Source organism: Streptococcus sp. X13SY08 (genome assembly GCF_001182825.2).
Lineage (GTDB): Bacteria > Bacillota > Bacilli > Lactobacillales > Streptococcaceae > Streptococcus.
The window spans coordinates 346029-403699 of record NZ_LFYO02000002.1 but is presented as its reverse complement, the minus strand read 5'-3'; the positions used below and the strand labels follow the sequence as shown (position 1 = coordinate 403699).

Annotated in this window: 56 protein-coding genes and 8 pseudogenes (2 of these 64 cut by a window edge); 14 read left to right on the top strand and 50 right to left on the bottom strand. The window is 40.0% G+C overall.

Annotated features, from left to right (window positions below; translation table 11 throughout):
* From AEX56_RS02615 to AEX56_RS02580, 8 genes are all read right to left on the bottom strand, one after another.
* A protein-coding gene (locus AEX56_RS02615; RefSeq protein ID WP_049617785.1) for an ABC transporter permease crosses the window boundary here: on the bottom strand, positions 1 to 913 show its 5' portion. The gene continues 44 nt to the left of window position 1, outside the view; only the first 913 of its 957 coding nucleotides appear in the window; it begins with the start codon at positions 911 to 913; its stop codon lies off the left edge, out of view.
* A gap of 1 nt (position 914) precedes the next feature.
* Complete coding sequence (locus AEX56_RS02610; protein ID WP_049617784.1) at positions 915 to 1970, bottom strand: ABC transporter permease; 1056 nt, start codon at positions 1968 to 1970, stop codon at positions 915 to 917.
* The gene (locus AEX56_RS02605; RefSeq protein ID WP_049617783.1) at positions 1963 to 3498 is read right to left on the bottom strand and encodes an ABC transporter ATP-binding protein; all 1536 of its coding nucleotides are present in this window, start codon (positions 3496 to 3498) and stop codon (positions 1963 to 1965) included. Before AEX56_RS02605 ends, AEX56_RS02610 begins: the two co-directional genes overlap by 8 nt.
* 133 nt (positions 3499 to 3631) lie before the next feature.
* Positions 3632 to 4723 (bottom strand): BMP family lipoprotein, encoded by a 1092-nt coding sequence (locus AEX56_RS02600; RefSeq protein ID WP_049617782.1) that lies wholly within the window; start codon positions 4721 to 4723, stop codon positions 3632 to 3634.
* Between the two features lie 82 nt (positions 4724 to 4805).
* Positions 4806 to 5195 (bottom strand): cytidine deaminase, encoded by a 390-nt coding sequence (locus AEX56_RS02595; protein ID WP_049617781.1) that lies wholly within the window; start codon positions 5193 to 5195, stop codon positions 4806 to 4808.
* Positions 5182 to 5844, bottom strand: coding sequence for a deoxyribose-phosphate aldolase (gene deoC / locus AEX56_RS02590; RefSeq protein ID WP_049617780.1), 663 nt, complete (start codon positions 5842 to 5844; stop codon positions 5182 to 5184). Before deoC ends, AEX56_RS02595 begins: the two co-directional genes overlap by 14 nt.
* Before the next feature lie 15 nt (positions 5845 to 5859).
* Positions 5860 to 7137, bottom strand: a complete 1278-nt coding sequence (locus AEX56_RS02585; protein ID WP_049617779.1) for a pyrimidine-nucleoside phosphorylase — start codon at positions 7135 to 7137, stop codon at positions 5860 to 5862.
* Entirely contained in the window at positions 7125 to 7724 is a 600-nt protein-coding gene (locus tag AEX56_RS02580; RefSeq protein WP_049617778.1) for a class I SAM-dependent methyltransferase, read from the bottom strand. Before AEX56_RS02580 ends, AEX56_RS02585 begins: the two co-directional genes overlap by 13 nt.
* Positions 7725 to 7797: 73 nt before the next feature.
* Here AEX56_RS02580 and coaA point away from each other — a divergent pair, with 73 nt between their 5' ends.
* The 3 genes from coaA to AEX56_RS02565 all read left to right on the top strand — a co-directional run bounded on the left by coaA (position 7798) and on the right by AEX56_RS02565 (position 9596).
* Entirely contained in the window at positions 7798 to 8718 is a 921-nt protein-coding gene (gene coaA / locus AEX56_RS02575; RefSeq protein ID WP_049617777.1) for a type I pantothenate kinase, read from the top strand.
* Positions 8719 to 8790: 72 nt separating this feature from the next.
* Entirely contained in the window at positions 8791 to 9024 is a 234-nt protein-coding gene (rpsT, locus tag AEX56_RS02570; RefSeq protein WP_049618236.1) for a 30S ribosomal protein S20, read from the top strand.
* Positions 9025 to 9074: 50 nt separating this feature from the next.
* Positions 9075 to 9596, top strand: a complete 522-nt coding sequence (locus AEX56_RS02565; protein WP_049617776.1) for an AAA family ATPase — start codon at positions 9075 to 9077, stop codon at positions 9594 to 9596.
* 14 nt (positions 9597 to 9610) lie between these two features.
* Here AEX56_RS02565 and AEX56_RS02560 read toward each other — a convergent pair whose 3' ends face one another.
* The 21 genes and pseudogenes from AEX56_RS02560 to AEX56_RS02465 all read right to left on the bottom strand — a co-directional run bounded on the left by AEX56_RS02560 (position 9611) and on the right by AEX56_RS02465 (position 26216).
* A complete protein-coding gene (locus AEX56_RS02560; RefSeq protein WP_049617775.1) occupies positions 9611 to 10963 on the bottom strand; it encodes a sensor histidine kinase in 1353 nt (450 codons plus the stop codon).
* The gene (locus tag AEX56_RS02555) at positions 10953 to 11627 is read right to left on the bottom strand and encodes a response regulator transcription factor (RefSeq protein ID WP_049617774.1); all 675 of its coding nucleotides are present in this window, start codon (positions 11625 to 11627) and stop codon (positions 10953 to 10955) included. Before AEX56_RS02555 ends, AEX56_RS02560 begins: the two co-directional genes overlap by 11 nt.
* A 705-nt stretch (positions 11628 to 12332) precedes the next feature.
* Positions 12333 to 12986, bottom strand: coding sequence for a phosphate signaling complex protein PhoU (phoU, locus tag AEX56_RS02550; protein ID WP_049617773.1), 654 nt, complete (start codon positions 12984 to 12986; stop codon positions 12333 to 12335).
* A gap of 38 nt (positions 12987 to 13024) precedes the next feature.
* Positions 13025 to 13783, bottom strand: coding sequence for a phosphate ABC transporter ATP-binding protein PstB (gene pstB, locus AEX56_RS02545; RefSeq protein ID WP_049617772.1), 759 nt, complete (start codon positions 13781 to 13783; stop codon positions 13025 to 13027).
* 18 nt (positions 13784 to 13801) lie between these two features.
* On the bottom strand, positions 13802 to 14608 hold the full coding sequence (gene pstB / locus AEX56_RS02540) for a phosphate ABC transporter ATP-binding protein PstB (protein WP_049617771.1): 807 nt from the start codon (positions 14606 to 14608) through the stop codon (positions 13802 to 13804).
* Positions 14609 to 14622: 14 nt separating this feature from the next.
* Complete coding sequence (gene pstA / locus AEX56_RS02535; protein ID WP_049617770.1) at positions 14623 to 15510, bottom strand: phosphate ABC transporter permease PstA; 888 nt, start codon at positions 15508 to 15510, stop codon at positions 14623 to 14625.
* Positions 15500 to 16417, bottom strand: a complete 918-nt coding sequence (pstC, locus tag AEX56_RS02530; RefSeq protein WP_049617769.1) for a phosphate ABC transporter permease subunit PstC — start codon at positions 16415 to 16417, stop codon at positions 15500 to 15502. Before pstC ends, pstA begins: the two co-directional genes overlap by 11 nt.
* Positions 16418 to 16437: 20 nt before the next feature.
* Positions 16438 to 17313 (bottom strand): phosphate ABC transporter substrate-binding protein PstS family protein, encoded by an 876-nt coding sequence (locus AEX56_RS02525; protein ID WP_049617768.1) that lies wholly within the window; start codon positions 17311 to 17313, stop codon positions 16438 to 16440.
* 119 nt (positions 17314 to 17432) lie between these two features.
* Entirely contained in the window at positions 17433 to 17780 is a 348-nt protein-coding gene (locus tag AEX56_RS02520; protein WP_082326187.1) for a methyltransferase RsmF C-terminal domain-like protein, read from the bottom strand.
* Positions 17780 to 18538: an inositol monophosphatase family protein gene (locus AEX56_RS02515; RefSeq protein ID WP_049617766.1), complete on the bottom strand. Its 759-nt coding sequence runs from the start codon at positions 18536 to 18538 to the stop codon at positions 17780 to 17782. Before AEX56_RS02515 ends, AEX56_RS02520 begins: the two co-directional genes overlap by 1 nt.
* Positions 18519 to 18806 (bottom strand): UPF0223 family protein, encoded by a 288-nt coding sequence (locus AEX56_RS02510; RefSeq protein WP_049617765.1) that lies wholly within the window; start codon positions 18804 to 18806, stop codon positions 18519 to 18521. Before AEX56_RS02510 ends, AEX56_RS02515 begins: the two co-directional genes overlap by 20 nt.
* A gap of 2 nt (positions 18807 to 18808) precedes the next feature.
* Positions 18809 to 19210, bottom strand: a complete 402-nt coding sequence (spxA, locus tag AEX56_RS02505; protein ID WP_049617764.1) for a transcriptional regulator SpxA — start codon at positions 19208 to 19210, stop codon at positions 18809 to 18811.
* A 33-nt stretch (positions 19211 to 19243) separates the two neighbouring features.
* Complete coding sequence (locus AEX56_RS02500) at positions 19244 to 20203, bottom strand: bifunctional riboflavin kinase/FAD synthetase (RefSeq protein WP_049617763.1); 960 nt, start codon at positions 20201 to 20203, stop codon at positions 19244 to 19246.
* 16 nt (positions 20204 to 20219) lie between these two features.
* Positions 20220 to 21104, bottom strand: a complete 885-nt coding sequence (gene truB, locus AEX56_RS02495) for a tRNA pseudouridine(55) synthase TruB (RefSeq protein ID WP_049618235.1) — start codon at positions 21102 to 21104, stop codon at positions 20220 to 20222.
* 33 nt (positions 21105 to 21137) lie between these two features.
* On the bottom strand, positions 21138 to 21362 hold the full coding sequence (locus AEX56_RS08885) for a GNAT family N-acetyltransferase (protein WP_236682953.1): 225 nt from the start codon (positions 21360 to 21362) through the stop codon (positions 21138 to 21140).
* Positions 21363 to 21387: 25 nt separating this feature from the next.
* Positions 21388 to 21600, bottom strand: coding sequence for a GNAT family N-acetyltransferase (locus tag AEX56_RS08880; protein ID WP_236682952.1), 213 nt, complete (start codon positions 21598 to 21600; stop codon positions 21388 to 21390).
* Positions 21593 to 22080 (bottom strand): annotated as a pseudogene (locus tag AEX56_RS02485) (DUF1697 domain-containing protein). The gene AEX56_RS08880 and the pseudogene AEX56_RS02485 overlap by 8 nt, the downstream one beginning before the upstream one ends.
* A gap of 75 nt (positions 22081 to 22155) precedes the next feature.
* A complete protein-coding gene (locus AEX56_RS02480) occupies positions 22156 to 22743 on the bottom strand; it encodes a GBS Bsp-like repeat-containing protein (RefSeq protein WP_049617762.1) in 588 nt (195 codons plus the stop codon).
* A 2-nt stretch (positions 22744 to 22745) separates the two neighbouring features.
* Entirely contained in the window at positions 22746 to 24284 is a 1539-nt protein-coding gene (locus AEX56_RS02475; protein WP_049617761.1) for a GBS Bsp-like repeat-containing protein, read from the bottom strand.
* 192 nt (positions 24285 to 24476) lie between these two features.
* The gene (locus tag AEX56_RS02470) at positions 24477 to 24941 is read right to left on the bottom strand and encodes an NUDIX hydrolase (protein WP_049617760.1); all 465 of its coding nucleotides are present in this window, start codon (positions 24939 to 24941) and stop codon (positions 24477 to 24479) included.
* Positions 24942 to 26216 (bottom strand): DUF2130 domain-containing protein, encoded by a 1275-nt coding sequence (locus tag AEX56_RS02465; RefSeq protein WP_049617759.1) that lies wholly within the window; start codon positions 26214 to 26216, stop codon positions 24942 to 24944.
* Between the two features lie 121 nt (positions 26217 to 26337).
* Between AEX56_RS02465 and AEX56_RS02460 the strand changes: the two genes are divergently transcribed.
* Together AEX56_RS02460 and pepT are read left to right on the top strand one after the other, a co-directional pair.
* Positions 26338 to 27153, top strand: a complete 816-nt coding sequence (locus tag AEX56_RS02460; protein WP_049617758.1) for a Cof-type HAD-IIB family hydrolase — start codon at positions 26338 to 26340, stop codon at positions 27151 to 27153.
* A gap of 20 nt (positions 27154 to 27173) precedes the next feature.
* Positions 27174 to 28236, top strand: a pseudogene (pepT, locus tag AEX56_RS02455) (peptidase T).
* Between the two features lie 476 nt (positions 28237 to 28712).
* Here pepT and AEX56_RS08875 read toward each other — a convergent pair.
* Complete coding sequence (locus AEX56_RS08875; RefSeq protein ID WP_236682951.1) at positions 28713 to 29168, bottom strand: hypothetical protein; 456 nt, start codon at positions 29166 to 29168, stop codon at positions 28713 to 28715.
* A 143-nt stretch (positions 29169 to 29311) separates the two neighbouring features.
* Here AEX56_RS08875 and AEX56_RS02445 point away from each other — a divergent pair, with 143 nt between their 5' ends.
* The 3 genes from AEX56_RS02445 to AEX56_RS02435 all read left to right on the top strand — a co-directional run bounded on the left by AEX56_RS02445 (position 29312) and on the right by AEX56_RS02435 (position 32029).
* Positions 29312 to 29629, top strand: a complete 318-nt coding sequence (locus AEX56_RS02445) for a PadR family transcriptional regulator (RefSeq protein ID WP_049617757.1) — start codon at positions 29312 to 29314, stop codon at positions 29627 to 29629.
* A complete protein-coding gene (locus AEX56_RS02440; RefSeq protein WP_049617756.1) occupies positions 29626 to 30744 on the top strand; it encodes a DUF3737 family protein in 1119 nt (372 codons plus the stop codon). Before AEX56_RS02445 ends, AEX56_RS02440 begins: the two co-directional genes overlap by 4 nt.
* A gap of 94 nt (positions 30745 to 30838) precedes the next feature.
* Complete coding sequence (locus tag AEX56_RS02435) at positions 30839 to 32029, top strand: cation diffusion facilitator family transporter (protein ID WP_049617755.1); 1191 nt, start codon at positions 30839 to 30841, stop codon at positions 32027 to 32029.
* A gap of 219 nt (positions 32030 to 32248) precedes the next feature.
* On the opposite strand, the pseudogene AEX56_RS02430 reads toward AEX56_RS02435, so the two are convergent.
* The 9 genes and pseudogenes from AEX56_RS02430 to AEX56_RS02400 form a co-directional block, all read right to left on the bottom strand.
* Positions 32249 to 33394, bottom strand: a pseudogene (locus AEX56_RS02430) (mannitol-1-phosphate 5-dehydrogenase).
* 27 nt (positions 33395 to 33421) lie between these two features.
* The gene (locus AEX56_RS02425) at positions 33422 to 33778 is read right to left on the bottom strand and encodes a PTS sugar transporter subunit IIA (RefSeq protein ID WP_236682950.1); all 357 of its coding nucleotides are present in this window, start codon (positions 33776 to 33778) and stop codon (positions 33422 to 33424) included.
* A 50-nt stretch (positions 33779 to 33828) separates the two neighbouring features.
* Positions 33829 to 35560 (bottom strand): annotated as a pseudogene (locus AEX56_RS02420) (PTS sugar transporter subunit IIA).
* 143 nt (positions 35561 to 35703) lie between these two features.
* Entirely contained in the window at positions 35704 to 36309 is a 606-nt protein-coding gene (locus AEX56_RS09355) for a hypothetical protein (RefSeq protein ID WP_240788822.1), read from the bottom strand.
* Complete coding sequence (locus tag AEX56_RS09350) at positions 36218 to 36556, bottom strand: hypothetical protein (RefSeq protein WP_240788823.1); 339 nt, start codon at positions 36554 to 36556, stop codon at positions 36218 to 36220. The genes AEX56_RS09355 and AEX56_RS09350 overlap by 92 nt, the downstream gene beginning before the upstream one ends.
* Positions 36557 to 36559: 3 nt before the next feature.
* Positions 36560 to 37465, bottom strand: a complete 906-nt coding sequence (locus AEX56_RS09345; protein WP_240788824.1) for a PTS transporter subunit EIIC — start codon at positions 37463 to 37465, stop codon at positions 36560 to 36562.
* A 151-nt stretch (positions 37466 to 37616) separates the two neighbouring features.
* Entirely contained in the window at positions 37617 to 38462 is an 846-nt protein-coding gene (locus AEX56_RS02410; protein WP_049617753.1) for an amino acid ABC transporter substrate-binding protein, read from the bottom strand.
* A gap of 24 nt (positions 38463 to 38486) precedes the next feature.
* The gene (locus tag AEX56_RS02405; RefSeq protein WP_049617752.1) at positions 38487 to 39119 is read right to left on the bottom strand and encodes an amino acid ABC transporter ATP-binding protein; all 633 of its coding nucleotides are present in this window, start codon (positions 39117 to 39119) and stop codon (positions 38487 to 38489) included.
* A gap of 9 nt (positions 39120 to 39128) precedes the next feature.
* Positions 39129 to 39770: an amino acid ABC transporter permease gene (locus AEX56_RS02400; RefSeq protein WP_049618234.1), complete on the bottom strand. Its 642-nt coding sequence runs from the start codon at positions 39768 to 39770 to the stop codon at positions 39129 to 39131.
* Between the two features lie 453 nt (positions 39771 to 40223).
* On the opposite strand from AEX56_RS02400, the gene AEX56_RS08385 reads away from it, so the two are divergent.
* Positions 40224 to 40406, top strand: coding sequence for a hypothetical protein (locus AEX56_RS08385; protein ID WP_152907864.1), 183 nt, complete (start codon positions 40224 to 40226; stop codon positions 40404 to 40406).
* Between the two features lie 75 nt (positions 40407 to 40481).
* Here AEX56_RS08385 and AEX56_RS02390 read toward each other — a convergent pair.
* From AEX56_RS02390 to AEX56_RS02380, 3 genes and pseudogenes are all read right to left on the bottom strand, one after another.
* Positions 40482 to 41166 (bottom strand): annotated as a pseudogene (locus AEX56_RS02390) (YjjG family noncanonical pyrimidine nucleotidase).
* Positions 41167 to 41248: 82 nt separating this feature from the next.
* Positions 41249 to 41749 (bottom strand): YkgJ family cysteine cluster protein, encoded by a 501-nt coding sequence (locus tag AEX56_RS02385; protein ID WP_049617750.1) that lies wholly within the window; start codon positions 41747 to 41749, stop codon positions 41249 to 41251.
* 138 nt (positions 41750 to 41887) lie between these two features.
* Positions 41888 to 42286, bottom strand: coding sequence for a PaaI family thioesterase (locus AEX56_RS02380; protein WP_049617749.1), 399 nt, complete (start codon positions 42284 to 42286; stop codon positions 41888 to 41890).
* Positions 42287 to 42726: 440 nt separating this feature from the next.
* Here AEX56_RS02380 and AEX56_RS02375 point away from each other — a divergent pair, with 440 nt between their 5' ends.
* On the top strand, positions 42727 to 43098 hold the full coding sequence (locus AEX56_RS02375; RefSeq protein WP_049617748.1) for a thioesterase family protein: 372 nt from the start codon (positions 42727 to 42729) through the stop codon (positions 43096 to 43098).
* 176 nt (positions 43099 to 43274) lie between these two features.
* Positions 43275 to 44759 carry a DUF1846 domain-containing protein gene (locus AEX56_RS02370; protein WP_049617747.1) on the top strand — a complete coding sequence of 495 codons (1485 nt, stop codon included), beginning with the start codon at positions 43275 to 43277 and terminating at the stop codon, positions 44757 to 44759.
* A gap of 158 nt (positions 44760 to 44917) precedes the next feature.
* Here AEX56_RS02370 and AEX56_RS09190 read toward each other — a convergent pair whose 3' ends face one another.
* Both AEX56_RS09190 and AEX56_RS09185 read right to left on the bottom strand, forming a co-directional pair.
* Positions 44918 to 45193 (bottom strand): alpha/beta hydrolase, encoded by a 276-nt coding sequence (locus tag AEX56_RS09190; protein WP_053093900.1) that lies wholly within the window; start codon positions 45191 to 45193, stop codon positions 44918 to 44920.
* 22 nt (positions 45194 to 45215) lie between these two features.
* Positions 45216 to 45434, bottom strand: a pseudogene (locus AEX56_RS09185) (alpha/beta hydrolase); the annotation flags it as partial.
* A 330-nt stretch (positions 45435 to 45764) separates the two neighbouring features.
* Between AEX56_RS09185 and AEX56_RS02355 the strand changes: the two are divergent.
* Positions 45765 to 46310 (top strand): glutathione S-transferase family protein, encoded by a 546-nt coding sequence (locus tag AEX56_RS02355; RefSeq protein ID WP_049617746.1) that lies wholly within the window; start codon positions 45765 to 45767, stop codon positions 46308 to 46310.
* Positions 46311 to 46789: 479 nt separating this feature from the next.
* Here AEX56_RS02355 and AEX56_RS08860 read toward each other — a convergent pair whose 3' ends face one another.
* The gene (locus AEX56_RS08860) at positions 46790 to 47395 is read right to left on the bottom strand and encodes an MFS transporter (protein WP_236682949.1); all 606 of its coding nucleotides are present in this window, start codon (positions 47393 to 47395) and stop codon (positions 46790 to 46792) included.
* Positions 47388 to 48107: pseudogene (locus AEX56_RS08855) on the bottom strand (MFS transporter). The gene AEX56_RS08860 and the pseudogene AEX56_RS08855 overlap by 8 nt, the downstream one beginning before the upstream one ends.
* 242 nt (positions 48108 to 48349) lie before the next feature.
* Here AEX56_RS08855 and AEX56_RS09180 point away from each other — a divergent pair.
* Together AEX56_RS09180 and AEX56_RS02345 are read left to right on the top strand one after the other, a co-directional pair.
* Positions 48350 to 48610 (top strand): isochorismatase family protein, encoded by a 261-nt coding sequence (locus AEX56_RS09180; protein WP_269082010.1) that lies wholly within the window; start codon positions 48350 to 48352, stop codon positions 48608 to 48610.
* Positions 48574 to 48915 (top strand): isochorismatase family protein, encoded by a 342-nt coding sequence (locus AEX56_RS02345; protein WP_269082009.1) that lies wholly within the window; start codon positions 48574 to 48576, stop codon positions 48913 to 48915. Before AEX56_RS09180 ends, AEX56_RS02345 begins: the two co-directional genes overlap by 37 nt.
* 197 nt (positions 48916 to 49112) lie before the next feature.
* Here AEX56_RS02345 and rlmD read toward each other — a convergent pair whose 3' ends face one another.
* From rlmD to rexB, 4 genes and pseudogenes are all read right to left on the bottom strand, one after another.
* Positions 49113 to 50468, bottom strand: a complete 1356-nt coding sequence (gene rlmD, locus AEX56_RS02340; protein WP_049617745.1) for a 23S rRNA (uracil(1939)-C(5))-methyltransferase RlmD — start codon at positions 50466 to 50468, stop codon at positions 49113 to 49115.
* A 78-nt stretch (positions 50469 to 50546) separates the two neighbouring features.
* Positions 50547 to 51938, bottom strand: coding sequence for an LCP family protein (locus tag AEX56_RS02335; protein WP_049618233.1), 1392 nt, complete (start codon positions 51936 to 51938; stop codon positions 50547 to 50549).
* Positions 51939 to 52302: 364 nt separating this feature from the next.
* On the bottom strand, positions 52303 to 55902 hold the full coding sequence (addA, locus tag AEX56_RS02330) for a helicase-exonuclease AddAB subunit AddA (protein WP_049617744.1): 3600 nt from the start codon (positions 55900 to 55902) through the stop codon (positions 52303 to 52305).
* Positions 55892 to 57671, bottom strand: a pseudogene (gene rexB / locus AEX56_RS02325) (ATP-dependent nuclease subunit B) (it continues 1391 nt past the right edge of the window). Before rexB ends, addA begins: the two are co-directional and overlap by 11 nt.

Sequence of the window (57671 nt, the reverse complement as noted above, 5' to 3'; positions counted from 1 at the left end):
CTGCTTTTCCGAAGAATGCGGCCAAGACAATGATTGTCAAGACGTATGGCGCTACTTGCAAGTAGACTGGATTAATTCCTTTCAAGAACGGTAATTGACCACCAACAACTGCTAGGGACTGTGAAAGTCCGAAGAAGAGACTTGAAAGCATCGCTCCGATTGGATTCCAACGACCAAAGATCATGGCTGCCAAGGCGATGAAACCAGGACCAGCAATCGTTGCTCCAGAGAATTGGCCTGAGATCGCTTGCGAGTAAATCGCTCCGCCAATTCCTCCGAGGAAACCAGAAATCAATACACCAGCATAACGCATTGCATAAACATTGATACCAAGCGTATCAGCTGCTTGCGGATGCTCACCAACTGAACGAAGACGCAAACCAAAGCGAGTTTTATAGATGATAAACCAAGCAAAGAATGCAAAGGCAATGGCGACATAAGCAGGTAAACTTGTAGAGGTAAAGAAGATTTTACCAATTACAGGAATGTCAGACAAAATTGGGAATGTAAATTTACCAAAAGATTTACTAATTGTATCCGTTTGTCCACGGTTGTACATTACTTTACAAAGGAAAACAGCTAAACTTGGAGCAATCAGGTTCAATACTGTACCAGAAACGACATGATCAGCACGGAAATTGACAGTCGCCATAGCATGAAGAACTGAGTAAAGTAAACCAATCAAACCAGCAAAAATTGCGGCAAACCAAGGAGTTGCACTGCCGAAAACTGAAGCCATCTCAATATTGAAGACAACTCCTGCAAAGGCACCCACAACCATAATTCCTTCCAGACCAACGTTGACAATACCACCACGCTCTGAGAAGGTACCGCCGATACTTGTAAAAATCAGAGGAGCAGCATAAATTAATGTATTTGAGACAATCAATGCCAAAAGTGTTGTTGAATCCACCTTACTTACCTCCTTTTACTTTTCCAGGTTTGATAAAATGCTTGATAATGTAGTTAATTCCGACAAAGAAAATAATCAATGCAGAGATAACATCTACAATTTCAGGCGGTACAATAGCCTGCATACCAGATTTACCAATTTCTAGAATACCAAAGAGTAATGCAGCAAATGGAATACCGATTGGCGAATTAGCAGCCAAGAGGGCTACGGCCATACCGTTGAAACCAATGCTAAGTGAAGCATCTTGTTGTTTAACAAATTCGTAAGTTCCAAGACCATCAACAGCACCACCAAGACCTGAAAGAGCCCCAGAAATAACCATTGACAAGATAATCATTTTCTTAGAAGAAATACCAGCGTACTCAGCTGCATGTGGATTGAGACCAACCGCAGTAATTTCATAACCAGCAATGGTTTTCTTAAGAAGGAACCAAATCAAGGCAACAGCAATAAGTGCAAAGAAGAGCCCTAAATTAATTCGAGAGTTTCCAAACATGCCAGATAACCATTCAACCTGATATGAAGCATTTTCTGGAATTTTAGCGACATCTGAACCTTTTTGAGAGAATTTCTCTAAGAGTACTCCATTAACTACAGCATTCGATGTGTAAAGAATAATGTAGTTGAGCATGATGGTAACAATTACTTCACTAGTTCCAAGATAGGCACGAAGAGCACCTGGAATAGCCCCAGCAAAACCACCAGCGATACATGCCACTAAGATAGTAAGTGGAATAGACACGACTTTTGGTAAGCTCTGTGTTTCCAAAGCAAACCACGCTGCTGCCGTCCACCCAATCAAGGCTTGACCAGGTAAACCAACGTTGAAAAATCCAGCTTTCGATGAAACCGCAAAACCAAGACCAATCAAGATAAGTGGTGCCATAGCGCGACCAATTTCACCGATATTGTAAGGCGATCCAAAGGCTGTACTTAAGAGTTTTGAGTAAGCAGCGATTGGGTCATAGCCGAATACCAACATGATGACGGCACCTGCTACCAATCCTAAGAGGACAGCAATCAAAGGAACTGCCCATTTTTGTGTTTTTTTAGACATAAATTTCCTCCTTCTCCAATTTTCCTCCAGCCATTAAGATACCCAATTCTTGCTTATTGGTTTCTTCCGGTAAGAGAATACCTTGGATTTTACCGTCGTGAATCACGGCGATACGGTCCGAAACATCTAAAATTTCATCCAATTCAAAGCTAACTACGAGAACAGCTTTGCCTTTATCACGCTCAGCTACCAAACGTTTACGGATATATTCGATAGCACCAACATCCAAACCACGGGTTGGCTGGCTGATGATCAGCAAATCAGGATTTCGATCAATCTCACGAGCAATAACAGCTTTTTGTTGGTTACCACCTGATAGTGAGCCACCTGATACTACTTCACTGGCTGCACGTACATCAAATTCTTCCATGAGACGACGAGCATTTTCATTGATTTTTTGATAGTTCAAAATACCATTTTTACTAAGTGGTTCTTTGTAGTAAGTTTGCAGAGCAATATTTTCTGCCAAAGTCATATCCAGTACCATACCATCACGATGACGATCTTCAGGAACATGACTAACTTGCATTTCTGTAATTTGGCGTGGCGTATGGTTTGAAACCTCTACACCTTTAATCTTAATAGAGCCAAATTTTACCTTACGCAAACCTGTCAAGGCTTGAATTAACTCAGTTTGACCATTACCATCAATACCTGCAATACCAACAATTTCACCCGCACGAACGCTGAGACCAAGGTTTTTTACAGCAGGTACACCACGATTTTCATGGACAACCAAGTTATCAATTTCAAGAACAACTTCTTTTGGATTTGCAGGAATTTTCTCTGTTTTAAAGGATACAGAACGTCCCACCATCATTTCAGCTAATTCTTGGCTGGTTGTTCCTTCAATCGTAACTGTATCAATGGATTTACCACGGCGAATGACAGTTACGTGATCAGAAACGACACGAATTTCATCCAATTTATGGGTAATCAAGATGATTGATTTCCCTTCCTTAGAGAGATTGCGCATAATGTCCAAAAGCTCCGTAATTTCTGCTGGAGTCAATATGGCGGTAGGCTCATCAAAGATAATGATATCCGCACCACGATAGAGAGTTTTAAGGATTTCAACACGCTGTTGCGCACCAACTGAAATATCTGAAATCTTCGCATAAGGATTGACTGCTAAACCATATTTATCAGATAATTCCTTAATTTCACGAATAGCAGCTTTCATGTCTAAGACACCACCCTTGGTTGTCTCACTACCTAAAACAATATTCTCAGCAACTGTAAACGCCTCAACCAACATAAAATGCTGATGCACCATTCCAATTCCCAATTTTGCTGCTTTAGATGGTGAATCCAACTGGACTGCTTGTCCATTGACAAAAATTTCACCACTAGTAGGCTCTAGCAATCCTGCTAGCATATTCATCAGCGTGGATTTTCCGGCACCATTCTCACCAAGAAGTGAGTGGATTTCTCCGCGTCTGACCTTTAAATTAATATGATCGTTGGCAACGAATTCACCAAACTTCTTGGTGATGTCGCGCATCTCAATGACATTTTCTATTGTCATAGCCCTATCCTTTCAGATTTCTTTTTTAGATCAGTAAAACTTGTTTAAAACAACAAGCTTTACTGAGACAAAAAAGTCCCAGCTAACAAAAGCGACCGCGAAGGGCCGCTTACTGTCCACTATCAATTATTTACTATTTTGCAGTTTTGTCGCTTTCAACACCGCTGTCAACTGTCAAGCTACCGTCAATGATTTTAGCTTTTGCTTCTTCAACAGCTTTCAATACGTCTTCTGAAAGCCCATCCATAACGAGGTCAACACCACCGTCTTTAAGACCGTATGTAAGAACTTGACCACCAGGGAATTCTTTACCTTCTAATTGATCGTTTGCAATACCTTGAAGAACGTGTCCAACCTGTTTAATAGTTGAAGTCAATGTAGAAGTCGCTTCTTTACCGTCTTTAGAAGTGTATTTACCTTCGTCAGTTTGGTCACGGTCAACACCGATAACCCAAACTTTATCTTCGCTATCAGCTGGCAATTGTGAGTTGATATCAGCAGCTTCTTGGAATACACCAGTACCAGTTGCACCTGAAGCATGATAGATTACATCAATACCTGAAGCATACATTGTTGCAGCAATTGATTTACCTTTAGCAGCGTCACTATAGCTATCAGCATACTGAACTTCTACTTGAATAGATGGGTCAACAGATTTAACACCTTCAACGAAACCAGTTTCGAAACGAGTGATAACGTCTGATTCCATACCACCTACGAAACCAACTTTCTTAGAGTCTGAAGTTTTAGCAGCCACGATACCAGCAAGGTAAGCCCCTTCATGGTCAGCAAACAATGCGCTCAACACGTTGTCACCTTCTGGCAACCGAGAATCAACCAATACATAGTTAAGGTCAGCATGACGACCAGCAGCGGTTGTAATACCTTCCGTCAATTTATAACCAATACCTGCAATCAAGTTAAAGCCACTTGAAGCTGCAGACTCAAGGTTTGTTTCATATTGTGACTCATCATCAGACTGGAAGTAAGCATAGTCTGTTTTTTCAGTCAAACCTTTTTCTTCACCCCAAGCTGAGATACCTTCCCAAGCTGATTGGTTAAATGATTTATCATCAACACCACCGGTATCCGTAACCATGGCAAATTTTACAGCTGAATCTTTTCCACTTCCTTCTGAAGATTTTGAAGAGCTGTTGTTACCACATGCAGCCAAAGCTAAAACTGCGACAGATGCTAGACCAAGTCCAACAAATTTCTTGTTCATTTCTGAACCCTCCTAAAAATACTTTTTGCAACAGTGTTGCGAATGATAGAAACGATGCAGTCCGAGAACTGCTTTTACAAATTTATTTTAAATCTGTAAAAGAATATGGAAGTAATTCCCCGACTATCATCGCGACGGTCGATTTGTCTTCCGCAACCAAAGTCACGGTTAAATCCTTATCAAAAAACTCAGCCATTACTTGACGACAAGCACCGCATGGAGAAATCGGTTCTTGTGTTTTCCCATAAACCACAAGCTCTTCAAACTCGCGCGCTCCCTCTGAAATGGCTTTGAAAATTGCAGTACGTTCTCCACAATTTGCAAGTGAAAACGAGGCATTCTCAACATTACATCCCGTAAATACACGGCCATCCTTTGTTACAAGTGCCGCACCAACAGGAAAATGAGAATAGGGAACATAGGCTTGTTTACTAGCTTCAATTGCTAAATCAATAAGTTTAGTATCCGCCATCAGCTTTCTGTCCTTCCATAATGGCTACACCTGAAGATGCACCAATACGAGTTGCGCCAGCTTCAATAAATGCAAGAGCACCTTCAAGTGAACGTGCTCCACCAGAAGCTTTAACGCCCATGTCTGGACCAACTGTCTTGCGCATCAAAGCAATATCATGTACATTTGCTCCACCAGTTGAAAAACCAGTAGATGTTTTAACAAAATCAGCACCAGCTCGCTTAGCTGCTTCACAGGCACGAACTTTTTCCTCATCAGTTAGGAGGCACGTCTCAATAATGACTTTCGTCAACGTATCATTGGCTGCTTCAACAACTGCACGAATATCCGCCTCAACTAAGTCATCTTGACCATCTTTTAGTTGACCAATATTGATAACCATATCAACTTCATCAGCACCATTTGCAATTGCGTCTTTGGTTTCAAACGCTTTAACTGCTGGTGTGTTAGCACCGAGAGGGAAACCAATCACCGCACAAACTTTAACATCAGAACCTTTCAATTCTTGAGCTGCTAAGCTAACCCAAGTTGGATTAACGCAGACACTTGCAAAGTCATATTGTTTTGCCTGTTCAATCAAAGTAAGAATTTGTTCTTTATTTGCTTCAGGTTTTAAAAGCGTGTGATCAATATATTTATTTAATTCCATGTCGTTCTCCGTACATTATGATATAATTTCGATAATTTCTTTCGTATTTACTTGTGCGTCTTCTATTTTAACATTTTTTTGGAAATCTGTAAGCATATTTTCCGAAATTTTTTCATTGCTATAAATATGTGCAATGGTGTCTCCGACTTCTACAGCTTCACCAACTTTTTTCTGGAAGACGATACCTGTTTCATAGTCTAATTCATCCGTTTTAACAGCTCGACCAGCACCTAATTTCATAGCAAATAGTCCGAATTCCAAAGCTGGTAGGGCAGTGATATAACCTGCTTTCTCCGCTTTCACTTCTACAACTTCTGATGTTTGAACGGGTCTGTACAAATCTTCCAAATCTCCACCTTGAGCTGCAACCATTTCTTCAAACTTAGCAAGGGCTGCACCATTGACAAGATGTTCGTGCACTTCTTCTACTGTTTTTTCAACATTGGCGAGACCCAGCATGATATGCGCTAGCTCACAGATAAATTCTGTAACATCTTCACGACCTTTTCCTTGTAGGATTTCAAGAGCTTCCAAGATTTCTAGACGATTTCCAATGCTTGTTCCAACTGGTTGTGACATATCTGTCAAAACAGCTACTGTCTTACGACCAACAGCTTTTCCTAGATCAACCATTGTCTGGGCAAGAACGCGGGCATCTTCAATCGTCTTCATGAAGGCACCTTCACCGACAGTCACGTCTAATAAAATTGCATCTGCACCAGCCGCAATTTTTTTCGACATGACAGAGCTAGCAATTAAAGGAATGGCGTCCACCGTAGCAGTTACATCACGAAGTGCATAGAGAAGTTTATCAGCTTTTACCAATTTATCAGACTGACCGATAACGGAAACACCAATCTCTTGAACTTGCTTGATAAAGTCATCTTGCTCTACTTCAATTTTGTAACCTTTGATAGACTCTAATTTATCTAGTGTTCCACCAGTATGACCGAGTCCGCGTCCACTCATTTTAGAGACAGGTACGCCAAAACTCGCAACTAATGGTGCCAAAATGAGAGTTACCTTATCGCCTACACCACCTGTCGAATGCTTATCAACCTTAATACCTGCGATTGCTGATAAATCAATTTGTTCACCAGTTGCAACCATTGCCATGGTCAATTCGGAAATTTCACGTGTGGTCATTCCTTTAAAATAAATTGCCATTGCAAAGGCAGCCATTTGATAGTCTGGAACAGTTCCATCTACATAGCCATCAATCAACCAAGTGATTTCTTCCTTTGATAATTCGATACCGTCACGCTTTTTCTGGATGATATCTACTGCTCGCATACTTTTTCACTCTCAAGGATATAATAACCCTTGTCCTTCTTTATTATTTGGCAATTACCGAAAACTTCCTCCATTTTAGCTTTAGCACTTGGAGCCCCTTGTTTTTTCTGAATGACTATGGTTAAACGGCCATTTGGCAATAAATGATCAAAAGCTCCACTAATAACCTCATGCACAACAGCCTTGCCTGCACGAATGGGTGGATTGGAAATGATATAGTCAAAGTGATCGCTGACATTTTCGTAAATATCAGATTGAAAAATGGTCGCTTTCACGCCATTTTTATCTGCATTTTTCTGTGCCAAATCAATCGCTCGACTATTGATATCAATCAGTGTTGCATTGACATCAAAAACCTTTCCTAAAGTCAAACCAAGTGGACCGTATCCACAGCCCACATCTAATAATGTTCGTCCTTGTTCCAGATCTAAATTGTTTAGCAACACCTGGCTTCCATAGTCAATCATCTTTTTACTGAAAACACCGGCATCTGTCAGAAATACCATGGTTGTATCCAAAAACTTGACTGTCAACTCATGTATGTCATGAGCTGCTTTCGGATTTTTTTCGTAATACATATTGGTCATATAGATATTATACCACTTTGTAAAAACGTTTTCAAGGGGTTTACAAAATGAAAATTCATGCTAAAATGAGGCTATGAAAAATGAATTGAGCAATTTTGAGAAAATTAGTAGAAAGACTTGGCAGAGATTACATCGTCATACAACAGCAACTCTCACCCTCGAAGAACTCAATGCTATCAAGAGTTTTAACGATCGTATTAGTCTTCAAGAAGTGGCAGATGTTTACCTTCCTTTGACTAATTTAATCCGAATTTATAAAAAAGCAAGTGAAGATCTCTCTTTTTCAAAAAGTTTATTTTTGCAGAAAAGAATCCGTCCCAATCCTTTTATTATTGGGGTAGCTGGTAGCGTGGCTGTCGGAAAGTCGACCACCAGTCGATTGCTACAAACCCTATTAGCACGCACTTTCAAGCATGCTAAGGTGGAAATGGTGACCACGGATGGCTTTCTGTATCCTAATAAAATTTTAAAAGAAAAAGGCATTTTACAGCGTAAAGGCTTCCCAGAATCCTATAATATGGAACTGCTCCTTGATTTTTTGGACACTATTAAAAATGGTGACCAATTTGAAATTCCTGTTTATTCTCACGAGGTCTACGACATTCTAGAAAATGAAAAACAAATCATCCAAGCGCCCGATTTTTTGATTATTGAGGGTATCAATGTTTTTCAAAATCCACAAAATCAGCGACTGTATGTCAGTGATTATTTCGATTTAGCCATTTACGTGGATGCAGATGTAGAAAATATTGAGAGTTGGTATCTCGAACGGTTCCAAAAATTATTGAAATTGGCGGAAACAGATCCTCATAACTACTACCACCGCTTTACACAGATGCCCTTTAATGAAGTGCTGGCTATTGCTCAAGATACATGGAAAGAAATCAATCTGGCTAATCTGGAAAAATATATTGAACCCACACGTAGTCGGGCAGATATTATTCTTCATAAAGGTCAAAACCATGAAATTGATGAAATTTATCTAAAAAAATAGATTTCTCTTGTCAAATGACCTATTTTCAGATATAATGGTATGGTTAGTATAGAAAAGGTGGAGGTGAAACCATTGGCAAACATTAAATCAGCTATCAAACGCGCTGAATTGAACGTTAAACATAACGAAAAAAACTCAGCTCAAAAATCAGCTATGCGTACTGCTATCAAAGCATTTGAAGCAAATCCTTCTGAAGAACTTTACCGCGCTGCAAGCTCAGCTATCGATAAAGCAGAAACAAAAGGTTTGATTCACAAAAATAAAGCAAGCCGCGATAAAGCACGTCTTGCAACTAAACTTGCTTAATAAAAAAGCCTTCGGGCTTCTTTTTTTCTCTCATTTTCAAGGAGTTTGCAATGAAAATTCAATTGATTGGCTATGCTGGTGCTGGAAAGTCAACTTTGGCTAAAAAACTAGCTCGATACTACCAAATTCCTTTTTGTCACTTGGACAATATTCAATTCCTGCCCAATTGGAAAAGTCAATCTGCTGAAAATTTCAACAAAATTTTAGATCTATTTCTAAATAACCATGACTCCTGGGTCATTGATGGAAACTATAGCAAGTACCACTTTAATAGAAGACTGGAGGAAGCAGACTGCATTATCTTTATGAATTTTCCTGCTTACCTCTCCTTCTTTCGGGTCTTAAAGCGTTACTTAAGGTATAGAGGTCACAGTCGACCTGATATGGCAGAAGGTTGCCTTGAAAAATTAGACTGGGAATTTATATGGCGGATCCTCTATCGTGGACGAAACAAGAAAAAACGTACGATCTTCGAAAAAATTTGCAAGGATTATTCCTCTAAAATGGTTATTTTAAAAAATCAGAAAGAGATTGATGACTTTTTAAAACAGCAAAAAATCGCCGAGAGCTAGTCTCAGCGATTTTTTTATTTTGGAATACGTACTTCAAAAATAGTTCCTTTTGGATAACGATCGTGCACAGTAATCGTACCATTTAAAGTATCAAGAATCTGTTTAGCAAGAGCAAGCCCTAAACCAAAACCACCTTTTTGACGGGTACGTGCCTTATCAACACGGTAAAAGCGATCGAAAATCTTTTGCTTGTCACTATCAGAAATACCAATTCCATCATCTTCTACACTATAAATCAAGCACTTGTCTTTGTTATAAACTTTAATGACAATATGACCGTCATCATCTGTGTATTTTAGTGCATTGTCAAACAGGATCGTCATGACTTGTTTGAGCAAAATTTTATCGGTCCGAACAGACTGCTGCATAGCATTTTTAAACTCTAAATGCTTACCATTTTCTTCTGCCATAATCATATAATTATCAAAGACCTCGTCAAAGAAGGCTGGCTGGACATCTGTTATCTCAAGTTTCAAGCCATCATCTCGCCGTGCCAGATTGAGTAAATTCGTCGTCAACAAGCGCATGTTTCGAACTTCTTCTAAGCTAGACGCAATACTCTCGCTACTTTCCATAATAGTAGCATCTGGTCTGCGAAAGAGTCCTTCTAACCGATTTTGCAAAACAGCCAAGGGCGTGCGTAATTCATGACTAGCATTTTCCACAAAATCCTTCTGTTTTTGAAAGCTAACCAATATTGGTTGGACAGTAAGTTGTGCCAAATAGAGACTAGCTACAATGGAAATCAACCAAAAGCTAACCATAACCAGTAACACCGTTCTCTCATAGGTTTCAATTGAATCCATAATTTGGGTTGTATTAAATAGAATCGCTGCGTACTTGATGTCCAAGGTTGTTGGTAAGACGGTTTTAGAACTGTCCACTTCAACAGTCATCATCCGATAAGACTCTTCTTTCCCAAACAAGGTTGCGAAGGAAGTCACTTCAATTTCACCAAGATGGTGAGTATCCAAAGGCAGTCCAGACAACCCAGATAGATTATCCAGCTGATTGAGGATGATACCCTTGCTATCATACAGAATAATATGATAGTTGGTATTCAAGTCTAATTTTTTTTCAGGATTAAAGGTAAAAATTCCATTTTTGGATGTCTGGTCCGAAGAGTTTTCTTCTTCAAAATAGATAGTATTTGCACCTATTCCACGTGCCACCGCAAAATTGATAATCAAGTTTGGATCGTGGGCGATAATATCAAAATTTTCATCGGATGTGTGATACATGGTTGACCGCATGAGCTGTAAGATAATCAGCGTCATCATTCCAAAAATCAATGTAAAAACAGCAAAATAACGGATAAAATATGAAAAATTATCCGTATGTGAAAGTTTTTTTAATTTATTCAGCATGTTTCAAAATGTAACCAACACTACGAAGGGTTTGTAAATTCTCCCCGAATGTGGTACCTTTCAATTTTTTTCTTATTTTTGAGACATATACTTCGACTACTGAAATCGTTGTATCACTATCAAAGCCCCATAAACGATCAAAAATCTGAGTTTTTGGTAAGATAACATTTTGATTTTGCAAGAAGTACACTAGCAAATCAAATTCTTTTCCTAGTAATTCTACTTCAACATTATTGACATAAGTTGAGTTTGTTGTCAGGTTAACTGAGACATCACCATATGATAAGATAGTTTCACTAAATTTGCCAGCACGTTTCAATAGTGCCTGAATCCGCATTTTTAGCTCTTCTAAATAAAATGGTTTGGTCAGATAATCATCCGCTCCCAATTCAAATCCATGTCCTTTGTCGTCCAAACCTTCCTTGGCTGTCATGATAAGGACCGATGTAGTAGTGCCTTTTGTACGAATTTCTTTCAAAACTTGAAAACCATCTTTTTCAGGTAACATCAAGTCTAATAAAATCAAGTCATAGATTCCTGATTCCGCTTCGTAGACACCCTCTTCTCCATCAAAGACCTGCATCACATCTGCGAAATCATCTAAAAAATCAAATATTGAATTGGAAAGGCCTAAATCATCCTCAACTAATAATAATTTAATCATTCCATTCTCCTTTTTTATTATTATAACATGATTAGACTAAATACCAAATCATTCAATCTTATTTTACCTGTTTTTTTGAGTCAAATAGTCCATGTCTTGAATTTTTGCTTTTAGCTTGATGGGATATAGATATTCACCGTCTTTCATTTTTTGTAGATTCTAATATCTCAAACTCTACAGCGCTTAAAATTTTATGAGCATCATCCAATAGCTCCTCATTACTGGCGTCTCACACCTAGACTATTTTTTCGTTAATGGTGACCTAAAGCAGTCACCCCATTTCTGTGATGATTTGTTTATGAGTCAAACTGTTTGAAAATTACTTTGCGCCCAACACAGAGATTCTCCAGTCCTTGTTACCAGAGAAATTTCAACTTTTCACAGTGGAAATGCCGAGATTACTGACCAATAAAAAACCTAGAAGGCCTATTATCGTTCTTACTTGCAGGACTACCTTTTATACTCGTAATCACAGTATAAACTACCTTTCTTAAAGCAAACTAAAAAGGACCGTTTTAGGATGGTTCAATTTTCAAAAAATAAACACATATCGTTGCCAGTTGCATTAAAGGCTATCAAAAGGTTAGAAATTGAGAAGATTACTTTCAAAGAATGGTGCTTCCTGCGTGACGGGGGCTGTGAATACCAATCTTTCAATTACTCGGAAAATTCACCAGTAAAAAAGCAAAACCGAAGTTTTGCTTTTTATAATTCTGTAATTTTACCAGTTTTGAGGTAAACAACCCATTCACAGATATTTTTTGCGTAATCACCGATACGTTCCAAGTAAGAAATAACTTGAAAATAATCACGACCTGCAACGATAGAGTCTGGATTTTTCTTAATTTCTTCTGTTGCTAAATCACGAATGCTTTCAAAATAATTATTAATCACTTCATCGTGTGCAGCAATTTCATACGCTTTTTCTTCATCACCGTTGAGGTAAAGATCCAAAACGGCTTCTACCAATTCACGGGCTTCGCGACCCATTTTATTGATTTCTTCTTCTACAACTGCAATACGGATTTCACCTTTCATACGGATGGTTGCTTCAGCTATTGCTACTGCATGATCGCCCATACGTTCAACGTCACTTGTTGCTTTCAAAACAGTGATAACCGTACGCAAATCTTGGGAAACCGGCTGTTGAAGCGCAATCATTTCTAATGATTTTTTCTCCAATTTCAACTCGAAATCATTGATTTTTGCATCAGCTTCAATAACTGCTTTTGCCATATCACGGTCATGAGTGATAAAGGCGCGAACTGTTTTGTTAATTTGTCCTAACACTTCTGTGCCCATTGCATAGAACTGATTGTGCAATTTTTCTAATTCATCTTCAAATTGTGAGCGTAACATCGTTTACTCCTTTATTCCTTTTTGACGGTAACGATCGCTTATCCGAACTTACCAGTGATATAGTCTTCTGTTTCCTTGTGAACTGGATTCATGAACATTTTCTTGGTTTTATTGTATTCTACCAAATTACCATCCAAGAAAAATCCTGTCCAATCTGATATCCGTGAGGCTTGTTGCATCGAACGTGTTACGACTACCAAAGTGTATTGCTCTTTCAAACCAAACAGCGTTTCTTCGATTTTACCAGCTGAAATTGGATCCAGTGCTGATGTTGGCTCATCCAGCAAAATAATTTTCGGACTAGTTGCCAATACACGGGCGACACAGACACGTTGCTGTTGACCACCGGATAGTCCCAATGCAGAATCATGCAGACGGTCTTTGACCTCATCCCAAATAGAAGCACCAATCAAGGATTTTTCCACTGCTTCATCTAAAATTTGCTTGTCCTTAATACCATTAATTCGCAAACCGTAGACTACATTTTCATAGATAGACATAGGAAATGGGTTTGGCTGTTGGAAAACCATGCCGATTTCTTTACGAAGGTCAACCGTGTCCGTACGAGGGCTGTAGATATTGTGACCATTGTAGTTGATGACGCCTGTCAAGGTAACTTCAGGATTTAAACCACCCATGCGGTTAATGGAACGCAAGAGAGTGGATTTCCCAGATCCTGAAGGTCCAATAAGTGTCGTAATTTGGTTGGGATAGATGTCAATAGATACTTGGTTGAGTGCCTTTTTTTGACTATAGTAAACAGATAAATCTTTTACCTGTAAAATTGGTTCTGTCATCAGATTTCTGTTTCCTTTCTATCCAAAGTGACCAGATACGTAGTCACTAGTTGACTGACATTTAGCATTTTGGAAAATATTCTTAGTCTTATCGTACTCAATCAAATCTCCTAGATAGAAGAATGCAGTGCAATCACTTGCACGAGCTGCTTGTTGCATATTGTGCGTTACGATAATGATGGTATAATTTTTCTTCAATTCAAACATGGTCTCTTCTAATTGCATGGTCGCAATTGGATCCAAGGCTGAAGCAGGTTCATCCATGAGAAGAATGTCTGGTTTCACAGAGATAGCACGGGCAATACAGAGGCGTTGTTGCTGACCTCCCGACAAGGTAAAGGCTGATTTATGCAAATCATCTTTAACCTGATCCCAGAGGGCAGCTTGTTTAAGAGAAGTCTCCACAATTTCATCCAAGACACGCTTGTCTTTGACACCAGCGCGTTCATAGGCAAAGGTAATATTCTTATAAATTGATTTTGCAAATGGATTTGGGCGTTGGAAAACCATGCCGATGTGCTTACGCATTTCGTAAACATTGATTTCAGGTTTATTGACGTCAATGCCTTGGTAAAGAATTTCTCCAGTTACTTTTGCGATATCAATGGTATCGTTCATTCGGTTCAAACTACGAAGGAAAGTTGATTTCCCACAGCCTGATGGTCCGATGAGGGCGGTAATTTTATTTTTTTCAAATTCCATATCAATACCCTTGATAGCTTCTTTTTGACTATAGTAAACATGCAAGTCTTTAGTTTCAAGAGCTAATTTTTCCTTATCCGGAAAAGTAATGATATGACGTTCATTCCAGTTATAATCTGCCATTTCTTCTCCTTTGATTAGGCTGCTGACGTTAATTTCGCGTGCAATACTTTACCAATACGACGGGCTACCAAGTTGAAAATTAAGATAAAAATCAAGAGCACTGCTGCTGATCCAGCAGAAACTTGTGTCGCATCAGGAATAGTTCCTTCACTGTTAACTTTCCAAATATGAACAGCCAAGGTTTCAGATTGACGGAAGATGGAAATTGGGCTGGTTACACTAAGTGGATTCCAGTTGGACCAATCAAGAGCTGGCGCTGATTGACCAGCGGTATAGATAAGAGCTGCTGCCTCACCAAAAATACGACCAGAAGCAAGGACAATCCCTGTCACAATGCCTGGAAGCGCTTCAGGAATAACAACGTGTAGGACTGTCTCCCAGCGAGAAATTCCTAGAGCAAGACCAGCTTCACGTTGCGTATGATGAACAGTTCTCATGCTATCCTCGACCGTACGTGTCATTTGTGGTAAGTTGAAAACCGTCAATGCTAAGGCACCTGAAAGAATAGAAAATCCATATTCAAACTGAACAACGAAAATCAAATAACCAAACAGACCCACCACCACAGATGGTAATGAGGAAAGAATCTCAATACAGGTACGGATAAAATCAGTAATCGGCCCCTTCTTAGCATATTCTGCCAAATAGATTCCTGCTCCTGTTGACAATGGGATAGAAATAACCAAAGTGACTACTAGGAGGAAGAAGGAATTGTACAGTTGAATTCCGATACCACCACCTGCTTCATAAGAAGAGGATTTACCCGTCAAGAATGACCAGCTAATGTGTGGCAAGCCTCGCACCAAGATAAATAAGATGAGGGCTGTTAAGATGGTTACGATAATACCTGCGATGGTATAGAGTATTCCTGTCGCAAGCTTGTCCATTTTTTTAGCGTGCATAGTTTTTCTTACCCTCTCTTGTAATAAATTTCATAATCATGTTGAAGACTAAACTCATCAAGAGCAATACCAAGGCTAATGACCAGAGAACATTATTTTGAACGGTTCCCATAACGGTATTTCCGATACCCATAGTCAAAACAGATGTCAAGGTTGCTGCTGGTGTTGTCAATGATGTTGGAACGACTGCAGAGTTACCAACGACCATCTGGATGGCTAAGGCTTCCCCAAAGGCACGGGCCATACCAAAAATCACAGCTGTAAAAATACCTGGTTTTGCCGCATTCAATACAACACGCCAAATAGTCTGCCAACGAGTGGCACCCATTGCAAGACTCGCTTCACGGTAATGACGAGGAACAGCACGAAGGCTATCGACTGTCATAAAGGTAACCGTTGGCAAAATCATTACGAAGAGGACAAATACCCCTGATAAGATACCAAAACCAGTGCCACCAAAGATAGAGCGAACAAATGGCACAACTACTTGTAAACCGATAAATCCGTAAACTACCGATGGAATTCCGACCAGCAACTCAACAACTGGTTGTAAAATTTTAGCACCGTATTTAGGTGAAACTTCCGTCATAAAGACTGCTGCTCCGATAGCAAATGGAGTTGCAACAATGGCTGATAAGATAGTGACAATAAAGGATCCTGAAATCATCGGTAAAGCACCAAATAATTTAGAACTTGGATCCCATGTAGAGCTAAACAAGAAATCTACCATGCTCACTCCATCAACAAAGAAAGTGGATAATCCACGTTGAGCTACGAAAATCAAAATCATAGCTACAATAAATACAATAAGTGCTAAACAAAGAAAAGTAATCACCTTACCAAATTTTTCCAAACGAGAATTTTTGGAAAGAGATGTTAATTTTTTAGCGAGTTCTTGATTTTTCATCTATACTCCTCTACTAGCCACTAGTCTTTCTTAATTTCTGTTACAACGCCGTCAGCAGATTCTTCTACTTTCATATGATTGATGGAAATATAGCCCATAGCCGGTACAATCCCCTCTTGAACTTCATTCGATTTCATGTATTCCAAGAATTCAGCCGTCAAATCTTCTGCTTTCCCATTCGTATACATGTGCTCGTAGGACCAAATCGGCCAATCATTTGTTGCAACATTTTCAGTAGTTGGTTCAAAACCATTCAAATTCATAGTATTTACAGAATCATCAACATAGGCAAATGATAGATAGGAAATAGCTCCTGGCGTTTGCGCTACGATAGATTTCACTATCCCGTTTGAATCTTGTTCTTGACTCTGCTTGGCATGTTGACCATCCATAACGACCGCATCAAATGTAGCACGAGAACCAGAACTTGCTGCACGATTTATAATCGAAATTTCTAAGTCATCGCCTCCCAATTCCTTCCAGTTTTTGATGTCGCCTGTAAAGATTTTACGAAGCTCTTCTGTCGTAACATTTTCAACATTCACTTCTTTATTAACGATAACGGCTAAGCCTGCAACAGCAACTTGATGGTCCACCAATTTCTCAGCATCAATCCCCTCTTTTTCTTCTGCAAACACGTCACTGTTCCCGATTTGCACAGCGCCAGACTGCACTTGGGAAAGCCCTGTCCCAGAACCTCCTCCTTGAACATTAATAGTCTTACCAATATTGGTACTACCAAATTCATCAGCAGCCGCTTCAACGAGAGGCTGAAGAGCTGTGGATCCTACTGCAGTGATAGATTCACCGCGATCGATCCAACTAGAACAAGCAGATAGTGAGAGACTCGCACAAAGAATGAAGGCGGTCATACCAAGCTTATGCTTTTTATTCATCTTTATTTTCCTTTTTTATTTTTAGGTAATTTATGCTGAAAACTCTTCTAACAAACATAAACCATACAATTCTACTATAACACATAAAATGAGGACATGCAAAATATTTTTGCTCTAATTTATGACTGAAAACGTAGCCCTTTTGGAAAGCTATTTTTTAGAGTTCCAGAGACGATTTTGGCGAATCCAAGCCCATTTCCGTTGATGGCAACTTGCCCTACAACCTGTGCAGCTGGCTCCTGAGAATAAACCAAACCAGTCACATGCTGAGGAGATTTTCCGGAAACTTTTCCATAATAAGACCATGGCATATCAGGAATTTTATCAGCAAATATTCCCTGCTGTTCCTTTAATGGATTAGTTCGGAATCCAGACACAGCTGGTGCTTCAAAGCTAGCTAAGAAAGGGGGCGCTTCTGGCCCTAACAAGCGACTATACTTTTCAATAAAATCTTGTGGAAAGTCAATCACTTCAAAAATCCTTTTAACTCTTCTAATTTTTCTTTTGCAATTAAAATAACGTGTTCTCGTCCATTGAAAGAAGGTTTTTCTCCTTTTTCATTGACCAAGATATAGCCTAAAGCTTCTCCTAGAATGCTAGCTGCTGCATAATCCCACGGATAAACATAGGACACATGCGCCATGAGACGCTGGTTGAGCACACGTGAAAAACTTAGTCCCGCACTACCGAGCGAGCGAATTCCCACAAACTGATCTGCAAAATCTGCGAAATTCTGTGCATAGAGCCCAGCATTAAGACCAATCATCCCTTCTGAAAAGGGCTTGTCTGTAAATTTTGATAATAATTGATCGTCTTCATAAACAGGAAATGCTCCGCCACCATGGTACAGTGTATCAGACATAACGTCATAAATGAGACCAAATTTTCCTTGACCATCTTCAAAATAGGCTAGCAAGACAGCAAAATCTGATCGTTGAACGATGAAATTGCTAGTCCCATCAATTGGATCAATCACCCAGACATTCCCCTGATCAATAGGATGTCGATTTTCATTCTCTTCTCCATAAATATGATCGTTAGGAAAAGCCTTGACAATTGCCTGACTCATATTGTCTTGCACATCTTTATCCAAATGCGTTACTAAATCCGTGAAGTGGGATTTGATTTCAACTTTTAAATCATCATGCAGGTGTTGTCGGAGAAACGCGCCTGCTTCTTTAACCAAATCTTGGGCAAATTGGTATTTAGTTTCTAAAGTCGCCAAGTCGAACGACCCCTTTCTGCTTTTCCTTTGCTGCTTGTACAGCACGATAGGTTGAGTAGCCAGAAGTAGCTTCAAATTCCCGATCGATTTTGCGCTCCTCTCCCTTACTTTTAACAACTGATTTGAAGGCTCTGTAGCGCTCTAGTAGTACCTCAGCACCAACACCACCTTCATATGCTTTTTCCACTTGATTCAAAAAAGAAAGCACGGAGGAAAGCTCCTCTGTGCTCCAAGAAAAATCAAGAGGATATGAATAATTTTTGTCCATATCTATCCTATTTCTGCTCTTAATGTTGCATTTTTCAACTCTTGCTTGCGATAATCTCTCGGTAAGAAGGCACGAATCTCATCTTCATTAAATCCAATCTGCATCCGCTTTTCATCCAACATAATCGGACGGCGCAAGAGGCTTGGATAAGTTTCTATGAGACCGATCAGCTCGGAAATGGATAAATCATCCACATCCACATTTAACTTTTGAAAGATTTTGGAGCGAGTCGAAATCAAGTCGTCGGTCCCATTTTCCGTCAAAGCCAGGATACTTTTCAATTCGTCGGCTGACAAGGGACTGGTCATGATATTGTGCTCAGTGAAGGGGACTTGGTGGTTGGTTAACCAAGCACGCGCCTTACGACAACTTGTACAGCTTGGCGACAAGAATAATGTAATCATAAGCATCCTTTCCTTCCTATAATTTACACTATATTATACAACAGTTTGGAATCCTTTACAAGCTTTTTCTGGCGTCCATTCAAGTGAGACGCGCTCGTCTTCTTTCATTTGTTGCATGAGTTCGCCAATTCCATCAAACTTGATCATATTACGAATTTTTTCCAACCAATAGATGGTAATTCGTTGACCGTAAATGTCTTTTTGGAAGTCAAAAATATGTGCCTCTAAACGTAATTCTGTACCATCAAAAGTAATATTTTTTCCTACGCTAGCCATAGCTCGATAGCGTTTGTCATCGATTTCTACATCTGCTACGTAGACCCCATCTCCTGGTAAATGGACCCGTTCAAATGGTGCTAAATTGGCGGTCGGATAACCAATAGTCCTACCCCGCGCATCTCCATGAACGACAATACCTTCCGTCGAAAATTCATAACCCAGCAAGTGATTAGCAAGTGTCACATGCCCATCTTTTATGGCTTGACGAATACGGGTCGAAGAAATTTTTTCATTCTCAAAAGTCACTTGGTCGACGACTTCAACTTGACCATCAAATAAGCACCGCATATCTTCAACTGTTGCTCTGCTATTGCCAAAACGATAATCAAAACCTGTCACAACAACCTTAGCTTTCAAAGAGTGGATGTAGCGTTCGACAAATTTCTCAGGTGAGGTAGACGCAAATTCGCTGGTAAAGTCGATTAAATAGAGGGTATCCACACCATTTTCTGCCATGAGCTGATACCACTTTTCCATACTGGTCAAATGCAATAGGAGCTCTGATTCAAAGCGTAAGAATGCAATTTTAGGAGACTCCGGAAAAGCGAGGACAGAAACTGTCAAACCACGCTCATCCGCCAATTGTCGTGCTCGTTCAAAAAGGGCTTGATGCCCTTTATGAATGCCATCAAAATATCCTAACACCAAAACAGTTTCTTGACATTCTTTTTTTTCCGCTAATTCTTGGCTATTTTTTATCTCTATGATTTCCATATAATGTACTTCTTTTTTAGCCGGTAAAAACCTTATTAGGTTTATAAACTGCTTCTCTTTTTTCTAATATAGCAACCAAATTCCCATCGTAAAAAGCTGCCAAACGGTCTTCTTCTTGTTTTTCTAGTGGGAAAAAACGTCCAAATTGAACTTCCTTGACTTGTTCTTCTGTCAGCTCCACTTTGGCTAAATCTCCGATTCCATTTTCGATAGGTTGGAGAAATGACCAATCATCCTCTGCCACTTTCTCTGTAATCTGCTCCAAAGTTAGAGCATCTTCTAAAGACATTCCTGCAGATCCTGTTCGCTCTAATTTGGACATGTGACTAGGATAACCCAGTTTAGCCCCTAAATCGACAGATAGGGTTCGCACGTACGTCCCCTTGCCACATTTGACACGAAAACTGAATCGCGCACAGTCATTTTCAAAGGCAATCGAACTGGCTCGCTCAAAGGAATAAATATCAATTTGACGTTGAGGGCGCTCTACTTCTTGCCCCGCACGAGCATATTCATAGAGCTTGCGCCCGTTGACCTTAACAGCTGAGTACATGGGCGGAATCTGGATAATGCGTCCAATGAATGCCGCCGTTGCTGCATCCAATTGGGCTTCTGACAAATCAGTCGAAACGGCTCTTTTCTCTACTATTTCCCCTGAAGCATCTTCGGTCGTCGTCGAAAAACCAAGGGTAATTTCACCCTCGTAAATCTTGCCTTCTTCCTGCATGAACTCAATGAGGCGCGTCGCTTTTCCAAGTGCGATGGGCAAGACTCCTGTCACATCTGGGTCAAGGGTCCCGCCGTGACCAATTTTCTTCTCATGTAAAATTTTTCGGAGTTTAAAAACTGCATCATGACTAGTCATGCCTGCTTCTTTTTTTAGATTGATTATTCCTGAAATCATAAGTTACATTATACCACAAACTAGGGGTTTTTAATCATTTCCTTTTGTTAAATTCACTTTTCTTTTAAAATCATAACTTGCCTTCTCAAAACCTAGTTTTTCGTAAAAAAGATGAGCTCCTACTCTCGCTTCGTGGAGACCACTATTTAACGCCAAGGCAGAACAACCTCTAGCTTGCGCTATCTGTTCCACATGATTTATTAACAAACTAGCCACACCTTTTCTACGATAATGCTTTGATGTAGCTAATGCCAATATCCGAATGTAGGTTCCATCTGCCTCAAAAAAAATACATCTTAGCATAACCGATAAATCCTATAATTTCCTCTCCCTGACAAGCTACCAATAAGGCATAATCAGGATTTGCTAAGACTGTTCTCAATTGATTTTCTAGGCTCTCCTGATGAGTCTCGTATCCCAAATCCTGAAAAAGAGGCAACAACTGGTCTACATCGGCTTCTTGAAAGTGGCGGATGATTATACTTTTATCCATTATTTCGTTTCTCCAATATTTCTCGTATTTTCGTATAGGTATTACCATTTCGAATCGTTAATTGTTTGTAAAAAGGCTGCTTGATGAGTAGTTTGTGATAGCTAGTTTGAAGATAAGAACTTTCCTGATATTTCCCCCAGAAGATAGCGTATTTTCCAAAGAAAATTTTTTCATCTTGTAAAGGAAAACTTGATAGTGCTTGACGCACTTCATCCATATCTAAGCCTTTTGTTAAGAAAAGTACATCACGCCGTGCTATCTCATCTTCCCACCAATCTGGAAACAAGTCCTTAGAAACCATTTCTTCTGTCAACAGAGTAAAGAGAATAGGAAAGTTATATTCCTGTTCAAATAATGTTTCTAACTCCTCTACGATATGCACAATCTCCTCTTCACTTTCAAACAGAATATTGCCACTATTGATGTAAGTCACAACCTTTTAAAGCCTAACCTAGAAAACTGTTCCCTTAAAACAGCCATACTGACTTTATTTTTTCCGCCTACATTGATTCCACGAAGAAAACAAATATAATCCATATTTCACCTCTAAATCAACTAATTAATAGCAATATATCGGCGAAGCCCACTGTAACTCTTATAGGCAATCCACGTTTTACCTTCCACTATCAGGACTTTGTCATAGCGGATTCTTTCGCCCTTTGTAAAGATAAATTCTACTTTTGCAGCTAAACTAGCCTGATTACGCACTGCTACTTCTTTTTGGAAAGTATATTGACCTTGAGCAGCTAATGTACGAGTATCTGCTATTGGTTGAGAAACTGTGGTTTGACTAGCTGCTAGCCCTACTGTTTTGCCACTAGTTTCGACATAGTAGAGATGGGCATTATATCGATCGCGATCTCCTTTGTGATCACTAATTTTAACGCTGACCTTGTAACTACCTTCTGCTTGTTGACTGGCTCTGTACCACTTTAAACCATCTTGATTGGACTTACTAGACCAAACAGGCATCTGAACTTCCTTGATACTATTTGGTGAAGATACATTGGCTACAATAATATCAAAATCACCATTGTCATGATGATTGAAGGACAATTGACCACTAACTTTTGCAGGAGTTGCTTCTGACTCAGAAACTTGAACAGTCGTTGTTGCTGCACCTATAACTTTTCCATTTTCCAATTCTAGGAATTATCTGCTTGTTTAGTTGCCGTGTACCATTTCAAATCATCTTGACCATTGGCATCAGACCAAACTGGTACCCTTACTTGAGAAATTTTTTCAGAACCGCTGATATTGGTCGCAATTAAATCAAAGCCTTCGTTGCTCAGGTTTGCAACTGATAATTGTCCCGTCGGAGCTACTTTGTCTGGCATTAGTTTTTCTTCAGAAATGGTGTAAGTTGTAGCTCTAATACCGATTTGCTTTCCAGAATGTTCAAGGTAATAGAGGTGAACATTATACGGACCTTTTTCTCCCTTGTGATCTGCTAATTTAACTGCTACTTTGTAGGTGCCATCTGACTGTTTGATACCATTATACCATTTGAGATCATCTTGCTTGTTTTGGCTAGTCCACACCGGAACTTTGACTTCTTTGATACCATTTGCATCTGAAACATTTGAAACAATGATGTTGAAATCACCATTTTCCTCTTGCTCAATAGATAAGGTCCCAGTTGCTTTTGTAGTTGAATCTATAGACCTTTGTTGCGCTATAGGGATAAAACGTCTTGTTCCACTATAACTAACGTAGGAAATCCATTGGTGATTGTCCGCTGACAAGACTTGGTCGTAACGAATTCTCTCACCTTTTTGGAAAGTAAATTGAGTTTTTGCCACTATATTTGCAGCATTTTTTACCTCCACTTCCTTATCAAAGGTATAAATGCCTTGCGCAGGAATCTTGATTGGTGACTCATTTTTTTGAATTATCTTTGGCCTAGTTAGCGTCGTCTTAGCACTCGTAATACCTGCTAATTTCCCATCCTTTTCCTGATAGTAGAGATGGACATTGTATCCTCCTAGCTCGTTTTTATGTCGCTTACTTTCAACCGAGAGAGTATAGCTACCATCTGCTTGTTTGTTTGCTGTATACCATATCAAATCGTCTTGTTGGTTATTTGTTGTCCAAACTGGAATCTTTACTGTAGCAATTCCCTTAGCATCCACAAGGTCGGTGACTCGAATGTCAAATCCTTTTTCAGTTTGATCTTGGATGGTTAAGGTGCCTGATATTTTAGGAAGGAGAGGAGTCTCTTCACTTTCTTTCCTGACTTCTGAGGCTTCTTCAGCAGATGTTTCTGCTTTTGCTACTCTTTCACCGATGTTGGTAATCGTTTCAGTTGAAGTATCTGTGTCTACTGCTGCATCCATGGTTTCATTTTCAGGAGAACCTGTTTCTACAGTTTTTTCTGTCTCGGCTGGTTGTGTAGAGGTCTCGGTTGCTTCAACTTCCTCAAAATGAGTAATCTTTTCAGCATCAAATAGGTCAGAAGAAGTATCCGTCATAACTTCGGCTACTTGTGGATGCCTTACCGCACCTAGTGTCAACTCACTTGTCTCAGTGACCACTCTTTTTCCTGAGGTTCCTACTATCTCATCAGCACTGACAGATTGGGCTCCCATAAAAAGTAAAGAAGCAATCATGACAGAAGTTGCTCCTACACCATATTTACGAATAGAGAAGCGTTGTGTCTGCTGACTAAATATATTCTTTTTCATCTTCGTTTCCTCTTTCCTTTTATCTGCTGTGAGAATAATACATTTTCTAAAGACTCCAACATAAAACGCAGTATTTTTACTGTTCTTGCAGCCTAACTTTGAAGTGCCTTATCGCTCCTCATCTGATTTATTCGTAAAAAGAATTGGAAAATAAAAAATACTGAAAAATTTTCAGTATTTTAGATAGATGTTTTATCGTTCCAATGGCGGGGGCTCTGCAAAGAAATCAGCTATCATGTCACGATGACGCTGACTGAGTTGAAGATCTGCTATTTCTTCTTGCGTAAAAAAGCCTAACTCTAAAGTTTCTTCATTTTTAAATTGAGTCAAATCACCAATTTCTTCAGCTTGGACCACATAAATAGTCGTGATATTTTGCAAGCGGTCACCATTAGGATAAGAATCTTCGTACATAGTATAGATATTTTGGAGGGAAATAGGCTCTACATGAAGTCCTGTCTCTTCTAAAAATTCCCGTTTACAAGCCTGAACAGCTGATTCGCCAAGTTCTATAGCTCCACCCGGAAGGTTCCAAATCTTCTTATCCGCTCGTTTTTGCAGTAAAATCTTGCCATCATGGTACAAAATACCGCCGGCAAAATTAATCATAATCTTGTCGTGGCCAACCTTACTGCGGATGTAAGAAATATAATCCATTTATTCCCCTTTCAATTCCTCAAACTTGGCTTTCATGGTGGAGTTATTGCGAGTGAGTTTTTTTACGGAAACGTCGTCCAGTTTGTTATTAGCAAGGCGGAGTTGATTTTCACTGGTTGTGAGGAATCGTTTGACTTCTTCCATTCGTTTGATGGATTTATCAATTTCATCAATGGCTTTTTTAAAATTGGTACTAGCAGATGTATAATTCTTGGCAAAAGCTGTTTTAAAGATTTCTAGGTCTTCTTCAAAATGGGTAATGTCAATATTCTGCTCTCGTATCAATGCCAATTCGCGCTTGTATTGAAGAGAATTGAGCGCAGCGTTTCGCAAGAGACCGATTAGCTGAATGAAAAATTGGGGACGGATGACGTACATTTTTTCATATTCGTGGCTGACATCAACAATCCCCGTATTGTAGTAGTCATTCTCCGACTCGAGCATGGTCACCAGCACGGCATATTCACATTTTTTCTCGCGTCGGTCCTTGTCCAATTCCTTGAAGAAATCCGCATTTTTATGCTTGGTTTTAGTGGTGTCAGCTTCATTTTTCATTTCAAACATGATGGAAATAAATTCGACACCCGCTTCGTCTGCTTCACGGAAAATAAAATCTCCCTTGGAGCCACTGCTAGAGACTTGATTATCTTTGCCAAAGGTTGCTCGTGGAAAGGCATAGCTACGAACCTTGTTGAATTCTGTCTCCGCGTAGATTTCCAGACTTTCCCCGATAGCTTTGGTCGATTGCTGCGCTTTGAAGTTCTTATAAAATTCCACCTGCTCATTAGCAGCTTTCAACTGAACTTCATAGTCACTGCGAACCGAATTAAGCGCCAACTCAGACTCTTTTTCTTGTAAAAGGAGCTGATTTTTAACTTGGTCACGTTCTTTTTCAATGGAGGTTAAACTGCGTTGCAATTCATTTTCGTGCTCCAAACGCAACTTGTCCAGTTGGCTTTGTAGAACCTGCAATTCCTTGTCTTTCTGGCTTAGTTGCTCTGCCATGGACTGCTGGGTATCTTTCACTACCAACTCTTTTTGCGTTTCAAACTGGTCAATTTGTGCTTTCAGTTCTTGAATTTGACTATCTTTTTGACTGAGTGCCACTTGTTGTTGGTTCTGTGCTTTTGCCTCAACCAGTGCCAATTCTTGATTGAGACGTGCGTGGATTTCATGTTCAAACTCTACTGTGCGAACCTGCGCCAGTAGCTCACTGTATTCTGTTTCATTGACTTGAAAAGCCGTCCCACAATGGGGACATTTGATTTGATTCATAGCGTTTCCTTTTTCTAGATTCCTGATTTCATTATAGCATATTGATGGAAAATCCTTTCGAAAAGTGCAAGCATATACCATTTGTGCTATACTAAACGTAGTGAATTTTGGGAGGTAAAAAATGATCAAGCTTTTAGCTCTTGACATGGATGGAACGCTCTTAAATGATCGAAAAGAGCTGACAAAAACACAGGTTGATACCATCCATCAAGCTGTCGATGCTGGTGTCAAATTAGTGCTTTGTACCGGTCGGATTTTAAATGGTATCAAGCCTTATTTTGAACAATTAGGTCTCGATGCAGAAAATGAATACGTCATCGTTAATAATGGTTGCTCCACGCACCAAACTAGCGATTGGTCTTTGGTGGGCTGGGAAGAATTATCCATTGATGATGTCGCGAGCCTCTTACCATTCAAGGAAAATAATGGCATGCAGCTAACTCTTTTTGACGAAGAAAACTACTACGTGGTAGACGAGGAAGCTAACGATTTTGTTCGCGCAGATACTGAGCTGGTATTTGTAGAGCCTGTTACCCTATCTTCAAAAGAAATCATCAATAGTGACAAGCATTACTTTCAAGCCATGTTTGTTGGTAGTTTAGAGGAAACGAATGCATTCCAAAACCGCTACGATGTAGAATTGAGCCAACGTTTTAACACCGTGCGTTCGCAACCAATCATCTACGAAATCTTGCCCAAAGGTGTTAGCAAGGCTTCCGCGTTGCAAAAGTTGGCAGAGAAATTAGGTATTGAACCTAGCGAAATTATGGCTGTTGGCGATGCTGACAACGACATCGAAATGTTGCAGTTTGCTGGATTACCCATCGCTATGGAAAATGCTAGCGATCACGTTAAGTCATTCGCCAAAGATGTGACAGCAAGCAATAATCATGATGGAGTGGCAAAAGCCATTCAAAAATGGATTTTAAATCAATAAGGTAGAAAGAGGAAATACAGATGAAATACCCTACACTTCTAGATCGTTTCTTGGTCTACGTAAAGGAAAATACGCGCTCTGATGAGAATTCTACGACAACGCCGAGCACACAAAATCAAGTTGAATTTGCTCAGAATATCTTACTCCCTGAGATGAAACGCATTGGCTTACAAGATGTGCATTATTTGCCAATTTGAACTCAACAGCAAGGATTTTCCTCAACTCAATAACTATCATGGACAAACCCTGATTACGACGGATGGGACTACACTTTTGGGCGCTGACGACAAATCTGGTATCGCAGAAATCATGACAGCTATCGAACACTTGGTCTCAAATCCTGATATCAAACACTGTGAAATCCGTGTCGGCTTTGGCCCTGATGAAGAAATCGGTGTTGGTGCTGACAAATTTGATGTGGAAGATTTTGACGTTGATTTCGCTTATACCGTCGATGGCGGACCACTTGGTGAACTCCAGTACGAGACCTTCAGCGCTGCTGGTGCCAAAATTGACTTTATGGGGCGTAATGTGCACCCAGGTTCTGCCAAAGACCAGATGATCAATGCTTTCCAATTGGCCGTTGATTTCCATAATGCTCTTCCAGAGGCGGATCGTCCTGAGAAAACAGACGGATATCAAGGTTTCTTCCATCTCATGGATATGGCAGGTAACGTGGATCAAGCCTCTTCATCTTATATTATTCGTGATTTTGAAGAAGAAGATTTCAAAGCCCGTAAACAAGTCATGCTGGATATTGCCGATAAAATGAATGTCTCCTACGATACTCCACATGTCATCGTCCATCTTCATGACCAATATTACAATATGAAGAAAGTCATCGAAAAAGATATGACGCCAATCAATATTGCTAAGGAAGTTATGGAAAATCTTGACATTCAGCCAATCATCGAGCCAATTCGTGGTGGTACGGACCGTTCTAAAATTTCATTCATGGGCATTCCGACACCAAACCTCTTTGCTGGTGGCGAAAACATGCACGGACGTTTTGAATTCGTTAGCCTCCAAACCATGGAAAAAGCTGTCGACGTCATTATCGGTATCGTTGGTTCTCAGAAATAATAGAAAAAATAAACACTCGCTCCACTTGGAACGAGTGTTTTTAGATACTAAACATGAGAATCAGTAAGGTTATGACGATTAAACTGGCTAAAATGCAGAGAGAGTTGATGTTGGCAGGCTGAGATGAACGACTGCCCAGCTTAAAGGCGTAAACAGGTGCCACAACTGAAATAGGAGAACAGAGACAAAGCACTAACATCTGTCGCATAATGAGTGGCAAAGGAAGGAAAATAGACTAAAACCGATAAAAAAATTGACATCCCCAATCGGATTCCCAACAAAGCAAACAGAGATTTAATCTCAGAACGGTCCAATTTGAAATCGACCATTATGCCTAGCATCAGCATGCCCAACAATATTGGTCACAGATAAGATTTGATCTGGAATTCTTATCTGAAAAACGGCTAATGCAAACGTCAACAAGTAAATAGCAAAAGGAACGGACGAAAATAAATTCCTCAAAACTATCGTAAATGTCAGTGGTTTTTTTGACGATTGAGGCTGGCTGCCAAAGTATAGTTCCCCCCCAAGACCATGAAGGCATTACCTGTATCAAACAAAAGTACGGTTGCTAAATAGGAAGCAGGGAAAAATGCCTGCACAAATGGTAGAGAAAAAGTACCAATATTGTAGCCTGACAGCTGCAACAAACTCACGCCTTTATCTACTGCTCCTTGCTTACGTCCCCGAAAATAGCCCATCGCATCCATGATCAAATTAGCTACAAATCCTAAAATTAGAGGAACCAAAAGCACCGCACTTAGTTGTATATAGGATGCTGACGCGAGGAGAGCGCAAGGTAGGGTCACATTCATAACGATGGTAGAAAAAATTCCTGCATCTTCTCTTTTGACCACTCTTCTTATTTTTAGAAAGTAACCTAGTCCAATAATAGCAAGGAAGCCTAAGGCTTTCATTAATATATGCGACATTTTCTCTCCTCTCTTACCTGCCATATTATATCATCTTTGCAGATTTTTCAAAAATATATAAAATTTTTATATATAAGCACTTGACATTCTAACTCAATGGGTATAAAATTTATATATAAAAGTTTTATATATAGGAGGACACTATGTATTATCCAGTTTCCTCGATTTTGATTGAATCCCTGATTTTGTCTATCCTTGATAGGCAGGATTCCTATGGATATGAGATTAGCCATACGGTCAAGCTTGTTGCGGATATTAAGGAATCTACCCTCTATCCTATTCTTAAAAAGTTAGAAAAAGGTGGCTATGTGATCACCTATTCACAGGAATATCAAGGTCGAAAACGCAAATATTATCAAGTAACGGATGTGGGACGTGTACATCTAGCATTCATTAAAGACGAATGGATTTGCTACAAAGACACTATTGACGGCATTATAGAAGGGAGCCTCCGCAAATGACGCGCACTAAATATCTTCATCAATTAGAACAACTACTCTTTTCACTTCAGGACAATGAAAAACAAGATGTTCTGGACTATTTCGCTGAGTATTTCGAAGAAACGAATGATGATCAAGAAGCTATTGAACAGCTGGGATCCCCAGAAAAGGCAGCAAAGGAAATTCTCCACAATCTCAAGACTAAACAAGATGACACGACTGATAATGCAGATAAACAGAGCTATTTTTCTAGGGAGGAAGAGTCTAACAAAAGAATGGACGATGATAGCCGTCAACACTTTGACAAAGATACATTCAAGAAAAATTTTAAAGAGGAATTCAAAAAGAACTTCACAGAGAATTTCAAGGCTCATTTCAAGGAAACTTTCCTATCGGATTTTTTGAAAAACTTTAAATTTACTAGCTACACTGATGATACAATTGAAAAGGGCCCAATTGCGTTAGAGCCATTTCATAGACTCAAGATTGATGTGGAGGATAGCAATGTCGCTATCAAATCCACCCATCAAGAAACGCCATACTTGACCTATAAAGTATTTAAAGACATGCCTGAAACTCCATTCTATTTCACATTGGAAGACGACCTTCTGACATTGGAAAACATTGATGTTGATATTGCCCAAGTCACTCTGTTTGTTCCAAAAGATAGTAGACTTGAGCAAATGGATGTGCGTGCCGGGGATGCTAATCTTCATATGGAAGGTTTATCCATCTCTAAAGTCAGCATTGACGCAGATGATAGCAATCTGACTATCAAACAATCAGTACTTTGTAATGCAACTATTGAGCTACAAGACTGTAACTGGACTATGAAGAACATCACACTTTCTGATACTGCTATCGAGCTTGAAGACTGCAATCTAACAGCAAATCACTGTCAATTTTCCAATCTTGTAGACTTAGACATTCAAGATAGTAACCTTGTCCTAAAAGAAAGCAATCTTGAAAGCTTAAATTGGGATGTGGAGATAGAAGACGGATTTCTTTATCTTCCCGAACAACTACAAATGTTCGTAGAACGAACAGGAGAGGGACTCCACCTCAAAAAGTTGCAAGAAAATCCAATTGGAACAGTGAAAATCATCGGACAAGATTGTATTGTGACAATTAAATAAAAAGAGCCCGCGGGCTCTTTTTTGCTCGCTCTATTTTTTGAAAATCTGCCTCACTTTTGATAAAATAAGTGGATAATAAAGAGGAGATGGAACCATGCAGCAACAAGTTTATAATTTAAAATTAGCAGAGCGAGGAGCTATTTTGTCTATCACAGCTTATGTGGTCTTATCTGCTATCAAGCTAGCTGCAGGGTCTTATTTTCACTCAGATGCACTAACAGCAGATGCCTTCAATAATATTTCCGATATCATTGGCAATATCGCGGTCCTTTTAGGATTGAGAATGGCACAAAAACCTGCAGATACCAATCATAAATTCGGTCATTGGAAAATGGAGGATTTAGCTAGTCTCATCACCTCTTTCATTATGTTTGGTGTTGGGATGCAAGTTCTCTTTTCCACTATTCAAAAACTCATTAGCAACGAGACGATTGAAGTTGATCAATTAGGGGCTATCGTGGGAATTTTTTCCGCTGTCGTCATGCTTCTCGTCTACACCTACAATAAAGCGCTAGCCAAAAAAGTAAACTCTAAGGCGCTAGATGCTGCTGCTAAAGATAATCTATCCGATGCAGTGACCTCTATTGGAACCTCAATCGCTGTCTTTGGAGCAGCACTGGGACTGCCCATCCTTGATAAATTGGCAGCCATTGTCATTACCTTCTTCATCCTTAAAACTGCCTACGAGATTTTCATGGAAAGTTTCTTTACCCTTTCTGATGGTTTTGATGAAGAATTGCTCCACAAATACGAAGCAGATATCCTTGAAATACCTAAGATTGTCTCCGTCATTTCCCAACGTGGACGTACCTATGGAGCGAATATTTATCTGGACATCGTCCTCGAAATGAATCCCGACTTGTCCGTCTATGAGAGCCATGAAATCACGGAACATGTGGAAGAGTTGCTTAAACTCAAACATGGCGTATTTGATGTAGATATCCATGTAGAACCTTCTGCTGTCCCTCATGATGAGATGTACGAGCGTGTCTATGACAAACTCTACCGCTTTGAAGCACACATCCAAGCCCATGATCTTGGTTACGAGGACTTACTAGAGGAGAATTATCTCTTGATTGATGCCGAGGGACGCTATCTCAATAAAGCAGAGACTCTCCTAGAACACGAAGAACAATCAACCTATCTTAAAAACTATCAAATGATATCCATCAGCCAAAAATCAAAACTAATCACTTTCGAAATTGGTAATTACGTCCATACATCACTCTGGCGTCGTCGTGAAAATTGGAAGGTTGTTTTCCATCAAATCTCAAAAAGACCATAGAAAAAGAAAGTGGGACAAAAATCAGATAATCGTCATAAAATGACGATTTCGATGTTATCTCCACTTTCTTATTTTTAGATGTTCGATCTAAAAAAGTCTATGCTAGACCTTTTTACCTCCACCTCCGCATGTTGATTAGAATTTTCAATCAACCACTGCGTCGAACGACTATTACCCAAAAACTAAACAAGAGACAGGGCTTTTCCTGCCTCTTGTTTTTTATGCTGCTTCTATAGCATCGATAATCTCGTCAATCAATTCTTGGTCTTTCAATCCTGTCACTGTACGGACCACTTCATCAAGTAGTTTTTCAGCCAACAGTTTTTGCAATTCTACTGATTGCTCATCAGTTTCGTCCTTATAACTAAAGACATAGCCAACTGTTTGGAGGAGGTATTGATAGGATAAATCTCGTTCTTTCAACTCACGGATTGGGCGGATAAAGCGCTCGTCGAAGCCAAGTTTACGGATTGGTGTACGTGCCACACGCGTTACTTCGTCCACAATAAATGGATTTTCAAAACGGCTGATAATGACTTTATGATAGTCTTCTAAGACTTTTTCATCAAACTCCCATTTGGCAACTAAAAGACTACGGATTTAAGCCAAAACAACTTCAACATTGTTTTTTACGGTGACATTTTGCAGAGCTTCTAGAATAGTTTTTACTCCATAGTAAGCGCCCGTATAAACGGATGTTGCGTGACCAGAATTGACGGAGAAGAGTTTCCATTCAATAAAGGGTTCTAAGCTTTCTTCATAGTGTACTTTTTCTAGTTTCAAAGATGGATTTTTCATGCGAGAGGTTTCCACTACCCACTCACTAAATGGTTCTACCACAACAAAGAGGGGATCTTCATGACTTTGAGCTGGCACGATGCGATCTACCGCTGCATTTGGGAAACCAACGTATTCTTCTGCAAAAGCAAGACCTTCTTCAGACAAGTGTTTCTTGACTTCCTCATAGAGATATTCTGAACCACCAATCATGTTTCCACAAGCCAAAACATCAATTGGCTGTGTATTCCCAACAGCTTGACGCGCTTCAATCCCTTGTGCAATCAAACCTGCAATAAATGGCAAGATAGTTGGACCGATAGCTGTTGTGATGATATCTGCTTCCGCAACCGCCGCCACTACTTGATCAGGATTTTTAGCGTTGTTAATGCCACGAACACCTGAAACACCAATATGACGCTGACCATCTTCAGCAATTTCAATCTCATAGCTTCCACGTTCATTGAGTGCATCTATGATTTTCTCATTGACATCAACAAAGGTGATTTCAAAATCATTTTCAAATAAAATTTCACCAATAAAACCACGACCAATATTTCCCGCACCAAAATGCACTGCTTTTTTCATGAATAATTCCTCCTTTGACTAGTCCTATTAGGCTACACTGTCCAACAAGGCAATAATTTCTTCTTCTGACTGTGCGTCAGCTAATTTAACAACATTATCGACATCTGCACAGAAGATAGAAATTTTTTGAATAATTTCTAAATGCTCATCACCGAGTCCTGCAATTCCAAAGAGAACAGTGGCCACATGTGGATTTTCTTCTGTACCAAAGTTAACTCCTGCTGGCACCTGTACAATGGTGATACCAGATGATAAGACTTCTTTTTTGGCAGCGTCAGTTCCATGTGGAATAGCGATGAAATTGCCCATATAAACAGACAATTCATTGTTGCGCTCAATCATAGCCTCCACGTATGCTTCATTGACATAGCCTGCTTCTACCAACTGACGCCCACAGTAGCGAATGGCTTCTTCTTTAGTCGCAAAGCTCTGATTTAATCGGTAAAAATGGTATTGAGCAAGTGATAGAGAATGTCACGATTCCCCGTTCGATAAATCTCTGTGTAGAGCTTATTTTCAATGATGGACTGGCTGATAGCCGTCATCAATTCCCGTACTTCGTCTTTTTCATCTAATCCTGTCAACATGACTAAAATCCGCTGCACATCTTCTACCTGATGATTCATGGAAAGGGCTGGGACGCTTTGTCCCAATTCTACCACCGAAAACCGACTTTCTTTTATCTTGCTAGACTGGGTATGAAGCAGAACCAAATTGGTATGTGGAATGGCTAGTGGGCTCACTTGGAAGCGCGCTAGCAATTTTTCTGTCAGATAGGATTTGTCGGAAACAACATTTATTTGCTCAACTATTTGGGCAACAGTTGATTCAAAGTCAGTAGGATTGTCCAAAATCAAGAGATCAAAATGACTAAGCAGATGACTAGAAGCACTCAGATAAGCCTGCAAATCATAGCTAGAAGTCGGCGGAAGCTCTTCTCGAATAAAAATAGTCCGATTTTCTTGAATACCTTGAAGTGTATGTTGCAAGTCTAGTATTTCCTGAGTATTGGGGAAGGTAGAAATCAGATGAATCTGTGGATTTGCAAGTGGCTTGGTCGATAAACAATAATCGTATTGTTTTAATTGCAGATTTGTCAAGTGCGTCGTACTCTGCACATCAATCCATTCCACAAATGGAGCGATATTTTTGATTTTCGATACCAACACACTGGTTGTGATAGGCCACATTATGAGTCGCGCTTTCGGGAAAGAGAATCGGAACTGCTAGACTCAATCGAATGTGGTTAAACAAGAACTTAAAGAGCAGTTTATACTTGAAAAAATCGATTTTCGTAAAACGGGCCACCGTATCAATCATCTGTGAGATACTATAGTAAAATTCGCTGTCAAATTTCTCGCGGAACAGAGGCACTTCCCGCCGTTTCAAGACGACCTCATCGACGATATTGGCAAAATAAATGATTTCTTGAATATTATAGAATCGTTTGGTTTTCTTAGCCAACTCCGCAAACATTTTCTGCGAAAAATCCAAGGCTCCCTTTGATACATTGATAGGTGCTAGTAACCCGCCTCGATTATCAGCCAAACCAAGCAAGATAATCAAAAATTCTTTTAGTTTACTGTCAGTGTCGCCTAGAATATCTTGATGAGCTTCAAAGATAGAACGAGCTAGATGAATCACCGTAGACTCTAAAATCCCAAACTGAGCATACTCGTCAGACCAAAATTCCTGAATCGCTATGCTATTTGCCAAAAGAATGGCTAAAAAGAGACGTTTTGCGGCGAGACTTCCTGTAATAGAATAACCACGTTGTCGTGACAAAACTAGGTCGAAATCCTTCAGCCTTTTCTCAATGATTGCCACGTCCTGAATAACAGTCACGTTGGATACCAAGAATCGTTCCTTCACTTGTTCATTAGTCACAGCCTCTTCCTCGGTCAACAACTCATAAGTCAAAAGAGTCTGACGCTGACTTGGGGTGTATTCCTCTGTTGCCTGAAAATCGGACAAAATATCCAGCTGTCCGGATAAAAAATACTTCTTTCCCTCTTTTTTGATGAAAATTCCCTTCGCAGACAAGGACGTCGTCAAATCAACCGTCCGCGAGGAAACTTGCAGAATACCTGCCATCTCCTTCAAGGAAAGCTTCCCTACTTGGAGGAAAGCTTCTAATAATTGTTCTTCACGTTTTGTTAATAGTATAACCCTATTATACTAGATTTTTAGGAAATACACTTATTTTCCTGTAACTAGTTGACTGTAAGCTGGGGTTGTTACCAAGCTATCCACTACAAGAATTTGTGCTTCTGGAGCTAGATTGCGTACTTGTGCTTCTTGATCTTTTGTCACAACAAGCAAGCTATCTGATGTATTGTATTGGCTTGTGACAAGCTAACATAAACAAGAGTGGAAACGGACAAGTTGATACCCTTATTTTTCAAGATGGCTTTAAAGGTTTCTTTCCCCATTGTTGCAGAGCCTTCTGTCTTATCAAATGGGAAGACAACTTGTGTTACACCATTTAAACTGATTGGTTTTTCACTGGAGACTGAGGGAACTGCTGCGACGCTTTTTGGTGCTTCATGCAGCAATTGAGCGACGATTTCATCGTATTTTGTAGATGTCAAGAAATTCTCTACAGATACATGAATAGCACGTGGAGTGCGTTGCTTAGCGCGTGGTGTCAACTCTTCTTGCATCACAATCAATGTATGATCTGTATCTTCAAGATTTGAAATCGCTTTGTTTGTAACGGGTAATGATAGACCAGCTTTTTTAACCTTGTCACGAAGAAGCGAAGCGCCCATAGCAGAGCTACCCATACCAGCATCACATGCAAAGATGATTTGTTTAACAGAGTCAGTTGAGATTTCTTCTGAAACTACAGCGTCTACTACTTGACCTTTTGCTTGAGCTTTCGCAGCTTTTGTAGCAGCTTGTGCTTTTGCCAAATCGGCTTCTGTTGATTTTATCTGCTTTCAAAATAACAGCAGCCACAAGGAAAGATACTACTGCTGCAATCAATACACCGAGTAAAACGTTCAAATGAGGCCATACACCTTTAGGTGCCATCAACATAATCGCAATAATAGAACCCGGTGAAGCAGGTGATTTCAAACCAGCATTGAGCAACTCAAATGTAAGAGTTCCTGAAACACCACCAGCGATGGCTGCTAGGAACATGAGAGGTTTCATCATGACTTATGGGAAGTAAATTTCGTGAATACCACCAAAGAAGTGGATAATCATAGCACCCCAAGATGAAGATTTTGCAGAACCTTTACCAAACATAGCATAGGCAAGCAAGATACCAAGACCGGGACCAGAGTTAGCTTCAAGTAAGAAGAAAACGGACTGTCCAAATTTAGCTACTTGTTCCGTACCTAGTGGTGTGAAGATTCCATGATTAAGAGCATTATTCAAGAAGAGAACTTTAGCCGGTTCAATCAGAATGCTTGCTAATGGCAATAAGTGAACATTAACAATAGCTTGAACTCCCTGACCAATCATCTCAGTCAAATAAGCCACTACTGGACCAACACCCGCGTAAGCAATCAGCATCAATGCAAATGCAATTAAACCTGCTGAAAAGTCATTCACTAACATTTCAAAGCCAGATTTGATTTTTGGCTGAACAGCTTCATCAAATTTTTTGATACACCATGCACCCAGCGGTCCCATAATCATGGCACCAATAATCATGGTCACATTTGGTTTACCATTTGCAAGAATATCAGTATATTGTTCCACAAATTCTGTAGCTGATAATTTAGCAGGATCTAAGCCGCTAATTAAAGATTGAGTCATGAGACCACCTTGTGTGCCTGCAATGGCACCAAAGGTTGCGGTTGCAATGGCCCCCACGACTCCACCACGATGGTCATAAACATTTTTACCACCAGTAAACCCAATTAAAGTTGGAATTAAATATACCAACATTGGCGACACTATAAGAGCAAACGCTGCATTTGGCAAATAGCCATCTGGGATAAAGAGGGCTGTCAACACACCCCAAGCAATCAATGCTGGAATGTTAGGCATCACCATATTAGATAATGTAGTACCGAGTTTTTGTACCCGAACTTTCAAAGAAGAACCCTTTTCCATTTCTTCTCCTCCTAAATTTGAGATATACGGTCGAAACCGCATTCATTTTTTCATAAGTCTATTCTATCTTAAATAGATGTGCAATCAAACTCAAACTTTGTCACAAAATTTGTGACAAAAAAACCAACACCGATAAGTGCTGGTAGATTTCTTATTTTTTAATATCACTTGCTGCGACGTCTTCTCCGAACCATTTATCAGAAATTTTCTGGAATTCCCCTGTCGCATATAATTCCTTGAAGGCTTTATTGATGTTTTCAATAAGAGTCTTGTCTGCTTTACGTGCTCCAACCGCAAGAGCTTCACTAGCATACCCTGCCACAATAATATTGTAGTCATTGATGATGACTTCTTGTTGCAAATAATAATTTGCATAGACACGGTCAATCAAAAGACCATCGATACGATCATTTTGCAAATCAATCAGGGCTTCGTTGAAGGTTGAATACTGTGTTGCTTCATTGTCCTTGACCAAATCTTTCAGCACTTCCGCTTGTGATTCAAAGGCAGCGTAACCAGACGAGCCTGCTTGAGCTCCCAAGATTTTGTCCTTCATATCTGCTGCTTTCATAATCTTAGATGACTTCTTGGTCACTAAAACTTGCTCATTTGCCATATAATTATCCGTGAAGAGAACTTTCTCACGGCGCTCATCTGTTGCAGTATAGCCGTTCCATATGAGATCGATATTGCCATTGTTAAGCTCTGTCTCTTTCAAGTCCCAATCAATTGGCTGCCATTCAACTTCAATGTCATATTTATCAAAAACGGCAGTTGCTAAGTCAATATCAAAGCCGACATTGTCGCCATTTTTATCTTCAAATCCCATCGGCACAAAAGTATTGTCAAATCCGATGGTAATCTTCTTATCAGTCTCATAAGTGGACCAATTGTCCTCTTTTGTAGATGCTCCGCCCTTTCCACCAGAACTACAAGCTGCGAGCGTCAAGCAAGTTACTAAAGCAGTTCCTGCTAGGAAAAATTGTTTCAATCTCATACTGTTTCCTCCAATATCAATCTATCAGTGTTTGGGCTCGATTTTGATAATTTGATCAGCAATATTTTCCGCAAATTGCATATCGTGAGTCACAACGATTTGAGTGATTCCCGTTTCACGATTCTTCAAAATCAACTGTTCCACTTCTTTACGCAACTCCGGATCTAATGCTGAAGTTGGTTCGTCGTAACCGATGATTTCAGGATCAATCATCATAGCACGAGCCAATGCCACACGCTGCTTTTGCCCACCTGATAAGGAAAAAGGATATGCATGAGCATGATTAGCAAGTCCCAACTTCTCCAATAATCCGGCAGCTTTTTTCTCCGCTGCTTCCTTGGTCATTCCCATAGTTTTGATAGGTGACAAGGTCAAATTTTCTAAGACAGACAAATGAGGAAATAATTGGAAGTCCTGAAATACAAAGCCTAATAAATTACGTTTTTCCAGCTCATCAATCGACATGCTTTCTCCGTTATATAGAAGCTCCCCTGCGTCAATAGTCTCCAGACCTGCCAAAATGCGCAAAAGTGTCGTTTTCCCTCCACCAGATTGTCCTACTATAGCAATAATTTGACCCTCAGGAATCAGTAAGTGGTAATTAGAGAAAATCTGTTTGTTGCCAAATGTTTTGGATAAATTTCTAACTTCTAACATGATTTCCTCCTATTTATAGTAATTGTATTTTTTCTCGATTTGCTTGGAAGCCAAAGTGGCTACACCAATCATGATCAAGTAAATAGCACCAGCAATAAACATAGGAGCCAAGCTAGCATCCCGATTGGCTGCGGTCTTACTTGCCTGCAAGAGATCCCCCACACCCAAAATGTAAACCAAGGAAGTATCCTTAACCAATGTCACCACTTCATTGAAAACACTTGGTAGAACCACTTTAATAACCTGTGGCAAAATAATATAGCGAATAGTTTGTAGCTGACTTAACTTGAGTACCTTAGCAGCTTCGTATTGACCAGCGGGAATTGCCTCAATTCCTCCACGGAAAATCTCTGAAAAATAAGCTGCATAATTAAGCGTGAAGGCAATAATCACGGCAGGCATTCGGTCAAAGGTCACTCCCACCGTCGGCAACACATAATAAACAAAAATCAGCTGTAAGAGCAGGGGGGTTCCACGCATAATCAGAATATAGAAATGGAGAAGCCAGCGTAAAGGCGCGAATTTAATTTGCATCAAAAAACTGACAACAGCCCCTAAAGGCAAGGACAAAATTAGTACTACACAGAAAACTTGGAGGGAAACAATAGCCCCATCTAGCAACCGTGGTAGTACTTGAAAAATATAATCCATACTCTCCACCTCAAATAGATATTTAAAGAACATTATAACACATTTTAGTGCATTTTCAAACAAATGATGAATATTTTGACAACGATTCTGGTGGTTCTTTTTAACGTCTTTTTCCTCTTGAATCATTTATTATTTTTTACAATAAATTCCTTTTCTTTTTTGAAAAAAGTATTATACTAGTTAGTATAAACAACCACTGATTAGTGATTAAGAAAGGATGATGTAACTTGATTAAAAAAGAACATAAAAAATTAATAATAGATATTGGTCTTGGACTTGTCCTGTCAATTGTCATGCCTTTGACCGCTCTATTGTCCACTTGGGAAGCTTTCTTGCAAGGTTTTGTCGTCGCTTTCGTAGCAGGTTATACTGTAGTAGAGATGACACCTGTCTTACGATGGTCTGATCAGTGGTCTGCTCCTATCTCTGGTAATCCGTTATATTGTCAAAAATATGATCATTGCCCTCATCACGGGGCTCTTCACCGGTGGGATCTCCGTCTTTGTTGAGCATGGCTTTGCAGCCTTCTCAGGATTCTTCTTCAACTATCCTAAGATGGTCGTCGTGGTATTTTTGACCTTCTCCATCTGGCCTCCAATCTTAGTCAATTGGGTCAATAAACATACGGAAAGCTAAAAAACAGCCCTTTGGCTGTTTTTTATTGCTTTATCCCTCAAATGATAACGAAGACTACTCTCATTGACATGACTGTCAAATCTCTGCTATGTTTTCTTTCAAGATTTCTATTAATTCTTGATAACTAGAACAAATATAAGTCGGCTGGGCATCTGTGGTATTTCTTATATGGTGAGGAAGACAGTATCTATACCCGCTTCATTGCCACCTTTTATATCTGCAGCCAGTGAGTCTCCAACCATTAAAGCCTGATGCGCTGAAAAATTAGTAATCTTCCTTGCAAGGCTATCAAAGAAATCCTTATTAGGCTTATGGCATCCAAGCTCGTCCGAAATAAAAATTTGCTCGAAATAATCTCCAATTCCAGACTGAGTAAGCCGACCTTTTTGAATAAAAGTCACACCGTTTGTTGCCGCAAAAAGACGATATTCCTGTTCTTTTAAACGTTCAAGAAGTTCACGCGCGCCATCAAAAACATGCGCCTGTTGGCTTAAAAAATATTGGTAGCGATCTGCCAGGTAAGAACCATCCACCGTCACACCAAAATGGTAAAACGCGTGCGAATCAACTCTGACTTGGTAATTTTCCCTGCTGTCAAATCATCCCATAATGCCTTATTCATAGGAACATAATAGGATTTGTAGGTATCAATATCTTCAACGCCTGCCTCTTCTAGGAGCCGTGTGAGCGCTACTTCCTCATCCGCAGCAAAATCTAATAAAGTATAGTCTAGCTCGAATAGTAGAAATTTGTAAGGCAATGTCGTAAGGTTCCTTTCTAGGGAGACAAGAATTCTAAAGGGAGCAAAATAGTAACTAACTAGTTCTCTAGAGAATATCTACCTACCCAATACGCTTTCTCAATCGCTCCACAAACTCATAGGCTGCGGGACAGATCAGAGTATTTTTCAGGGTAAGATGATTGATTTGAGTAAATTTTTTTCTGTCAGTGTGGGGAAAAGCGGCGCAGGCTTTGGGACGAACATCATAAATGCTACAGAGATTGTCTCCGCCAAGGAAGGGACAAGGCATGGATTTGAAAACCTTGTCTCCGTCTTCGTCCACGCGCAAGTAGGTTGTCTCAAAAGTGGACAGTTTCATACGGAAAAGCTTGGAAATCTTTGCGATATCTGTTTCTGTCAAATCTGGGCCTAAATCCTTACAACAATTAGCACATTCTGTGCAATCAATCTCTTGAAATACTTCCTGATGAAGCTCTTTGACAATTTTGTCCAAATCCTTTGGGGCTTTCTTTTTCAAATCTGCCAAAAATTTACGGTGCTCCTTTTGCTTTTGCAGGGCTAGCAGGGCTAATTGATAGTATTTTTCAATATCGATAGTCATAATCTCTCACTTCATACATACTTCTATAAGACTAGTATATCAAAAAATTACCTTAAAATTTTCCAAACTACTTCAAAAAAACAGGTTTCCCTGTTTTCTTCTATCGTTCGGTGTACTTTTGTTCCATAGCAGAGCTACTTAGTTGAACTTCATCTCCTCTGTACGCTTACCCGTTACAAACATAGTAAAGGTAGCTTGGACGACATGATCTCCGTTTTGGTTGATGATATGAACTTCTACCACCTTCGTCGTGCGACCATTATGGACACAAGTCCCTTCAATGCTAAAAGAATCTCCCAAATGCCCCGCTTTGAGATAATTAATGCTGGATTGCAGCGTTACTGCTTCAACACCTGTCGAAACACTAACTAGCCCAGCAATTTGGTCACAAAGCGTGAAGAGATAGCCTCCGTGAGCGTTGCTATAATAATTAAGCGATCCCTCAACCACTTCTGTTGTCACGATAACATGACCTTCTTCCATTTTTTCGATTTCATAGTTTTCAAACACACGAATTTCATGTAAACTGCGTTCCATAGTGTCCTCCTCATCAAGATATAAGGGCTTCAAAAAATGTCTGAGGATGATCAGGCTGCTATGAGCTCCTGATTTCATAGACAGACCATCTATTTTCTTCATTTGTAGCCCGAGTTCCATTCAAAACAGTTACCATTATAACATAAGTGAGGAAAATTTCTGTGAATTTCTTCTTACAACGTAGATTTAATGCTGGAAGGCTATCATCTCCCCTAACATAGCCATTGCTGGTAGAGTAAGCGAAAACTGCGTGGCTTTTCCAAAATTTCCATAGTTCTAGAGGTTATTTTGAGATAGACACCTGAATAGCTAACAAATCTGCTTTTATAGGACTTTCCTTTCATCTATATTTGATACATCACTATGGACAACAACAGTTTTTTTGAGACTGAAAACGCTTAAAATGATATACTTAAGCCAACAATTATCTGGAAGAAATTATGGCAATTTACACAAAAGTTTTTGAAACAAAAGCTGAGCACTCGGCTCATGCTGTTGGATCTGGAAATCTCAATGTTCTATCAACGCCTATGCTAACAGCTTTTATTGAGAATGCTGCTTTTACATTCGCCCAAGAGAATTTAGACGATAGCAAAACGACCGTCGGGTCTGAAATTGCTCTGCAACATCTAGTGCCTTCTTCTATCGGCCAAGACGTGACTGTTGCCATCATCGCGCTTAAAGAGGAAGGTCACAAATATGATTTTCGCCTGGAAGCCTTTTGTGGGGGCGCTTTAATTGCCAAGGGCGTCCATACCCGTGTCCGCGTCAACAAAGACAGCTTTATGGAAAAATTACGTGAGTCATTGTAAGACAAGAGGTTGGGACAAAAGTCCCTCCTCTTTTTTATTTTGGAGACAAAATGACATTTCTCTGAAATGACCGATTTTTATCCCACTCTTTTCTTTTAACGGGTAATTCTTTTCCTTCTAAATAGTTTCTGTTATAATAGGGCAATAAAATTTGGAAAGGTGCTCTTGCCTTAGTTATGAAAAAACAAGCTTTTGACTCAGAAAAATACCTCAATTTGCAACGCGACCATATTTTGGAACGAATTAACCAATTTGAAGGAAAATTATATCTTGAATTTGGCGGAAAGATGTTGGAAGATTTCCATGCTGCCCGTGTCTTACCGGGGTATGAACCTGACAATAAAATCAAACTCTTACAAGAGTTGAAAGAGCAAGTCGAGATTGTCATCGCTATCAATGCTAACAATATTGAACATTCAAAAGCCCGTGGCGATTTAGGTATTTCTTATGACCAAGAAGTTTTCCGTCTCATTGATAAGTTCAAAGATTTGGATATTTTTGTAGGATCTGTTGTCATCACTCGGTATACAGGTCAAGCTGCGGCAGATGCTTTTCGTCATGAATTAACCAAAAATGGCATTGCCTCTTATCTTCACTACCCTATTAAAGGCTATCCAACAGCTATTAATCATATTATTTCACCTGAAGGTATGGGGAAAAATGATTATATCAAAACTAGCCGTAACCTGATTGTCGTGACAGCTCCTGGACCTGGATCAGGTAAGTTGGCGACTTGTATGTCCAACATGTATCACGACCAAATCAATAGCATCAAATCTGGTTACGCTAAATTTGAAACTTTCCCCGTCTGGAATTTGCCACTCCATCACCCTGTCAACTTAGCTTACGAAGCAGCTACTGCTGACCTTGATGATGTGAACATGATTGACCCATTCCATCTGGAAACTTATGGAAAAACGACCGTCAACTACAACCGTGACATCGAAATTTTCCCCGTTCTCAAACGCATGCTAGAAGGTATCCTTGGTACTTCTCCACATGCCTCTCCGACTGATATGGGCGTCAATATGGTCGGATTCTCCATTGTAGACAATGATGCAGCTATCGAAGCTTCCAAGCAAGAAATTATTCGCCGTTACTATCAAACGTTGGTAGATTATAAAGCTGAGAAAGTCACTAATACAGCTGTTCAGAAGATTGAACTTCTCATGAACGACTTGGGTATTTCACCAGAAGATCGTCGTGTGACCATTGCCGCGCGCCAAAAAGCAGAAATGACTGGCAACCCAGCACTCGCCATGGAATTACCAAATGGAGCTATCGTAACTGGTAAAACATCTGAACTTTTCGGACCATCTGCAGCAGTCATTATCAATGCCATCAAGAACTTAGCGGGTATTACAAAAGAGATACTCCTCATCGAGCCACAATATGTGACGCCTATTCAAGACCTGAAAATTAGTCACCTTGGTAGTAAAAATCCACGACTTCATTCCAATGAAATCCTCATTGCACTAGCCATTACTGCTATGAACAATGAAGAAGCCAACTTGGCCATGAATCAATTGGAAAAACTCAAAGGCAGTGAACTTCATTCCACTGTAACCCTTCCAGAAGAAGATAAAAATGTCTTCCGTAAACTCGGCATCAATATCACATTTGATCCCGTCTATGAACAAGATAAACTTTATCGTAAATAATACAAAAGAAGCTGGGACAAAAGTCCTAGCTTCTTTTGTATTTCATTTTAATGACAAGATGCAGGGGTTGAGTAGACTGTTTTAGGTCAGTACCTGCAAATGAAAAAGTACTGAAAAATCAAATTTTTATAAAATGACCGATTTATGTCCCGCTCTCTTTAGTTTGCTTCGATGAAATTTAGAATGGCCTTTATAGTCTGATCATGCTGCTCTTGTGAGGAAATAATAGCTTTACCATCCCCATTTTGTGGACCATAGTGACCAAAACCTGCATGGTTGCCGCCTGAAATCACTACTTCTTCATAGTCGGTTGGCAGTAAAGCATGACCTGCTTGTACTTTTTCACGATTCAAGACCTTATTCTGGTCACCATATATAGAGAGAATCTTTAACTTTGTTTTACTTAAATCTTCAACAGAATAGGCAGCTAACATGACCAAGCCTCTATAATCCTCACTATTTTCTGCCTAAATAGGAAGCTGCCATGGCACCTCCCATAGAATGCCCAGCTAGATACCACTCATCGTAGGTATAATTCTCCAAAATCTGATTCGCTTTATCAGCACCCAAGATTGCCAAATGAAATGGCATCTTGACCAGAAAAGTATCCACTCCCTGCTCTGCTATTTCCTTGAGAAGTGACGCATAGGCAAGTTCATCCACTTTAGCACCCGGGTAAAAATCAAGGCTTTCTTCCTTTCAGGTCCATCAAAGGCAAAGCCAAAATCCTTTATCTCAACTTGGACATGATCACTAGACTCGAGAACATTTGCTGGATTTTTAGCAGAATAAACATCTGTTAAGTACCAGAACACCACACCAATAAAGGCAAGAATAACTGTTAGAAGAACTTTCCACCAATATTTTTTATCCGTTTCATACAGACTCCTCACTCTATCATTTCAAACAATATTTTATCATAAGTCTCCTTCCTTTAAGGGTGTAACCGCTTTCATACTTTTTAGTGGTTTTATGATATACTAAATGAAAAAAGGAGGAAGACTCATGAAATTATATTATACATCAGGTACCTGTGCACGGGCGTGTTGGATTGCCCTTGAATGGGCAGGGCTAGACTACGAAGCCATCAAGGTGGACTATCGTTCTGACGATTACAAAAAAATCAATCCACTTGGCATGGTACCAGCCTTGGAATTAAGTGACGGACAAATCCTAACTCAGGCAGGCGCCATTTTGAACTACATTTCTGACTTGGCACCTGAAAAAGATTTAGCAGCGGATGATACAGCTGTTGATCGCGCCCGCTTCAATGAAATCATGGATTTCTTAAGTGGAGACTTCCATCCAGCCTTCTGGCCTGTTTTTACACCAGAACGCTACACGACTTCTAAGAAACCAGAAGTGATTCAAGAAGCAAAGGAAGCGGCCTATCTACGTGTAGACCTTGTCATGCAGCATTTAGATGGGCTCATTGGGGGAACCAATCACGTCTACAAGGATACCTACGACCAATATCCCAACGTTTCCCGCTTCATCAATAGCATGAACCAAGATCCTGCAGTTCAAATGGTGCTGGATGCTTCCAGATAAAATGACCTTTTCTTGAAGATTTGTATCATAAAAATCGTTTAACAGAAGAGAGTGAAACTATAAAAGTTATTTTTCAGAGCGGATGTTGATGGGGATTGAGTTGCTTTGTAACTCATGATTTTCCACTTCTAGCACTGCGCCAAATTGTCATCTCCTTAAAACTAAAAAAGAGGCGGAACTTTCGTTCCAGCCTCTTTTTGTGTAAAGTTGATGCAGTTGATAGTAGAAATCTAAAATTGATTTCTCTGCCTTGTCTCTATAAGAAATAAGCTTGCGCCTATAGGAATATTGAAACATCACTGACTCACACTACTTATCAATCAAGGAGGTTGACTCAAACCAAGTTTCTCATTTTCTTGCCCACAACCGTTTTAGGTTTAGGTCATTGTAGTAGTAAACATTTTTAAAGTTTATTGCCCTGAATATCCTGTCAGATGTAAATAGTCTTTAAATGCTTGCAATCTATTTCGAAAACAGTGTTAAACTTCTTTCTTTAACTCTTTTGGTAAAAGTGTTGCTAGAACAAGACCTAAAATGGAAAGTCCTGTGATAGCTTGATAGGTCAGTTGAAATCCGTCTCCTAAATTTGTATTTGCTCCCATTAAGCTAACGAATAGGGCTGCCCCAATCGCAGCAAACAATTGACGAGTCGTGCTATTCATAGCACTTCCATGAGGTATAAGCTCCGTAGGTAAGGCATTCATAGCACTTGTCGTCAAAGGTGTTAAAATAAAAGCATTCCCAGTCATCAAGAGCATAAATAATACAGTAATTTCAATCACACTAGAGCGAGAAGTCAGTCCAGCAATTAACCAACTGCTTAAAACAATCAGTAGCATACCTGATACAGCAAATATTTTTCCGCCAAATCTATCAAATAAACGTCCTGTAATCGGAGCTAATAAGCCCATTAGAAAACCACCCGGCAATAAGATCAATCCACTTTGGAATGCAGTCAAACCTCTGACATTTTGAATATAGATTGGCATCAAAGTCATAGGGGCATTAAAAATCATAAACATGACCATGATGATGACACAAGCATGTACAAACCGTTTGACACGCAAGACGCTCATATCAAGCATAGGGGTAGCTAGATGATTTTGTCTTTTGATATAGACAAAAAGTGCAAAAAAATGATGTAAGCAGAATGAGCCAAATGAAAACATTACTAAATCCGAGACGACTCGCTCTACTAAAACCATACAATAAACCACCAAAAGCATAGGTTGATAGTAAGACAGACGGTATATCTAATTGAGCTGATTCAGTTATTGTTAAATTTTTTACTCCTTTGATACTTGTTAGTAGATTGATGACCATAGCGATCAGTACAAACAAAAAGATAGCTGGCCATTGATAATGACTAAGTACCCATCCCGATAGCGTTGGACCAATAGCTGGAGAAAAACCAGTTACTAATCCAAATATCCCCATGGCTGTTCCTCTTTCTTCTACGGGAAAAGCCACCAATAAGACAACTTGCATCAAAGGAATCATGATTCACGCTCCGATTGCTTGAACAACTCTACCAATCAGTATCATCCAATAATAAGGAGCTACAAGATACAATATGGTCCCTATAATAAAAAGAGTAACGGCGGTGAGATACAAACTTTTACTTGAAAAACGAACTGTATAATAAGCGGATATAGGAATCATAATCCCATTAACCAACATAAAAATGGTTGTCAACCATTGAACATTATCCAAAGACAATTCGAAGGTTTTCATAATGTCTGGAAGTGCTGTCGTTAATAAAGTTTGATTCAACAAGACGATGAAAGCACCCAGCATCATGGTTAGCACTGTCATGTTTCTCTGAAATTTACTGATGGATAAATCTGATGACATAGCGTAATCTCCAATTCTTTTTCTTGCAAATAATCTATTTTTCAATTACAATACTATTACGGGAAGGCACTACATAGTGATATATCAAGTCATTTAGCTTTTAAAATTTGAGCTGAATGTTTCTGTTTACCTAGCCTAATACCGAAATGGCTATAAAATACCATACCATATTAAAGGAGAATCTCATGTTGGATTTTAATAAGACAGCACCTGTCTTAATTGATTTGCAAAAAGGTATCTTAGAAATGCCAACTGCCCCTCATACTACTGAGACTGTCGTCTCAAATGCTAAGGAACTAGTTGAACTCTTTCGTAAAGAAAACGGATTTATTACTTTTGTGCGCGTTAAATTCCATGATGGAAAAGATAAATTGGCTCCAAATGCTATGAAGCAACTCCCTGCAAAAAAATGTCACCAGAATTTGCTGATCTTGCAGACGAGCTGAACGTTTCTCCTCAAGATTTCATTGTCAACAAACGAGGATTTAGTGCCTTTTTTGGAACGGATTTGGATCTCCAATTGCGTCGCCGAGGTATTGATACCATCATTTTAGGAGGAATTTCTACCCACGCTGGTGTCGATTCAACCGCTAGAGATGCTTATCAACTTGGCTATGATCAATACTTTATTACGGACATGATGGCTGCTCAAACAGAAGAATTGCATCAATTCCCTATCGAACATCTCTTCCCAATCATGGGACAAACTATGACAACTGAAGAATTTTTAAACGATGTCGTAGCAAAATAATCATTGATTATTCTAATTTCATTAGATAGTGCTTTAACTGAATATTCACCTAGAAAAGCCTTGTCCCCAAGGCTTTTTTAGTATCTTTTTCTCGCTTTTACGAGCAAGGCAATACAGTTACCGTATGGCATCGTCGTAAACTCCTCACTCTACGACAGCTATCGCACAGACAACAGCAAATGCTGCTCCTCGTCGCTTTACTCCTTGACTAGCAAACTGACTGACTCAACATGATGCGTCTGCGGAAATAAATCCACTGGTTGTACTCTGGTTAATTTGTAGCCCAAGTCTTCGTATAATTTGATATCACGTGCCATGGTGGCTGGATTGCAAGAGACATAAGTGATTTTTTCTGGGGACATGGCTGCGCTGGCTTTAATAAAGCTTTCAGTCAAGCCTTTTCGTGGTGGGTCTACCAATATCACACTTGGTTTGATTCCCTCTTTGATCCATGTTGCCATGGCATTTTCGGCAGAATCCGCTACATAATGTGCATTGGTGATCCCGTTTCGCTCAGCATTTTTCTGGGCGTCACGGACCGCTGTCTCAACAACTTCCACGCCATATACTGCTTTGACCTTTTTCGCAAAGGAAAGTCCGATGGTCCCAATTCCTGAGTAAGCATCAATGACTACATCATCAGCTGTCAAATCAGAAAAATCAATGGCAGTCTGATAGAGTTTTTCTGCCATGACTGTATTCACTTGATAGAAGGATTGAGCAGAAATCTCATAATCGTTGCCCAACATACTGTCTATAATCGTGTCTTTTCCGTACAGCGTGCGAAATTCCTTGCCAAAAATCGCATTGGTGTTTTGATCATTGATATTTTGGATGATGGATACTACTGCTGGAAATGCCTCAATAATCTTTTCCAGCATTTGCTCCATACGAAAGACTTTTGGACGCGTGGTCACAAAGACCAACATCATCTCACCAGAATAATGGCCACGACGAACCACTAAATTACGAATGAGACCTGTCTGCTCCTTCTCATCATAGGGCTTGATGTCATAATGAACAAGTAAATCGCGCGTGAAATGAATCAAACGATCAATCTCTTTATCTTGAATATAATAATCTTCAATAGGCGTGAGATCATGAGAATTTTTGCGGAAAAATCCTGTTGCAAGCTCTCCATTGACACGACGAACAGGGACTGCGGCCTTGTTACGATAGGCAAGTGGATGATCCATTCCCAGCGTTTCAGCCACTTCTACATCTGAAATGCCTGCTATCTTATAAAGATTATCCACCACTTGTTTACGCTTAAAGACAAGCTGTTCACTATATGCTAAATGACCAAAATCTGCAATCCCAGTCCGCAAATAGGCAGCATCCACATCTTGGTTGCGATGTTCCGATACTGTTACATACTCTTCAACCTTGCCATAGCCAATAGACTTTTTAGTCTTTAAAACCCGCATGCGGATGATTTCACCCAGTAGGGCATTTTCAACAAAGAAAACAAATCCATCTACCTTTGCTACACCTTGTCCTTCATGGGTCAAATCTACAATTTCTACTTCAATAATATCGTTTTTTGCTAACATATTTTCCTCATTCTACCTATCTGCTCTGCCATTTTCCAAAAGAAAAAGAGAGACCTCGGTCTCTCCATTATAGCATATTTAGCGGAATCCCATATCAGAAAGTTTCGCTTTGTACTTTTCAAAATCAATCTTGATTCCTGAACCACCATAAACATCGTATTCCTCAGCCCAGTCATTATTTTCTGGAATGGTAGTCGTCTCGATACCACTGGTCCCATCAAGTGCTGCTGTGATCCCATTCGTCAGTAAGAAACTATAGGGTACACTAGTGGATGTCAAGGAGAAGACTTTTCCTAGAGCTTCTGACCCTGTAAAGAGTTTGGTTGGGTCCTTGATTTGGCTAAGAACCGCTGCCATCACTTCTTGCTGGCGACGAGTCCGACCATAGTCTCCCTCGTCGTCCTTACGGAAACGTGCATAGTTAAGAAGAGTCCGGCCGTCCATTTGCTGAATGCCTTCTTCGATGGTCTGGTTGGGCACAATGCCGTCTTTCATATTGAGATCGTCTGGCACATCCACTTCCGACACATCTTGGCCACCAATGGTTGAAAACTGAGCATTCATGGTCACACCTTCTGGGAAGAGTGTATCGATCGCTGTCGCAAATGTTGAGAAATCAACTAAGGCATAATGTTTAATATCTAAGTCAAAATTTTCTTTTAATACTTGTCGAACATTTTCTGCACCTTGGTGATTATTTTGTTCTCCAAAAGTATAGGCCACATTGAGTTTATAGTCATTACCTTCAATATTGATGAGTGTATCACGCATAAAGCTGACCATCTTCACTTTTTTATCAGTGTTGTTGATATTGATCACCATGATAGAATCCGTCCGTGTCATGTCGGATGAATCTCCAATACGACCATCTGTTCCCAAGACCAGAATATTAACGCCATCGCGGGTATTCTCACCATGGAAAACTTCTGCCTCGGCAGCTTTGCTATTGCCCTCAGCACCACCCGTAAAGCCCTTAACAAACATAAAAATCATACCGGCTAGTACTGCCACTAACAAGAGCCCAAGTATTCTTATAAAACGCTTGAATCCACCTTTTTTTCTTGGTTTCTTTGGTCGATTGTCCTGCTTTTTATAGGAGGAAACTAGATTTTCCTCCACCATGATTGGTTGAGTGGCTACTTTTGGTCTGCGGGGCTTTTTAGCTGATTTACGGCTTCTTGTTCGCGTCTGAGTTGGATAATCAGGAACACCAAATAAATCATCCTCTTCTTCGCCATAGTAGGGCACATCATCCACCCACGCAGGTTCTTCTTGTGGAATAGCCTTCACCTTAGGTTGACGAATCTTATTTGGATGTGGATAAGCAACATTCGTCGCATAGCCCTGAGCCTTGTATTTCAAAAAAGCCAGCTCCCGCTTTTCCTTATCATTCAAATAATAAATATTTTTTTGTAAATAATCTAATCGTAGTTCCTCATGATGACTGAGGTGACTGTCGTTTCTCTTCATGTCAATTCCTTTCCCGCGTGCCATCAAACAAACGGTACCTTAAAAGTTTATAGGAAATCACTAAACTTGTCAATTCATAACATAAGAAAACCAAGATTCCCACACCTTGGTTTCCTATTTTTTATTTATTTGTAAAATAGCAGAGCTGGATATAGTATTTTTCTATTACAGCTTGGAACCATTCGAAACAACACAGCAAGTTAAAATAAGGCAGTAGTTTTTAGCTCAGTCCGTAATCAACTTGAAAAAGTGGCACCCGATTCGAGTGTATTTTTTTATCTTTTTGATAAAGCGCTTTCTTTTGTCCTTCAAAATAGTTTTACCACAAGAATAACCTCCTGTCTATAGCAAACAGGAGGTCTTTTTATATGCTGATAACATTGATACTCTCTCCGCCGAGGAGGACAAGATATTTGTCAATTTTATCTACTTGATAGGCTTTCTGGAGGGCAGCTGCGTAGAGATTCATCTGTGCAATGTAGCGTGCAATCAACTGCTCTGGATCGTCGTATCGATCCGTTTTATAGTCAAAAAGGACCATGCGATTTTCTTCTGGATAGTGAATAAATCCATCAATGATTCCGCGGAGGACGAATTGCTCTTTAGAGACAGGATCCACCTGCAAGCTTGCAAAGGTTGCTTCGCGGCGAACCTTGTCAGAGTTTCGTAAAATTTCTCGACCCAAGTCTGTGTCAAAGAAGGCTAAAACTTTGTCTAAATCAATATTTTCCTTAACAAGATCTTCTGCTGCTACTTGAGCAAGAGTTGCTGCTAAGAGTGTTTTTGTCATCTTTTGTTCCAGTGGTAAACGCTGCATCAATTCATGGAGGGCTGATCCGATTTGGGCTCCCGTCACGCTCATGTTTTTACCAAAATCTGGCAGGTCAAATCTAGGCGCTAGCGCTGGTTTTTCCATAATGGCAAGTCCGTCTTCTTCCATAATGGATTCGTAGAATTTCTTGATTTGGCTGGGGGTTCGAACGCTTGGCAGCTCAATGGCAGAGCGGTACTCCTGATTAAGCTTTTCAACTGTTTCCAATTGGTCAAGTGCACGGACAATATCCTTCGACTGACGATTGTCCTTGAGGTTATCTGCATCGATAACTGGCTTGAGCTTAAGGGCACCAATTTTTTCAGGTGTCAAATCCTCATCGTTGATAAAGGTCTTCTTGAAATGAAGATTGTCATCTTTAAATGCCTCTTCAATAGCCAAAATCCAATCTTGGAAATTGGTCATGGACTCTCGACGACTAGAGAGGAGAACATCCGCATCCCGTTTACCATCATACTTGTCAGCTAATTTTTCCTGACTTCCCTTGCCGACTAGATAAAGTTTGAGTTCTGCCCGTGTCATCGCGACATAAAGAAGACGCATTTGCTCCGACAAATTAGCAATTTTGAGCTCCTGCTGGTTGAGCTGGTAAGGAAGAGTATTCATGGCAACACGCACATGCGGGAGCAGGGTGTCAAAACGATCTTTGAAATCTGCCACATATTGGATGCCGATTCCATTTTCTCGACTGAGAATGACGGGACTTTTACTTTCCATAGCATTGAAATTCTTGTCCATATTGAGCAAGAAAACGTATTTAAATTCCAATCCTTTACTTTTATGGACCGTCATGAGCTGGACAGCATTTTGTGGCAAAGCAACTTCCACATCCGCCAAGTCATTATCACTGGCTAGTAACTTGTCGACCATGGAAATAAAACGAGATAGGCCTTTAAATCCAGTTTTTTCAAATTGATTGGCACGCGTTCCCAAAGCGTAGAGATTAGCTTGACGTTTGCTACCATTTGGTAGACCACCGACATAATCATAGTAAAATTTTTCATTGAAAATTTTCCAGATTAAATCATGAATGGCATGGTTTTTAGCGTATCTGCGCCAGCTATTGAGCCTAGCGTCGAAAGCCTCAAGCTTTTTGAGCAATTCCTGACCAATCAAGTGTGGATGGACACCTTTTTGACCCAGCACAAGCTTAATTTTCTCATAGAGGTTGGCACGGTCACTCTGGAGAGAAATGCGAGTCAGCTGGTCTTCGTCAAATGCAAACATGGGTGACTTGAGGAGAGCCACCAGAGCATAATCGTTGAGGGGGTTATTGATGGTGCGCAGGGTATCCAGCATCACCATAACTTCTACTGACTTGAGGTAATTGGCCTCACCGCCATCGGAAACTAGGGGAATCCCATGCTTTTCAAAAGAGTCTAAAATGTCTTGGTTACGCGTCCGCGACGGAACAAGGAGGGTGATATCAGAAAATGCGACTTGCTCCTCATTGACCAAGCGAATAATCCCCTTGGCAACCAGTTCAACCTCACCCGCGGTTATATCTCCTTCTTCATTTGTCACATCGGTATTGTAGATGAGATATTCCATTTCATGATGTGGCTGGGCGATTCGCTGACGATCGCTTCCTGCCACCAAAGTATGGGTCTGGTCATATTTAATTTGACCAACCTGACGGTCCATCAAACGCGTAAAGATAGCATTTGTCGCATCCAAAACTTCATTTTGACTACGGAAATTTTCTTTTAGTAAAATTAGTTTTCCCTGTTCAGGATGCATCTGATAAGTCTCAAATTTTCCTTGGAAAATCTGTGGATCAGCTTGACGGAAACGATAAATAGACTGCTTAATGTCACCTACCATAAAGCGATTGTGGCCATTTGACAAGAGGTCTAACATACGCTCTTGGCTATGATTATTGTCTTGATACTCGTCAACCATGACTTCATGATACTTAGCTGAAAAATGGTCTCGAATAGCTGGATTTTCTTCTAAAATCTGAATTGCAAAATGACTGATATCCGAAAATTCATAGGCATTTTCTTGCATTTTACGTTGCAAATACTGGTCAGAAAAATCGAGAACAAAAGCCTGTAGGAGACGCAAAATAGGCAACGCCTGCGGCTGATAGGTCAAAATCGTTTCCAAATGCTGCAAATCCACTAAACGATTGTGTAGCTGCTTAAAAATGGGGTATTTCACTCCTGCTACCGTCACATCTGTCCCCGATGGTAACAAATCAACAATCTGGGCAATGAGACTTGGAAAGTTCTCTGACAAATTGTCCGCAGGAAAGGTCGCAAGTAGATCACGTAAGCCCATAAAAATGACTTCATGCTTTTTAAAAGTCGCTGTTGCTGCGCCGGTTTTGGTTTTGCGTTTATAATTTGGTAGATAGGTCAAATCTTCCAAAGCATCTGCTGTCTGCTCAACACTGATGAGGAGCCCATCAATGATAGAGTCTGGTATGTCAGATAGACTTCTAAAATTCTCATGTCCTTTCAAAAGTGTTGTTTTGAGCCATTCTTTGGGGTTACTTGTGGATTGGCTAAAGCTGTGAACTTGGTAGACAACACTACGAAAAGCACGATTGTCCTTGCCATTGCCTGTAAAATTTTTGACCAAAGCTAGAAAGAGATCTCGGTCAGCTCTCTTCAGATAATCCGCAAATAAGTCCGTAAAAACTTCATCCTTAAGTAAGTCTTGCTCATTTTTATCCTGCAAAATTCGAAAATTAGGCGCAACACCAATCGTGTAACCATAGGTCGTTACTAATTTCTGCGTAAAAGCATCCATGGTCCCGATATCTGCATTTTCCAGATTCGTAAGCTGAGTAGACAGATGTTGTCGTAAGGCTGGATGATTCGTTTTGGACAAGGTCTCACTTAATTTTTTCTCAATCCGCTCTTTGAGCTCGCCAGCCGCCTTGACCGTAAAGGTCGAAATGAAAAGCTGGTCAATGCCTACACCTCGCAAGATTTTATCCAGAATTCGCTCGACCATAACGAAGGTCTTCCCCGAACCAGCTGAGGCTGATACGAGAACATTGGTTCCATTTGTATAGATGGCTTCAATCTGCTCAGGAGTACGCTTTTGCGCTTTGCTGGAAGCTGCCTCTTGTACTTGCAATTGTTTGATAGCTTCTGAATTTAAAAATGCTTCAAATGTCATACTTGCCCCCTTTCTGATCAAAGTTTTCTGGGTTTTCTTGGTTGACTTCTTTGTCTTTCATCCGCGCCAACCATTCTTCCTTCTTACCACCTTTCACAAGATGACGCGCCTGCCCCATATGCAGATTAGCTTCAAATCCAGTGATAGCCTTGAGTTGCTGACCAGCGACGGATTTCCCATCCTCCGTATACGGATTAATGGCAAAGCTACCGGATAATATCTTCTTGGACGCTTGCTCATATAGGTGTTGATTGTAATCTAGTAAGACCGCAAGCTCTGCTTCTGTAAAGAGACTAGCCTTAGTTTTATAGTAAAGTTGGTTGAGGCGATTGCTTTCTTCTTCCAAGAATAATCCCTTGTAGACCAAGGATTTATAGGCTTCAGCCAACGCCATATCCGCTCCTTTAGTGTCTTTTAATTTCACAATCGGATCTAACATATGGAGATACATAGCACCAAAAACCTTTTCCGCCTGACTGTACTCAGGATGATTCTTAATAGCTGCAATGTAGGTCAAAAGCTGCGGGCTGAGACCATTGTAAAATTGGTCCAGCTTGAAGGTTTTACTGCTAGATTTATAGTCCACAACTCCAAGAGCGCCATCTGACTGAATCGTATCCAATCGGTCAATTTTCCCTTTGATATTGACAGCTCTGCCATTTTCCAAAATGAGAAGGTTATCATTATCTTTACCAAAAACTGCTTCGTCCTCGATGACTCGTATGACACTGTCGTAGCGTAGAACCAAGGCGGTCGCACGCGCAATGTCTAGGAGCATATCTTCCGAAAACTGAGAGTCCGCATCGTTAGTATAGAGAGCTTGAAATCCTTCTTCATTACGCGTTTCCATGATGGCACGGCTGAGTTTACTGTCAAAATCCCCCTCCTGATCCGTCATGACTCGCTCAAAGATCCGATGCAGAAAATTCCCATGACTACGCGCATCTGGTCGCACACTCTCCTGCTCTTCCAAACGTAAAACATAGCGCAAAAAATAAAGATATTCATTGCGATAAAAATCGGTCAGACTGGAGGCAGATAATTGCAGGGGCTGGTCCAGCGGGTAAAGGACATCCAGCGTTTCTTGCTCTAATTTTTTGGTCGTCAAATCGCTTGAGATACTAGGAATAGAGATGCCTTCTTTGTCTAACTTCTTCCTTAGACAGTCATTCCTGCCACTTTTGATCAATTTGCTGGCGATTTGCCTCAATGACACGCGATAAAAGTCCTTTGTAATGACCAATATCATCAGCAGAGAGCTTGTAGTTGCGTCCTTTCTCAATGACCTCTACTCCCATATCTATCAATACCCTCAGATAAGGGGACAAACTATCTTCTGCTTCCTTGAAAATTTGCGGAGCAGATAAGACTAGTTTTTCCATGGCAGAGTGAACCAAAGACAAGAAAACAAAGTTATTTTTCTTGGTATTTTCTTGGGAAATAATGTCAAATCGTCCCTGACTAGGGGTGCCATCATTGATTTGCTGGCGCTCTTCTTCCGTTAGGAGACTATTATTTTTGGCTTGCTTTGGAAAATTCGACTGTCCCATTCCGATAGCATAAACAATTTTCTTACTATGAGGCTCAATCAAGTCATAGGACCGCACATTGACCACATCCACCGTAGCAGGAACCACACGATACTGACTTGCTAGCATTCCTGATCGCAAAAGTGCCAAAAGGCTTTCCAGACCTCTTCTTCCTTTTCAAGCGCCAGCCGACCGTAGCCACTAGACAAGGCTGCCATATTTCTAGGCAAATCAATCTTT

Coding starts and splice junctions, on each gene's coding strand:
- AEX56_RS02610 (WP_049617784.1), bottom strand. CDS start 1,970: ATGTCTAAAAAAACACAAAAATGGGCAGTTCCTTTGATTGCTGTCCTC.
- AEX56_RS02605 (WP_049617783.1), bottom strand. CDS start 3,498: ATGACAATAGAAAATGTCATTGAGATGCGCGACATCACCAAGAAGTTT.
- AEX56_RS02600 (WP_049617782.1), bottom strand. CDS start 4,723: ATGAACAAGAAATTTGTTGGACTTGGTCTAGCATCTGTCGCAGTTTTA.
- AEX56_RS02595 (WP_049617781.1), bottom strand. CDS start 5,195: ATGGCGGATACTAAACTTATTGATTTAGCAATTGAAGCTAGTAAACAA.
- deoC (WP_049617780.1), bottom strand. CDS start 5,844: ATGGAATTAAATAAATATATTGATCACACGCTTTTAAAACCTGAAGCA.
- AEX56_RS02585 (WP_049617779.1), bottom strand. CDS start 7,137: ATGCGAGCAGTAGATATCATCCAGAAAAAGCGTGACGGTATCGAATTA.
- AEX56_RS02580 (WP_049617778.1), bottom strand. CDS start 7,724: ATGACCAATATGTATTACGAAAAAAATCCGAAAGCAGCTCATGACATA.
- coaA (WP_049617777.1), top strand. CDS start 7,798: ATGAAAAATGAATTGAGCAATTTTGAGAAAATTAGTAGAAAGACTTGG.
- AEX56_RS02565 (WP_049617776.1), top strand. CDS start 9,075: ATGAAAATTCAATTGATTGGCTATGCTGGTGCTGGAAAGTCAACTTTG.
- AEX56_RS02560 (WP_049617775.1), bottom strand. CDS start 10,963: ATGCTGAATAAATTAAAAAAACTTTCACATACGGATAATTTTTCATAT.
- AEX56_RS02555 (WP_049617774.1), bottom strand. CDS start 11,627: ATGATTAAATTATTATTAGTTGAGGATGATTTAGGCCTTTCCAATTCA.
- phoU (WP_049617773.1), bottom strand. CDS start 12,986: ATGTTACGCTCACAATTTGAAGATGAATTAGAAAAATTGCACAATCAG.
- pstB (WP_049617772.1), bottom strand. CDS start 13,783: ATGACAGAACCAATTTTACAGGTAAAAGATTTATCTGTTTACTATAGT.
- pstB (WP_049617771.1), bottom strand. CDS start 14,608: ATGGCAGATTATAACTGGAATGAACGTCATATCATTACTTTTCCGGAT.
- pstA (WP_049617770.1), bottom strand. CDS start 15,510: ATGCACGCTAAAAAAATGGACAAGCTTGCGACAGGAATACTCTATACC.
- pstC (WP_049617769.1), bottom strand. CDS start 16,417: ATGAAAAATCAAGAACTCGCTAAAAAATTAACATCTCTTTCCAAAAAT.
- AEX56_RS02525 (WP_049617768.1), bottom strand. CDS start 17,313: ATGAATAAAAAGCATAAGCTTGGTATGACCGCCTTCATTCTTTGTGCG.
- AEX56_RS02510 (WP_049617765.1), bottom strand. CDS start 18,806: ATGGACAAAAATTATTCATATCCTCTTGATTTTTCTTGGAGCACAGAG.
- spxA (WP_049617764.1), bottom strand. CDS start 19,210: ATGATTACATTATTCTTGTCGCCAAGCTGTACAAGTTGTCGTAAGGCG.
- AEX56_RS02500 (WP_049617763.1), bottom strand. CDS start 20,203: ATGGAAATCATAGAGATAAAAAATAGCCAAGAATTAGCGGAAAAAAAA.
- AEX56_RS08880 (WP_236682952.1), bottom strand. CDS start 21,600: ATGGATAAAAGTATAATCATCCGCCACTTTCAAGAAGCCGATGTAGAC.
- AEX56_RS02475 (WP_049617761.1), bottom strand. CDS start 24,284: ATGAAAAAGAATATATTTAGTCAGCAGACACAACGCTTCTCTATTCGT.
- AEX56_RS02470 (WP_049617760.1), bottom strand. CDS start 24,941: ATGGATTATATTTCTTACATCCGCAGTAAGGTTGGCCACGACAAGATT.
- AEX56_RS02465 (WP_049617759.1), bottom strand. CDS start 26,216: ATGAATCAAATCAAATGTCCCCATTGTGGGACGGCTTTTCAAGTCAAT.
- AEX56_RS02460 (WP_049617758.1), top strand. CDS start 26,338: ATGATCAAGCTTTTAGCTCTTGACATGGATGGAACGCTCTTAAATGAT.
- AEX56_RS08875 (WP_236682951.1), bottom strand. CDS start 29,168: ATGTCGCATATATTAATGAAAGCCTTAGGCTTCCTTGCTATTATTGGA.
- AEX56_RS02445 (WP_049617757.1), top strand. CDS start 29,312: ATGTATTATCCAGTTTCCTCGATTTTGATTGAATCCCTGATTTTGTCT.
- AEX56_RS02440 (WP_049617756.1), top strand. CDS start 29,626: ATGACGCGCACTAAATATCTTCATCAATTAGAACAACTACTCTTTTCA.
- AEX56_RS02435 (WP_049617755.1), top strand. CDS start 30,839: ATGCAGCAACAAGTTTATAATTTAAAATTAGCAGAGCGAGGAGCTATT.
- AEX56_RS09350 (WP_240788823.1), bottom strand. CDS start 36,556: ATGATGAAACCTCTCATGTTCCTAGCAGCCATCGCTGGTGGTGTTTCA.
- AEX56_RS09345 (WP_240788824.1), bottom strand. CDS start 37,465: ATGGAAAAGGGTTCTTCTTTGAAAGTTCGGGTACAAAAACTCGGTACT.
- AEX56_RS02410 (WP_049617753.1), bottom strand. CDS start 38,462: ATGAGATTGAAACAATTTTTCCTAGCAGGAACTGCTTTAGTAACTTGC.
- AEX56_RS02405 (WP_049617752.1), bottom strand. CDS start 39,119: ATGTTAGAAGTTAGAAATTTATCCAAAACATTTGGCAACAAACAGATT.
- AEX56_RS02400 (WP_049618234.1), bottom strand. CDS start 39,770: ATGGATTATATTTTTCAAGTACTACCACGGTTGCTAGATGGGGCTATT.
- AEX56_RS08385 (WP_152907864.1), top strand. CDS start 40,224: ATGATCATTGCCCTCATCACGGGGCTCTTCACCGGTGGGATCTCCGTC.
- AEX56_RS02385 (WP_049617750.1), bottom strand. CDS start 41,749: ATGACTATCGATATTGAAAAATACTATCAATTAGCCCTGCTAGCCCTG.
- AEX56_RS02380 (WP_049617749.1), bottom strand. CDS start 42,286: ATGGAACGCAGTTTACATGAAATTCGTGTGTTTGAAAACTATGAAATC.
- AEX56_RS02375 (WP_049617748.1), top strand. CDS start 42,727: ATGGCAATTTACACAAAAGTTTTTGAAACAAAAGCTGAGCACTCGGCT.
- AEX56_RS02370 (WP_049617747.1), top strand. CDS start 43,275: ATGAAAAAACAAGCTTTTGACTCAGAAAAATACCTCAATTTGCAACGC.
- AEX56_RS09190 (WP_053093900.1), bottom strand. CDS start 45,193: ATGTTAGCTGCCTATTCTGTTGAAGATTTAAGTAAAACAAAGTTAAAG.
- AEX56_RS02355 (WP_049617746.1), top strand. CDS start 45,765: ATGAAATTATATTATACATCAGGTACCTGTGCACGGGCGTGTTGGATT.
- AEX56_RS08860 (WP_236682949.1), bottom strand. CDS start 47,395: ATGCTTGATATGAGCGTCTTGCGTGTCAAACGGTTTGTACATGCTTGT.
- AEX56_RS09180 (WP_269082010.1), top strand. CDS start 48,350: ATGTTGGATTTTAATAAGACAGCACCTGTCTTAATTGATTTGCAAAAA.
- AEX56_RS02345 (WP_269082009.1), top strand. CDS start 48,574: ATGTCACCAGAATTTGCTGATCTTGCAGACGAGCTGAACGTTTCTCCT.
- rlmD (WP_049617745.1), bottom strand. CDS start 50,468: ATGTTAGCAAAAAACGATATTATTGAAGTAGAAATTGTAGATTTGACC.
- AEX56_RS02335 (WP_049618233.1), bottom strand. CDS start 51,938: ATGAAGAGAAACGACAGTCACCTCAGTCATCATGAGGAACTACGATTA.
- addA (WP_049617744.1), bottom strand. CDS start 55,902: ATGACATTTGAAGCATTTTTAAATTCAGAAGCTATCAAACAATTGCAA.